Below are 57,671 nucleotides of genomic sequence, written 5' to 3' on the forward strand. Positions count from 1 at the left end.
CGGATCGAGAATATTGCCGATCACGAAGTGAACCGCGGTCAGCGACACCAGCACGACCAGGATCGAATTCAGGTCGCCGAACTGCAGCACCGACATCAGCACCGGGAACACGATCGCGAGCACCGAGCCGATATATGGCACGTAGTTCAGCAGCGCGGTCAGTATCGCCCACAGCCCGGCGAACTCGAGGCCGACGCTGCGCATCGCGAGCCAGCAGATCCCGCCTAGCAGCACGCCGAGAAACGTCTTCAGCGCGAGATAGGCGCCAATGCGCCGGTTGATGTCGGTGACCACGCCCCGGATGCGCGCCGCGTTGGTCGAATTGGCGGTCATGTTCGTCAGCTTGTCGCCGAACGTCCGGCGCTCGACCAGCAGAAAACTCGCATACAGCACGATCACGAACAGGTCGATGATCACCGACGACAGCGACGCCAGCATGCCGGTCACCATCGCCTGAATATTCAACTGTGTGAGCATGTTCCGCCGCAGCGATTCCCACGTCGGCTCGCTTTCGAGGTGCAGCAGCGTCGAAATCTTGTGGATCATCAGCAGGACCGAGTCCTGATAGCGCGGCGCGAGCGCCACGAGCGCGTCGTAGTTCTCGACGAGCATGTCGACCGCGAAGAAGATCGCGGCGCCGATCAGGAACATCGAGAGTCCGTAGCGCAACTGGACCGGCAGCCGCGGGCCGATGACCGGGATGCGTTGCAGCAACCGCGTGAAGTCGACCACCACGTATACCGCGATCGCGCCGAACACGATCGGCACGAAAACCGCGCGCCCGATATACAGCACCCAGCCCACAATCAGCAGCAGCACCACTACATATACGGATGCTTGCAATCTGTCGGTCATTGGTCAGTGCTCCATGAATCCGCAAACAGGTGCGCCAGAGAGTCACCCCAGGGTCACCCGAGGACAAAGGCGATGGCCGGGCACGCGCCCGCCGTGCGATCCCCTTACCCGCCGGTCGCGCGATGGACAGCACTGATCTTCGCACAGAACGATGACAGCTCACATAAAAAGCGCGCCAGATCGCTCCGCCGGCAAGCTCCGGGCCGACACCTCGAAATGCGCCAGCAGAATGTCGCGAAACGTTGTGATGCGCCGGATTCGCTCGTGAAACCCATCTGCTACGCTGCCCTAATCGGTTTCAATCACCTCACGTGATCCGAAGCGCGCGCCTGCGTCACGCGGTGGTAGCGCACGGCCGAATCCATGCAGTGAAGCCGCGCCGCGCGTGCCGTGCGATGTCCGCGCTGTATCTGTGCGTGATGTCCGACTGCACGCATCCTCTCACCTCACGACATGGGAGTACGAGATGCTGCAACGGCTGGGGTCGCGATTCGTCGCAGCGGGTCTGATGTGGACATTGTCCGCTTGTGGCGGTGGTGGGGGCGGCAGCGGCGCCGCCCCGGGCAGCACCGGCTCGAACGGCGCGGCTGGCGCGACCACGCCAGCATCGAGTCCCGCGCCCGCGTCGAGTCCGACACCGGCATCGAGTCCGACCCCCGCGTCGAGCCCGTCGAGCGCATCCGACGCGAGCGCCACGACACCGAAGCTCGCCGCCGCGACGCCGATCATCGACGGCACGACACTCGGCGCCGCGATCTGGCCCGCGGGCGCCACGTCATCGGGAGGAGCCGGTCAGCCCGTCAGTGGACTGAACTGCGGGTTGCGTAGCACCGCTTACACGTACGCGCACGTCTCGATCTACCAGAACGGGCAGCTACTGACGCTGCCACCCAACATCGGCATGGTCGAGCCGACCATGACCACGCCGACTGGCTGCGCATATCCGGTGCACACGGTCGATTCGAGCGGCAAGATCCATATGGACGCGACGACCGGCGCGACCTATACGCTCGGCCAGTTCTTCTCGATCTGGGGCGAGACGCTGAGTGCGTCGAACGTGGCGGGTTTGACCGCCTCGCCAGTCGCGATCTACGTGAACGACGGCGGCACGCTCACGCAATATACGGGCGACCCCGCGAGCCTCGTGCTGAAGCCGCACACCGAAATCACGGTCATGGTCGGCACGCCTGTCACCCAAGTGCCCACCTACACCTGGACCGATCCGCCGCCGTTCGACCCGAACCCGATCACGCTCGTCTTCGGAGGCGTGGTCGGCTCGTCGTTCTGGCCGAACGGCACGACCTCGACGGGCGGCACCGGCACGCCGGTCGACGGCCTGACCTGCGCGCCGGACATGAGCGTGCTGTACCACGTGCACGCGCACCTCGCGATCATCAAGGACGGGCAGTGGCTCGCGTTGCCGATGAACGTCGGCATCCTGTCGCAATGCACGTATGAGATGCATACGCACGACAACACCGGCATCATCCATATCGAAGCGCCGAACGTCAAGACCTATACGCTCGGCGACTTCTTCGATATCTGGGGCGAGCCGCTGACGAACACGAACGTCGCGGGCATCATGGGCAACGTGGTTGCGTATATCAACGACAACGGCGATTCCCGCCGCTATATGGGCGATTTGGCGCAGTATCGAGCTGACGTCGTTGCGCGACATCACGCTGCAAATCGGTACGCCGCCGGTAAGCACGTTGGCGACGTATTCGTGGTACGAACCGCAGTGACGTCGGCCGGAGGCCGCGTCACTTCGCCATGGCGCGGCTTCAACGCGACGTACCCGAATGTCCGATACCGCCCGGCCGGCGCGGCACGATGCCCGCGACGGAGCGCGGCGCCGCGTTCGCGACCAGAATCATCGCCGCGCCGGCGAGACCGCTCGACACGTGCTTCAACGCATGGCCGGCGATCATGTGATGCGTCAGCTCCCATATCTGCCAATCGAGGCTTTCGAAAATCTTCGCGACGCCGTAGAAGACGATCACTAGCGTCCATGCGATCACGCCGTCCACCTTGCGCGTGAACGTCAGGCCGACGATCAGCATGAGCCCGCCGAACTGAAGAATCGCGTAAGGCCACAAGCTGTTGAACACGAGCCAGTAGCCGACGGTGGCGGGCGACACGACCACCATGATCAGCATCTGCGCCCAGCCGACCCGCTGTCCGCTCCACGACGTCCATAGCATGGCGAGGATGCCGGCGAACACGATGGTCATCGGCAGGCGGTCCCAGACGAGCGTCGCATCGTTCGGCGCCATGTGGTAGTAAGCCGAGCCGAACGCGGTGAAGAGCAGCCCGAGCGCGGCGACGACCATGCCGGGAAATTGCGCCGGCTGGTCGGACGCATGGCGCCGGACCCAACGCAGACAGAACACACCGGCGATCAGAATGACGACGTTCGACAGCACGTCCGCCGCATGGTGCAGCGGCCCCAGCGAGCGTTGATCGGCGAAGTGGTGATACGAGGCCGGCTGCGCGAGCGGCCATATCATCTGCAGCGCGGTGCCCACCACGAAAAGCAGCACGCTAGCAAGCAGCAAACGGGAGATCTTCACGTTGCTCGACTCCACAGTGGACGAAACGCTCGAAGGCGCCGTGGACCGGACCCTTTACGCTGACACGGAGCGGATCGCGCTCGATTGCATGGAAACCATGCGGTCGATGCGCGGCCGGGTTGGCCCCCGTTCGAATTCGCGCAGCCTGCTCGTATCATCGGACAAAGCGCTTTGCGCAACAAGAGCGTCGGGCGGCGCACCGATGGGCATGCGCTCATAGTATTCTTCTCCACCAATGCAAGTTGCGTGCAAGCATGCGCGCGACACCGTCAGTACAGGCGGTCGAGCGAAGCTTTGTCGAGCAAGCCACGCGATGTTCCGATTCTGGAACCGGCCGGGTCGCGCGACCCAAAGGAAGACCTGGACTCCATGCAAGCGCAGATGCACCACCCGTCGTTCCCGCATCGCCGATGGAGAAGCGCGCTGTGCGCGCTGCTGTGCGCAAGCCTGCTGGCCGGCTGCGCGCCGTTACCGTCGCTCGAGGATCGCAAGGAGTCGCATGCGTTGTCGCCCGCGGTGGCCGCCACCACGGATCTCGGTCGCGCGGTCGCGCCGGAGCTGGCCGCGCATGCGGGGCTGGCGGGCATTTATCCGCTGGCGGATGCGCATGTCGCGTTTGCCGCGCGCATGGACCTGATCCGTTCCGCGCAACGCACGCTCGACATCCAGTACTACATCTGGCGCGACGATCTGACCGGCACGCTGCTGCTCGAACAGATCCACGAAGCGGCGGACCGGGGTGTCCGGGTGCGCCTGCTGCTCGACGATCTCGGCATCGCCTCCGCGCTCGACCCGACACTGGCGGCGCTCGACGCGCATCCGAACATCGAGGTGCGCCTGTTCAACCCGTTCGTCGTGCGCAGCCCGAAAATCCTCGGCTTCGTGACCGACTTTTCGCGCGCCAATCGGCGCATGCACAACAAGTCCCTGACCGCCGACGCCACCGCGACGATCCTCGGCGGCCGCAACATCGGCGACGAGTACTTCGATGCCACCGACGGCGTCGTCTTCGCCGACCTCGACGTACTCGCGGTCGGACCGGCCGCGACCGACGTCTCGCGCGATTTCGACCGCTACTGGGCAAGCGCGTCGGCGTATCCGGTCGGGAAGATTCTGCCGCACGAGAGCGTCGATGAGCTGGTCACGCTGGAGCGTAATGCGCAGGCGATCGAGCAGGATCCTGCCGCCGCTGAGTATAAGGAAGCGCTGCGCGGCCCGCGCGTCGTGCAGAACCTGCTCGACGACAAGCTGCCGCTCGACTGGGCCAAAACGAAGATGATCAGCGACGACCCAGCGAAAGGCCTGAACGACGCGCCGCCGGAAGCGCTGATTTCCCACCAGCTCCGCGAAGTGATGGGCCAGCCGACGAAGTCGCTCGACCTCGTCTCCCCGTACTTCGTGCCAGCAAACACGGGCACGCGGTATCTGAGCGGGCTCGCCGCCCAGGGCGTCGACGTGCGTGTGTTGACGAACGCGCTCGAAGCGACCGATGTCGTCGCCGTGCACTCGGGCTATATGAGGCGGCGCGTCGAGTTGCTGCAAAACGGCGTGCACCTGTATGAATTGCGGCGCGTGGCGGGCGCCACCTACAAGAAAGAACAGTCGCCGGGGCCGTTCGGCAGCTCCGGGTCGAGCTTGCATGCGAAGACATTCATCGTGGACTCCCAGCGGGTCTTCGTCGGTTCGTTCAACTTCGATCCGCGCTCCGCGCATCTGAATACCGAGCTTGGACTCGTCATCGACAGCCCCGATCTCGCGACGCGGGTCGATCGCAAGTTTCTCGCGCTGCTGCCGACCGTCGCGTACGCGGTGCATCTCGACAAAAACGGCAAGCTGTACTGGATCGAAACCAACGGCGACGTCGAAACCCGCCACGACACCGAACCGAATACGACGTGGTACGCACGGCTCGGTGTATGGATGCTGTCGCTTATGCCAATTGAGTCGCTGCTATAGCTCGCAGTTCAGAATCGTCGCAAATCGCGATCTCGCAGTGGATCGGGCGTGCGCTGCGTCTCGCGCAACACGCCGTTGGTGTCGAACGCGAAATTGAACAGCATGTGGTGGATGTTGCTTTCGATATAACGGTATGACCAGACTTCGCGTTGCGAGAGCCGGAAGAACTGCGTTTGCACGGGGCGGCCGAAATTGATCAGCACATCGTCGCGCGTCCATTTGCCGATTTCCGCGCGATTGAATTCGCTCAACTGCAAGACCTGACGCACGTTCACGATCTTGCCTGAAGCGTCGATATCGGCGGCGACGGTGGTCGAGCCCATCGGCTGGGTCGGCCACATCAGTCGGCGGCCGCCCCCCGGCAGGTCATAGACTTCGCGCGGCGGACCCATGCGGGCGACGATCGCCGCTTGATCCTGACCCGCCTGGAATTGCTGCCACGGTTGCGCGCAAGCCGCGAGCATCAACGCCGTCGCGCACGTGAGCGCGGCGCGGCGCAATGCCAGCGGGGCGCGCGCGGTTCGCGCGGCAGCGTTCCGAACGTGGGCGAGGCGGGTAAACAAGGGTTCCTCCCGTTACGTTCGATCGCGCGGTCCCTCACCGCGCAAAAGCGGAGGCGACACGGGCTGCGCGCCCGCTCGCCCATGGCTGCAGTCAGGTAACCGACGCTTACTGCACGAGCTTCGCGCGCAGACGCGAGTGCTCTTCCCCGGAAATCGAACCGGACGCTTTCAGCTTGTCGAGCTTCTCGATTTCGTCGGCGACACTGAAGCCCACCACATTGCGCAGATCTTCCCGCACCTGCTTGGCCCGCGCCTGATCGCGTTCCGCCATGCCGCGATGCTGCGTGAGCAGATACGCGAAAATGCCGATATACGGCAGGATGATGAGAAAAATCACCCACAGAACCTTGCCCCATCCGGACACGTCATGGCGGCGGAACAGGTCGCTCGACACCGTGATCAACAGCCAGAACCACAGGATAAAGATGAAGATGGAGAAAACGTCGGCCAGAAAATTCGGGAATGTGAAACCATCATTGAAGAAAAGCATTGTTGTTCTCCAGTCATTCCGGTTGCAATTGAAAGGCTTAACGGATTTCGACCTATGGTTGCCCCGCTATGGATGACGCATACGATCAGCACGGCAGCGCCGAAAACCTACCATGACCGCATGTCGATTGCGCACGCGCATTCATACTGTATGAAAGACATGCATGAGTTTCAATGGCTCATTTAAAGCTGCAAACCCGCTGTTCGTCACGTCTTTCATTTGTGCTCCTCACTTCGGGCGCCGCAAATGCATGATGCGGATCTTTTTTGTCTTTATAGCTTATCCCGATCGTGTAACGCGAGCAATTTTTAAGGATTCCGTTCGATTGACGATTTCTGGTGGTGTGGCGATCATGCCGCGTGGCATTGAACATGCATAAGTGAAAATGATGTCAAAAACCAGCGCTTTTGCCCGGCAAAAAAAATGCCAAAAGAGACGTTTGCGAAGCATCCATGCAGCCCCTGACCGGCCGGCTATGCGCCTCGTCACGCCGCTGCACGATCAACGCGACTCGTCATTCGCGATGCAGGTCACCGAGTGCGAAGCCGACTACACATGGCGGGACGACCGAACCACGAGCGCTTCAACAGGTGCCGCGGCCGGATCGCTCACCTCGATCGTCATATGCGTGAGCGCGCTTTTCGCTGCAAACGCATCGAGCCACTGCCGGGCGAGGCGCGGCAGCACGTGCTGTTCGATGAAGCCGATCAAAAGACGCGCACCGGTCTCCTGCACGAGGCAGCGCCCGACGATGTAGTCGACCACCTCCGCCGCATAACTCAGCGCGATGCGGTTGTTGTCCGCCATCCGCCGAACGACTCGATCGAGATGCAAACGCACGATCCGCGCGAGCGAATCCGAGCCCAGCGGACGATACGGCACCAGCGTCACGCGTCCGAGGAAGGCGGCCGGAAACGCCTTCAGCAATTCCGTCGAAAGCGCGGAACGCAGACCGTCAAAGTCCGGCGCGAGCATTTCGTCCGCGCATAGGCTCGCGGTCAGATCGGAGCCGACATTGCTGGTCATCAGGATGGTCGTATTGCGGAAATCGATATAGCGACCATCGCCGTCTTCCATGTAGCCTTTGTCCAGCACCTGGTAGAACATTTCGTGCACGTCGCCGTGCGCCTTTTCAATCTCGTCGAGCAACACGACCGAGTACGGACGTCGGCGCACCGCTTCGGTCAGCACGCCGCCATCGCCATACCCGACGTAGCCAGGCGGCGCGCCCTTGAGTCCCGAGACCGTATGCGCCTCCTGGTACTCGCTCATGTTGATCGTGATGAGGTTCTGCTCGCCGCCATAGAGCGCCTCCGCCAATGCGAGCGCGGTTTCCGTCTTGCCGACGCCGGACGGCCCCGCGAGCAGGAAGACGCCGAGTGGCTTGCGCGGGTCCGCGAGCCCGGCGCGCGCCGTCTGCACGCGCTCGCCGATCTGCTGCAACGCGTCGTGCTGGCCGATCACGCGTGCCGCGAGCGTGGCGGGCAGCACCTGAACGGCGCTGACCTCATCGGTGATCATGCGTCCGACTGGAATACCGGTCCAGTCAGAGACGATGTCGGCGACGATCGCTTCGCCGACTTCCGGGAACACGAATGGCGTATCCGCCTGCAGGTTCGATAACGTCCGCTCCAGCTCGCGCAACGTCTCCAGCGCGGTCGCCGCGCGATCGCGCGCGTCGGCCTCAGGTCCGGCTGCGGCGGCGCGCTCGCTTTCGACCTCGCGCGCGTGCGCCAGCGCCTTCGCCACATCGGACTGGGCCTGCCAGGCGGCTTCGACAACACTTTCCTCGAGCTCGAGCGTCGCGATGGTCGCCTTGACGTCGGCCAGCGCGGCCTCGCTGCCGAGCCCGATGCGCACCTCGTTACCGAGCAGCTCGGCTTCGACGCGCGCGGCTTGCAAGCGCTCGCGTATCCGCTGCAATTCGCGCGGCGGCGCATGCTGCGATAGCGCGACGCGCGCGCAGGCGGTGTCGAGCAGGCTGATCGCCTTGTCCGGCAACTGACGCGACGGGATGTAGCGATGCGACAGTGACACGGCTGCGCGAATCGCTTCGTCGAGAACCACGACGCCATGATGGCTCGCGAGCGTGCGCGCGAGTCCGCGGACCATATCGATCGCGGACGGCTCCTCGGGCTCGGCGATCTGCAGCACCTGAAAGCGCCGCGTGAGCGCCGGGTCCTTCTCGATGTGCCGCTTGTACTCGGCCCACGTCGTCGCGCCGATCGTGCGCAACGCGCCGCGGGCGAGCGCCGGTTTCAGCAGGTTCGCCGCGTCGCCGGTGCCGGCCTGGCCGCCGGCGCCGACCAGCGTGTGAATCTCATCGACGAACAGCACGACCGGCGCCGACGACTTCGCCGCCTCCTCGAGTACCGACTTCAGCCTGGCCTCGAACTCGCCCTTCATGCTCGCGCCGGCAAGCAGCGCACCGACGTCGAGGCTCAACAGCCGCACGTCGGCAAGTTTCGGCGGGACTTCGCCGGCCGCGATCGCGCGCGCGAGGCCTTCGACTACCGCCGTCTTGCCAACCCCGGCGTCGCCGGTCAGCAACGGATTGTTCTGACGCCGGCGCAACAGCACGTCGATCATCGTGCGAATCTCGACTTCGCGCCCAACCACCGGATCGATTTCACCGGCGCGCGCGCGTGCGGTCAGATCCGCGCAAAACTGCGCGAGTGCCGCGCCCTTCACCGATGCAGCGAGCGCACCGGACGCCTCGCCCGGCACCGCCGGCGAAAAGTCACTCTGGTCGTACGGGGCGTCCTCCGCTTCGGGGGAGCCGGCAATCCACGCCGGCAACGCATCGTGAAGGCCGTCGACGGCAATCTTGCCGAACTCCGGCGAAATGGCCAGCAGCAAGCGACGCAACTCAGGCGTCTCGACAAGCGCCGCCATCAGCCATGCGCCGCGGATCCGACCGTCGCCGAATGCCAGCGTCGCGACCACCCACGCGCGCTCGATTGCCGTCTCGACGTGATGCGAAAAATCCGTGAGCGCGCTCGCGCCTGACGGCAGCGCGGCAAGCGCGGTCTGCAGGTCCCGCTCGAGCAGTTCGCGGCTGATGCCGCAGTGTCTGACGATGCGGTGCAGGTCGCTATCGGACTGCGCGAGCAACTGGTGCAGCCAGTGCGCGAGCTCGATATACGGGTTGCCGCGCAGCTTGGAAAACGCCGTTGCGGATTCGATGCTCCTGAAGAGCGTTGCGCCGAGCTTGCCGAACAACGCGTGGCGTGAAATGGACATGATGACGTTGCAGGTAAAGATGTTTGTAGCGGAAAGGCGTGGCCTCGCGTTGGCATCCCGCGCTCCGCGGGCAGGTATCCAAAAAAGCGCGCCGGCCAGACTGATCGAGCGACAAAGGATAGCCGGTCGATCGCTGCGTGTATTTGGGCCGTCGCCCATATTCCGCTCAAGGAGCGCGAAGTAGCATTCATATCTTCCACGCGCCAACCCACATTTTCAGTTGGTGATTTTTTTATTTCTGCGGCGAGAGAGTTTTTACAAATGCGCGCTTTCCAGGCAAATCTCATTCGCCGTTGCATACCGGTCAGGCCATGACTGGATATCACGCTCGCTGGGACCATTCGCCCTTCGAAGCAAGCGCGCTCAGGACCTTCGCACGAACGATCCAGTCTTTCCGGCTCGCTCCAACCGTTTCGCGAATCGATCTGTCGGAAATGAGTGAGGCAAGCCAGCGGGCCTTCGCACGCGAGAACAGTCACGCCGGCGTGGAGGGTTCGCCTCGCGCTGGGCCGAGCCCGCATACCGACCTTCAGCCTATGCCCGATTTATTACGGAACCCGCCTCTCGAAATAGCGAATGCGTCTGGAGACTTTGTCCAGGCACCACCGTCGAGCGTGAATTCTCCGGCGGACCGGATCGAGCCCGTGCTCACGCATCCGGACGACTTCAGCGACCTGATCGCACTAGCCGACGAGGACGAAAACGATCCGCTGCAGTTGCGGCGCGAACCGAATCCAGCGGAACCCGGCGCACACGACGGCATGGCAAAGCTTCTGGCAGCCGACATCGACGAAGCGGACCCGCTCGCCGCGCTCACGCTGGAATATCGTCACGCGCTGTCGAGCCAGAAGAGCGGCAACGCGCACGAGCCCAAGGCGTCGGCCGAAGATCACGGCGAGTCGATCATCGGCTCACCTCACGATCCGTTCGCCGAGCTTGTCGATCCGTCGCGTGCTGAAGCCTCGGTGTTCGACCTGCTGACGAAGGGGAAGAACATCGACACCCTGCTCGATAGCCTTGACTCGTTCAGTGCCGAGCAGATTTTCGAGGCGAACGAAACCCACGAGATCCTCGCGCTGCTCGCGCCGCGCGGAATTCCCGCGCACCGTGCGAGCAGAACCGCGCAGCTTGCGCGCGAAGAACATCACATGATCAGTATGGACAGCCACATCGCCATGCCTGAATCGATTGAATACGAAGAGCCTGAATTTTCAGATGAAAATAACCGCTGAGCTTCCCAAGTCGGACACGCCAACACTTCGCAGTCTGCTCGACGCGCAGACTTACTGCGAACTCAAGGAGCAAACCATCGACAACGTGCGCAAGCATCCGTCGAACGTGCGCGAACGCTGGCTGTTGTTCGAGCTGTTGTGCCTCGACGGTGAATGGAAACGCGCGTTACAACAGCTGCAAACCTGGGCCACGCTAGAGCCAGAAGGCACATCGCGCGCCCAGATGTATCGCGGGCTGATTCGCAGCGAGATGTTTCGCGCCGAGGTGTTCGCGGGTCAGCGCGCGCCGGGCGAGATCAATCCGCTGCCGGAGTGGGTGAAATCGCTGCTGCAAGCCAACGTCAAGCTGGGCGAGGGCAACCTCGCCGCCGCCGACGAACTGCGCGGCGCCGCGTTGAACGCCGCGCCGGCCACGCGCGGCGACAGCACGCAGATCGGCGCATTCGAGTGGCTGACCGATAGCGATAGCCGGCTGGGCCCCGTGTGTGAGCTGACCGTAGCGGGCGGGTATCGCTGGGTGCCGTTCGACTCGATGAAATCGCTGACACTCGGTCCGGTCACCGCGCTGACCGACCTCGTCTGGCGCTCGGCCGTCGTGAGCCTACGCGACGCGACTATCCTGCGCGGCTACCTGCCGGTGCGCTATCCCGGCTCGGAAAGTGGTCCCGCCGCCACCCGGCTCTCGCGCGAAACTACCTGGAAAGACATAGGGGAAACCGGCGTGATCGCGCTCGGCCAGAAAACCTGGAGCACCGACAAGGGCGACGTCGGCCTGCTCGACATCGGCGAATGCCGGTTCAATCACGACGAGCACGTATGACCACGTCCGACGCGCGACACCGGCAAGCCTACATGCCGTCGCTGATCGACCGCCTGCTCGACGATGCGCCCGCGCGGCGCAGCGAGCGGCCGGAGGCCTATGCGCCCAACAGCGAAGGCATGCGCCGCATCATCCAGCGTGATCTCGGCCTGCTGCTCAACACGACGAACCTGGACGACGAAATGGACATCGCGCGCTACCCCATGCTAGCCGCGTCGGTCGTCAACTACGGCATTCCCGCGTTGTCCGGCAGCTACCTCACCAGTCGCAACTGGGAAACCGTCGAGAAAATGGTCCGCAACGCGATCGTTCGCTTCGAGCCGCGGCTGATTCCCGAGTCGCTGCGCATCCGGCCGCTCAATAGCAAGAACCCGGTACGCTACAACCAGCTCGAGTTCGAGATTCATGGCCTCATGCGCTGGTCGCCCTATCCACTGGAATTTCGCATCCAGAGTGCATTCGACATCGAAATGAATCACGTCACGTTCGAGCTGGGCTCCGGCAAGGGAAGTTGACATGGACCCACGATTTCTCGACTACTACAGCCGCGAACTGACCTACATGCGGGAAATGGCCGGCGAGTTCGCCGCCCAGCACCCGAAAATCGCGCGCCGCCTTGGCATGGAGGGCATCGACGTTGCCGACCCCTACGTGGAGCGGCTCATCGAGGCGTTTTGCTTCATGTCGGCGCGCACGCAGATCAAACTCGACGCCGAATTTCCGCGCTTTACGCAGCGCCTGCTCGAAGTGGTCTATCCGAACTATGTCGCGCCGACGCCGTCGATCGCCGTCGCGCAGTTGCGTCCGAGCCTGCGCGAAGGCGATTTCACGAGAGGGCTGAAGGTGCCCCGGCAAAGCATGCTGCGCTCGGCGATCCCGCCCGGCGAGCAAACCGCATGCGAATTCCGCAGCAGCCAGGACGTCACGCTATGGCCTATCGAGATCGCTGAAGCCCGGCTCAGCGCCGTGCCGCCGGATATCCCCGACACCGATCGCCATCTGTTGCCGCACATGCAATTGCGCGGCGCGTTACGGCTGCGCCTGCGCACAACAGGCGAAGTGAAGTTCAACCAGATGACAGACTTCGACCGGCTACCCATTTACATCGGTGGCGACGAACGTATCGCTTCGCATCTGTTCGAGCTGATCCACGCCGGTAGCGTCGCCTCCGTCGTGCGCGCGTACGGCGCGTCGAGAGACGAAGGGCAGGTGGTCGCGAAAACACCGGTCGAATTTGAAGGTCTGCAAGCGGAACAGGGTCTGCTGCCGCTCACGTGGAATACGTTTCACGGCCACAACCTGCTGCAGGAATACTTCGCATGCCGTCAGCGCTTCTATTTCTTTGCGCTGACGCAGCTTGCGGCGGGTCTCGCGCGCGTGGACAGCAAGGAGGCCGAGGTCGTACTGCTGCTCGACCGCCTGCCGGAAGAGCTGGCCGCGCACGTCGACGCAGCGCGTTTCCTGCTGTTCTGTACGCCGGTCATCAACCTGTTTCGCAAGCGCACCGACCGTGTCGAAATCAATCGCGCGCAAACCGATTTTCATCTGCTCGCCGACCGCACCCGGCCGCTCGACTACGAGATTTTTTCGGTGTCGCGCTTATTCGGTCAGCGAGCGCAAACATCGCTCGAAGTCGAGTTCAATCCGCTTTATCAGACGCTGCATAGCGACGTGGGCAACCACGGCCGCTATTTTTCGGTGCGCCGTGAGCAGCGCGCGCTGTCGGCCAATGCACGCAAGTACGGCACCCGTACGCCGTATATCGGGACCGAGGTCTACGTGTCGCTCGTCGATCAGGCGGAGGCGCCGTACGCTGACGACATCCGCTACCTGTCGGTCGAAGCGTGGGTCACGAACCGTGACCTGCCGCGCCTGATCCCGCGTAACGGCAAAACCGACCTCACGATGTCGGACTCCGTGCCGATCGAGGGCGTGCGCCTCGTGCATGCACCGAGCGCGCCGCGCGCGCCGTACGCGAGCGGTGAAACGGCGTGGCGTCTGATCAGGCAGCTGAGCTTCAACTACATGCCGCTCGCCGAACTCGACCACGGCGACGGCGGCCAGGCGCTGCGCAACATGCTCGGCCTCTTCATCGCCCCAGGCGAGCGCGAACAGGCACGGCAGATCGAGGCACTCGTCGGCGCACGCACTGAACCGGTGGTCCGGCGTCTGCCGGGCGACGGACTACTCGTGTATGGGCGTGGCGTGCGCTGCGAACTGACGGTCGACGAAACCGGCTTCTCAGGCATCAGCCCGTATCTGCTCGGCCTCGTGCTCGAGCATTACCTCGCGCGCCACGTCTCGATCAACGTGTTCACCGAAACCGAACTTCGTTCGATGCAACGTGGCCTGATCACCCAATGGCGGCCACGCATGGGCGGACGCGGAGCGGTATGAGCATGGATGGGGCAATTGCGAGCGCCGTCGCGCCAACGCGATCATCGCTCGATCCGCAATCGCTCGACGCGTGGTTCGATCCGGACACGCCGTGGCAGTCCGGCTTCCTGAGCCTGCTGCGGGCTATCGCCGCGCGCGATCCGCTGATGCCGTTGCCGGGCACCGCGAGTCTGCCGCGAGAAGAGCCGTTCCGGATCGGTCAGCAACCCACTCTGGCGTTTGCGCCACGCGAAATCGCGTCTCTTGGCATGCGAGACGGTCGCCTCGACGTGCGGCTGTTCGGGCTCGGCCTTTGGGGGCCGCAGGGGCCGCTGCCGCTGCATATGACGGAGCTGGCTCACAGTCGTGTGGAAAGCCACCAGGATCATGCGCTCGTCGGGCTGGTCGATCTGTTCCATCACCGCGCGCTGTCGCAGTTTTATCGCGCGTGGGCATCGGGGCAAGCCACCGCGTCGCTCGACCGTGCCGGCGACGAAACGTTTTCGTTCTACGTCGCCAGTCTGATCGGCGTCGATCCGGCCGAGGCGGAGCAGTCCTGTCTGCCCACGCACTCGCGCTACAGCGCGGCGGCGCACCTCGTGCGCGAGGCGCGGACTCCGCACGGCATCGCGGCGACGCTCTCGCATTACTTCGGTGTTCCGATGACGATCGAAGAATTCGTGCCGCACTGGATCCATCTGTCCGCATCGGAACATACGAGGCTCGGGGTGCCGGGGCCCGCGGCGATCATCGGTGAATGCGCCCAACTCGGCGAGGCAATTCCCGACCGGCAACACAAGTTCCGGCTCGTCGTGGGTCCGCTCGACCTCGATCAGTATTTGCGCCTCACGCCGCACGGCGAGGACTTGCCGACGTTCGTCGAATGGGTGCGAGCCTTCGTCGGCCACGAATACGCGTGGGAGGTCAAGCTGCTCGTCAACCCCCGCGCGGCGCCGCCCGCCTGCATCGGCACGTCGCAGAGACTCGGCTACTCGACGTGGCTCGGTGATTCCCTCGACGACCTGCCGGTCGTCGGCATGGTTTTCGAACCTGAACAGTACAACGACCGACCCCGGAGTTCCCTCGCATGAACGCCAACACTCCCGCCGTCGTGCTGCGCTACGCCGATCTGCTCGAACCGGTCTCCGCACACGCGCCTTGCGGTCCCGATCTCGAATACGATCCGGCCTTCGTGATGCTGCAGGCGGCCGCGGCCCCACGCGCCGAAGCGCAGTACGGCGACTTCGTCGACGTGCCGCCAACGGCCAATTGGACCGACATTGAACGCGACTGCCGCGCGCTGCTGCTGCGGACAAAAGACATCCGCCTCGCGGTGATCCTGCTGCGTTGCCGAACCCGGCTCGACGGCGCGGCTGGCCTGCGCGACGGACTGGCATTGCTGATGGCGATGCTCGAATGCTATGGCGAAGCGCTCCACCCGCTGCCCGTGTTCGAAGGCGGGCGAGACCCGGCGATGTTCGCCAACGCGATCGGTGGACTCGTCGAACCGGATGGCACGCTGGCCGATGCGCGCGACATCCCGATGCCGAGGGCCGCGGGGCTTCAACTGCATTTGCGCGATATCGAAAAATCATTCGCGACGCCGCGCCAGAAGGACGCGCTCGCCCCTGAATCCGTCGCCCGGTTGCTCAAGGAATTGTGGGGCCGACGCGACGCGGCAATGGCCGCACTGGTCGAAGCGCAGTGTCTGACGCAGCGCATTGCCGCATGGTGCGATGAGATGCTCGACACCGACGCGCCCGATCTCGGCGCGTTGTCCCGAGCGCTGGAGCCATTCGCGCAGCATCGGGTGGGCGGCGGCGGGTCCGCGCCAGCGCCCGCCCGAGCCGTCAACGAGCAGGACAACAAGCAGGACAACTACAGCGTGCGTGGATCGGCGTCGGCTATCGTGGCTACGGCGACGCTACCGCAGTCCGACGCGCCGGCCGATCTGCCAATCACTGCGCCTTCTCCAATGGATCGCTGGAGCGCGCTCGCAGCCATTCAGGAAACACGCATGTGGTTCGAGCAAAACGAACCGAGCAGTCCTGTCATTGTTTTGCTGCGCCAATCGGAACGAATGGTGGGCAAACGGTTTTCAGAACTCGCCCATATCATTCCCGCCGATTTACTCGCTAAATGGGACGTAGCCGACAGTTGAGGCGACGTGCGCGCATGTGCGACTTTCCCCGCTGTCAGCCCATTCAGTCCGCCGGTCAACCAACAACTTCCAATGAAAAGACTCATTCATTTCCTTATCCTGGTTTGCTTCGCGATACCCCATTTCGCGTTCGCCGCCTGCACCCAGTTGAAGCCTTCGCAAATTTCCGAACTGCTGTCTCAAGGCTACATCGCGGGACAACCATTAACGGTCAACATACCGTTCCGGGAAAGCTCGGTATCGATCGATCCGGCGTTACCGGTCGGCTCGGTGATCGCCACGGGCTTGTCGCCGGCGTACGCGACCTATGCGAACTTCGCGGACTGCACCAACGGGGGCACGGTATCAATACAGTATTCCAACGCAACGCCGTCCGTTGTATTGGGGGCTACCGTCTATAACACGAACGTCCCAGGCATCGGCTTTCGTTTGACCTATCTTCGTGCAACCGGCGTGAACTCGCCACTTCCGTTTACGCCTTCCTTTCCCGCGGGCGAACCCAATCAGGTTATGTATGGGCGCTTCGGCATTGGCTCGCAATTCGAGATCGAACTGGTCAAAACGGGCGACATCGCAAGCAACGTCAACGTGATACTCAACACCGTGGGAGCCGGCGTCGCCGAGGGTGACGGCAATCGGGTCGTGACCATCACAGGCGGCAGCATCAACGTCAAGGTTCTTCCAAGTTGCTCGGTCAATACCAGCACACTGAACATCGATTTCGGCACGTTCGGCCCAAGCGATGTGTCGACCACAAGCGGGCCAACCCAGCCAGTCGACTTTACGGTGCTCTGCACCGGGCCCACGCCACCGGCTTCGATTACAGCCGTACTGTCCGGAACCCCCGATACAGAAGATAGCAGCATGTTGAAGAACATCGGCGCGACGCATCTCGCGATTCGTTTGCGGGATGTTTCAACCAACACAATCTTCAGGCCCAACGATCCGACGAGCACCCTCGTCCGCACACCGCAGGGCGCGATGCAATCGCCGTTTGCACTCGAGGCGACGGTGCTGCGCGTCGGAACAGCAACGCCGAGCGCAGGCAGGATCCAGGCAACCGCAACAGTCACGATGACCATTCTTTGAATCGACTATTCAACGACGAAGGTCCACCAGAATCAACGCGCATGACCCAGTTATCCGTCACACCGCCGCACTCGATCTTCGTGCAAATCGCGAGTTATCGCGACCCGCAGTTGATCCCCACCCTGCTGGATTTGATCCAGAAAGCTAGAAAACCTGATCTACTACGGATCATCGTCTGCTGGCAGCATGCGCACGACGAGACGATGATCCAATTCTGGCAGCAAGGCTTTGGCAATTGGCGAACCGAGCAGACCGACGACTGGACTATCCAACATCTCAGTCATCGTGAAGCGAAAATCGAATTGATCGACGTGCCCCACATGATGACGCAGGGCGCATGCTGGGCTCGCAATCTGGTCCAACAGCGATACGGCGGCGAGCGCTACACGCTGCAACTCGATTCGCACCACCGCTTCGTCGACGCGTGGGACACGCTCGCAATCGAGATGCTGGAGTCTTTACGCGATGCAAGTCCGAAACCCGTGCTGACCGCCTACCTTCCGATGTACGACCCCGAGAACGACGACGCTCGATCCAGCGACGAGCCGGGGATATTGACCTATGCAAGGTTTTCCAGGGAAGGGGTGGTCCTGTTTCGCTCGAAGACTCTCTCCGACTGGAGAACGCGCATTCGCCCGGTCCGTTCGCGCTTCTTCAGCGCGCACTTCGCATTTGCCGACGGTCACTTTGCCCAGGCGGTCCAGCACGATCCTGACTATTTCTTTCACGGCGAGGAGATTTCGCTTGCTGTCCGTGCGTTCACCCACGGCTATGACCTGTACAGTCCGCACAGGCTGATCGGTTGGCACGAATATCTGCGCTCATACCGCGTCAAGATGTGGAACGACCACAATCACGAGGCCAAGGAACGGGGTGAAATCGACGAGCCCTGGCACGCGCGCAACGAGCGCTCGTTGCAGCGCAATCGTGCTCTGCTCGGTATCGACGGAGAAACGTTGGCTGACGTTGAGTTCGGCAAGTATGGACTCGGAGGGGAACGCACGCTCGCCGATTACGAGGCCTACGCGGGCATCGGCTTCAAGTGGCGCGGTGTCCAACAGTCGGTATTGAATGATTTTCCACCAGTCGCGGGCACGCAACGTCCCGACGAAGCGACATGGAAAGCTTCTCTGCTACGCGCAAACGACGTCCGTGTGTGCGTGCATCAGAATGGATTCGACAGGCATCTGGTCACGCCCGGCGTCGAGCACGCGCTGCGGGCCGCGACGTCAGTCACCGTCGTGATTTACGGCAACGACGAGACGGTACTGCGCCGCGAGACCGTCGACGGCAGCGGTCTTTCCCGATACCGGAAAAACGGCTGGCTCGACTTCCATGTGATTTTCGAATCAGAACTTGGCCAGCTCCCAGCCTGCTACGTCGTGGAGTTGTTCGACGACGCCGGCAAGGTATTGAGCCGGGTCCGGTGCGCCATCGATGCATGACGCATCCGCGACCACGACGCACGGAAACGCCTCCGGCGTCGCGCGGCCGACAGGATTGCACCACGTCAGCGGATTCGGCGCGTAGCGATACGGACTGGCTCCGCCTTCGCCGCTGCGATCGGGGCTGATGTAGCGGCCCGCGTGAGGATCAAAAAAACGCGCACCGTTGTAGTACAGCGTGGTTTCATCGTCCGCGTATTGGCCGGCATAACGAAGCGGCTGCGCAAACGCGTCGCTGCTTGGCCACTCCGGCGTCACGAGACTGCCCCACGCCCGGTAACGCCCGCGCCATGCAACCTGGCCGGTCTCATCCGTGAGCGCGACGGCCGTACCGGCGACGTCAGTGTGATAGTGATAGACCTGCGTGTTCTTGATCGCGCCATCATCGGTGAGCGTCTGGTCCACGCAAGCGAGCGGCGCGAAGCCCGTTGAACGGTCGGGCTCGGGTTGATACAGGTACGTGCGCAGTTCCATCGCGCGCTGCTGCTGGATCAGTCTGTGTCCTTGCCACAAATAGCGCGTGACCTCGTCCTGTTCCGGCGTCGATGACTGCTGCGCGCGCCGTGACGAAGCGGGTTCGACACGCCTGCCGATACGCCGACCGATTGCGTCATACTGATAGCGCACGGTATAGCCCTTGCGATGCGCGGCGATGACGTGCCCCTCCGCATCCCAATCGAGCGATAGCGTATGGTTGCGGCCACGCCTACGCACCAATTGCCCCCACACATCATAGTCATAACGATGTCCGCGGCACTCCCGTAACCGGTGGTCGGGATACACGGCCGGGAACCAGCTGCCGCCAGGCGTATCGAGCAGATTGCCAGCGGCGTCCCACGTGAAATACTCGATGTCCCCCTTCTCCGACACCGAGCGCAACAGACAGCCACGCCGGTCGTAGTCGTACCATGTCTGACCGTCGGCCTCGGCGCCCGTCCTGACGATCACGTCAGCGAGACTGTAATCGGCTTCGCGCCACAATCCGGCGACAGGTTCTGTCACGCAGCCCGGCGTATCCACGTCGCGCCCCGTCACCGAACGCCACCACACCGGCAAGCCGAGCGGCGAATAGCCCGTATGCGTGCGCAAACGGCCTTGCGTGCGCGCAACCGGACGCCTCATCGCGTCATACCAGAAGCGCGCAATCTGTCGATCGTCCAGTTCGACGAACGCGACAGCGCCAGTTTCGAAGCGACGCATACGCAACTCCTGCCCCTGTGGCAGCCGAATCGCGACAAGGCGGCCAACGACGTCGTACTTGTAGCGCAGTGTGCCGTTTGCGCCGTGCTCGGCGATCAGACGGTCACCGGCGTCGTGTTCGAAGCGGATCTCATCCGCTCCGATTCCGAGTAGCTCGCCTTCTCGTGTTGGCTCGCGGATCACGCAGTCGAGCAATCCGCGCGGCCCGTAGCGATACAAATAGCGGTTGTGCGCGGTCTCACGCCGGATCAGACGGCCCGCGCGGTCGTAGTCGAACGTTTCGCGACGCTGTTGCGCGCCCGCCTTCCACGTGAGACAACGGACCTGCCCGGTATCCGCATAGTCGAAGTTGCGTTCCACGCCATCGGCATCCGTGATCGACAGGCAACTGCTCGCATTCCACCGAAGCAACTGCACCGCGCCGTTCGCGCTTTCGATTCGAACCGGACGCCCATGCGCATCGTGTCGACGCACGATCACGTGCCCCTCTTCGTCGACCGCGCGTACGACATTGCCTTGCCGGTCTCGATACCAGTGCCGGCTTCGGCCACTCGGGCCGACGAACGACGTTCGCTGGCCAGCCGCATTCCACACATGACGCTCGGCCTGTCCGTCCGGACGCGTGATGGTCAACGGTCGGCCGAGGCCATCGCGCTCGATTCGCGTGACCGCGCCGAGCGCGTCGGTCACACTGACTACGTAGCCATTGACGTCATACTCGTAGTCCGTCGTGCTTCCGCCGACTCCAGTGCGACGTGTCACCTGCCCCCACGCGTTATGCGCGAAGGTCGTGGCGACCCCCTGCGCATCCGTCGAGCACACGACATCGCCATCGTCACCATATTCGAAACGCGTGAATTCTCCAGACGGGGTTTGATAGTGCAACGGCTGCAAGCGATCGTTGCGTGCCCAGATCCACACACGGCCATCGCTTAACGCAACTGACACGGGCTCGCGTGACGCAAACGCATACTGCGTCGAGCGGGTTGCGCCCTGGAGATCCGTCTCACACGCGACGCGTCCGAGCCCGTCGTATTCGACGTGAACCACCCGCTCGCCGGGCAGTTGCATGGTGAGCGGCGCGACGGCGTCGCCGTAGTCGAACCGGTAGCGCCGGTCGTCGAAGTCTGTGTGCGACAGCACGCGGCCCTGCTCGTCGTATTGCCAATGCGCCCTGTTGCCGAAGACGTCGCTGACCTCACTGGTCCGGCTATCGAAGTCGTAGGCGAAGCGCTCACGCGCGCCTTCTGACGTGACTCGTCGAATCACGCGCGCGGCGCCGCCGATCGTCTGCCACACATAGCGTGTCGCCATTCCGAGCGCGTCTGCTTCTTCGACGATCCGCCCATCGCGGTATGCAAAGCGACGCACGATTTCGCCGACCCGGTTGCGTACCTCGGTGAGTTCGCCGCGCTGGCTGTAGCCGTACTGGACCAGCGCGCCGGTGGGACCGCCGTCGACACACTCGACAGCGCTCAGACGCGCGCCCATCCGCGCTTCGTAGTGCATGCGCAGTTCGTGGCCGCAGGTCCCACGCATGCGCAGCAAGCGCCCGCCGGGGTCCCAGATCAGGCCGATCCGCTGCTGACGAAGATCCTCGACGTATTTGAGCCGTGCGATTCCGTTCGCGTCGAAGTCGCCGAACACGCGGTAATGCGGCGTCAGATCCGCGACGATGAGGCGTCCGTCGCTCAGATGCGCGATGTGCAACTGCGCAGCCGACGCAATCACCTGCGACCCGCGCTCGGGAAACGGCACGCTGAGCGTGCTGCCGTGTTCGTCGGTGTAGAGCAGTTGATCGTCCCGCTTGTGCAGCGTGACTTCCCAACTCGTGCGCCAACCGACGCCGAGCAGCCCGAGCGCGTGCTGCTCGCTCGAATAAGAACGCGACCATGCGAGCGGAAGACGGCCTCGCAGCCTGAAGTCGGTTTCGTCGGTAGGCAGGCAGATTTTGCTGCCGCTGATTACCTCGACCGAGCCGCACAGAATGCCCGACAGCGCACGACGCATCCGAAAGCGGTCGACGACGTCGCCGAGCCGCTCACAGCGATCGAGCAACGGTCCGGCACTGGCGAGGGGCAATACGACGCCGGGCAAGCCGACCAGCTCGCCGCCGATTCCCGCGACTCCCGTCGTCACATGGCCCCCATTGTCATCATGAGCCGATGCGCACGTCTGGCGAGCCAGCGGAACACGGCGCGCCACACGAAACCTTGCCGCCAACCAATGCCGCCGGCACGTTGTTGATCAACACCGTACCCGAACCCGCGACCACAGCTTGCGAGCACGGGTGCAGCGCGCAAACGGCAGAGCTCATACCGACGAGCGCCGCAGGCAATCGATTGATGAAGACCGTCGGGGAACCCGAGACGATCGAACCGCCATGTCCGATCGCATCGCCTTTGCGAGCCGCTGGAAACATGATCGATTTTCTCCTCGTGGAAACTGAACGTCCGTGCAGGGCGATGCGCGAAGGCATTCGCCGGCTGCACGGTATTGCGAAATACGCTGTTACGCGTCTGAGCCGGTTGCGGGCGGTGTTTCGATCGGCGGCGGCAGTTCCTCCGATGGTGGCGGCTCTTCCGACGGTGCCGGCTCTTCCGACGGTGCCGGCTCTTCCGACGGTGCCGGTTCTTCCGATGGCGGCGGTTCTTCCGATGGCGGCGGTTCTTCCGACGGCGGCGGCTCTTCCGACGGCAGTGGTTCTTCCGTCGGCAGCGGATCTATCGTCGGAAGCGGCTCGTCCGATGGAGGTGGCGGAATAACTGGAACGTCCAGCGCATCGAGCACCACTACAGGAACTGGCACCGTCATTGCGCTGCCGCATTCCTTGTCACCGGGGTTAAGGTCCAGCGGCGTGCCTTGCACCACGACACGGGTGTCACCCTGGATGCGGATCGATTTACCAATGAGCTTGATCTCGCCATCCTTGTTCATGGTCAGCGACGACTTGCCGCACACGATAGACAGCGCCCCCCCGGCCGACAGCGAATAGGCACCGCCTACCGCGTGCGTCGACGCGCCACCAACCGTGACCGTACATGCACCGCCCACCGTCAGAAGGGAGGCACCCCCAACCGCGGTCTCCTCCGCCCCGCCAATCGAGACAAACTGTGCAAGACCCACGGAATAGAAGGCGACACCCTTCACCCTTACCGAGTACTTGCCGCCGACGATCGTGCTGGACGTCGCCCCGACGGTCATGCTGTGCGCCGCGGCCACGCCGATCGTGTAGTCGGCACCGACGACGTGTGACTCATTCAGCTTCGTCAGGCGGTTCATGTCCCGTTCCGCCTGCAAAGTGAATTCCTCGGCACCCGCCTTGTCCTCGAAGCGGATGCTGTTGTAGTTCTGCAGGCCTCCTTCCATCGACCGGCTCATGAAACCGCTCTGCGTCGCGTTGCCTGGCAAGTCATAAGGCGGACGCGTCGCCGCGTTGTACAGGCTCCCGGTGATCAGCGGACGATCCGGGTCGCCGTTCCAGAAGTCGACGATGACTTCCTGGCCGATGCGCGGAATGTAGATGCCACCGAAACCCTGACCGGCCCACGCCTGGCTCACACGGACCCAGCAGGAGTCGGTTTCGACGTTTTGGCCGTAACGGTCCCAGACGAAGCGGACCTTCACGCGGCCGAATTCGTCAGTCCACAGTTCCTTGCCCTCGGGACCCACGACGACAGCCGACTGCGGCCCGTTGACGATCGGCTTCGAGGTCTCCCGCGGCAGTCTGAACACTTCGCTTGTCGGTTGCACGTCGAACTTGTTGCTGCAGGTGTATTCGTAGCCGCTACCCGATTCGTCCGGCGTACCGGTCAGTTCGAGCTTCGTGCCGATGACGAGGTATTCGCGGTTCGCGGCCGTATAGTCGTAGTTGGTCAACACGAACGTCTGCCCGCACGCGAGTCCCCGTACGTTACCTTCGCCTTTCGCTCGCGTACCCGGCGCGCGCAGAGCTTCCATGCGCGTACGCGCCAGCAGTTCACCGTGGCCGCTGTCGGTGTAGTCGCCCGGCCAGTCGTAGCACTCGAGCAGGTTCCAACTGGTGTCGCGCGGTTGCTGATTGATCGCCCGCATGTCGGCGCGCGAACGCGTGAAGTCGAAGTCGCTCGTCACGTAGTGACCGGTGCACAAGACTTCGGCCGTCGAAAACGCGCTGATATATTCGGTGTCGGTCTTGCCGCCCTGCGGTTGGAACGCCAACGTCCGGTATGAGGGGTTCGGCGAGTGGCGGTGCGCGCCAATGTGATCGCACAGCACGAGCCGGTGCTTGCCATCGGCATGCTCGAAAAACCAGTAGATGCCCCACTCTTCCATCAGGCGATGAATGAAGTCGTAATCGGTCTCACCGTACTGGACCTGGAACGCGCGCGGTTCGTTGGTCGGACTCTCACCCTCGAGCGCATAGCGGCTCACGTCGAGGCGCTTTTCGACCGGGTACGGATAGTCCTTCAGAACCTCGTCGATGATCTCGATGACCGTCCTGTTCTGGAAAATCTTGTAGTCGGTCGTCAGGGTCGCCAGCCACAGCCACGGCTTCAGCACGACACGATAGACGTTGTAGCGGCCTTCCCGACGCAGGTATTGCGCGGCGACGACGAGTCCGGTGATTTCGCGCTGACATGCTTCGGTGTCGGCGCTCGGCTCGAGGTCGATCGCGACGGTCATTTCCTTGCCTAGCAGCGCCTTCAGGTCGAGGTTGGCACTGACGGCAAACGGAACCGTGTAATCGTCAGGCGTGCGCAATAGCAGTTCGTACTCAAACAGCTTGCCGAGATGCTCGTCGCCGTTCAGTGACATGAACTCCAGCGCCGGCTGCGTCTGTCCGTCCGCGGTCTGCCCCGGCCACCGCGGTATCGCCGCGCTGGATACGGTCACTGCGCGGCTTTGCACACTTATCGCGTTCAAGGGATTACTTGACATGCACTCCTCTAAATTCTCTATATCGAAAAGACGCTACAGCTCGTCGGCGGATGCGGAGCCTGACGACGCGTCCGCTCGCCTTCCCATCGCGTTTCCGCTACCGGGACAACGAAAATCGCGCAGCAACGCCGTGAGTTGCGGTCCTGACTGTCCGCCCGAAGTCAGTTCGATGACCGCATGCCGGTCGTCGAAATTGAAGTCCACCGCCGAGCGGCTCGACGACAACGTCGACGTCACGCGGCCCCGGTCGATCAGACGGAACAGCGCCCACGGACCTTCGGTCATGACGGTCGACGTGTCCGGACGCACGCGCGGATTCGCGGTGAGGCCGGCCATCGAACCGCCGCGCGGCCCTGGCCAGGTGATCGGGGACGTCGTGACCGGACCATGCGCATAGCGCAGGTTTTGCCCGTCGACGTCGATGAGCAGATCGGTAATCTCGGGGTCCAGCGACACGACCTTGAGGCCCGCGTTCCACGACATCCGGGTCGCGCCGGGATCGCGGAAAAATGTCTGACGGATCGCCGCGGCGCGCTCGAACGGTTCGAGGCCCGGTCCCTGCATGGGCGGCATGCCGGGGCTGACCGGCTTATAGCGCCATGGCCGCATGCTCGTATCGACGCGGCTGGCGAGCGTCTTGTGGAAGAAGTCGTCGAGCAGGCCGCCGGCCGCGAACACGCGATTGAAATCGTCGATGTCGACTTCCTGGGCGCTCGCGGCAAACGGATATTTGCCTTCGACAGCACGGCGGCATTGCGCGCCAACGCTCGATTCGACCTGCATCGTGAGCAGCGAACCGACATTGCGGTCCACCTTGCGCATCGACTGCGACGCGAGGCCCACGAGCACGGCCCGAAACGGCGGCGGAAGCTTCTGCGCCTCGAGATGCATCGTGGAACCGAGGTCGTCCGTGGGCGGCATGCTGTTGGTGGCGAGCACGTCGCCGGCCGTCATCAATCGCGTGTACTGCTCGTTGATCAGCCCGATGACGCCGCCCAACTGCAGCACGCCGCTGCCGCCAGGCAGCGCGCTCCCGCTATCGGCCTGGCCGGTCACGACTTCGCGCAGCGCGGCAAAGCGTCTGTCGACCAGTTCACGTTCCATCTTCTGTTGCGCGAGCTGACCGATCGTGGCGGTTGCGGCCACGGCGCTCGCTGCGCGCGCCGCCTGCGAGCGACGCATGATCACGTTGATGGCACTACCGGCGGCCGACGGCTCGTCCGCGCCATCAACGATCGACAGCGACGTCTCGCGCGCGGCCGTTCGCGCGAGTCTCGCCAGCGGCGAATCCGGCGCAGCCAGCGTACGCAGCGTCTGCAGATCGGGCGCCAGTGTGGCTTCGCTGCCGGACACCGGTCTCACGTCGTCGAGAAACTGGCTCCAGTAATTGCCATAGTCGGTCAGGTATTGGCGACGGATATCGTCGGCGAGCCTGTCCTTGCGCGGTGCGTTGCCGTTTGCCATCCGCCGCCACCGCGCCGATGCATCGGCCTCGCCCATCACCCAAGCGTCCTGTTTTCGCGCCTGCTCGAGAAAATCAGGGAGGCGCTTGTTAAAAACGGCGTGATAGCCGTCGTAGGTATAGAGACCGGGGATACCTCGCGCGAGCGTCGAACCGTCGGCCAGCATGAACACGGTAGTGGCCTGCGGACCCGCGGCGCTCAGCAGGGTGACGTTCTCGGGCGCCTCGGGAGCCATGGCGTTCATCGCACGTTCGTAGAGCCGTCCGGACGCCGGATTGCGGCCAAGGAACTCGCGCGCGCGGCGCACGAGCTGCGCATTCACCGGTCTTGCCGGCACCGCGGACACCCCTTCCACGATCAGCGCATCGAGGTGACGCGCCATCACGTTGCGCTCGCCGAGCGATGCGACGCTGTTGGCGTGTTCCCAGTCGCCGAGCACCCATGCCTTGATCGCTTTCGCGTCGTAGTGCGAGCCATCGAACAGCATCAGGTAGACCATCAGCGTGCGATAAACGCCGTCCGCGTCCTGTACGCCGATTTGCGTATCGAGCACCGTTTCGAGCCGGCCGACGACTTGCGGCAGCAGCATCTGTTTCAGCAGATTGTTGTAAGTCTCGCCGGCGGCGGCGCGGATGGCGGGCGCCGTGTAGAGCCCGTAGTGCCATGCGACACCGGGACTGTCGAGGTCCATGCCGTCGAACTGAGGCAGGTCACGCGACGCTGACAGAAGCATCCCCATCGTCCCGGGCTGCGGCGCCTTTCGTTGCGACAGGATCCGCGCGGCGAGCGCATTGGCCTTGCCATCGATCGTGGCGAGATACTCGCGGTTGTTGCCGAAGCTCACGACGAGCGCACCAATCAGCCACACCGCCACGACGATCGCGAGCAGATGTCCGATAAGACGCAACGCGCGGAAGCGGACTTCCCAGTACAGGTTCGGCCGCACCAGATGCGCTTCGGCCAGGATCACGCGCTGAAACAGATTGCGCAAGAAATAGCCGCGATAGCCGGTAGGCGTCGCGTCGCCGGACGACGGCGAGACCGTTTTCGGCGCGGCACCAAATAAACCCGCGAGCCCGCGACGCAGCCGCTGCAAGAGCGTGGAGCTGTCGGCGGACACGGCCTCGTGAGTTTGCGCCGCGCTCGTGAAATAGACGCCGCGCAGCGTGCTGTTCAACTGCGTGTCGTCGTATTTCGAATCGAGAAACACCAGCGCGAGCAATTCATTGAGTTCCGCGCACAGGCTACGAAATTCTGACGGCAGCGCATAAAGTTTCTTGCGCAGATCGACCTCATACACCTCTTGCAGCCTCGTGTTGACGCCGTCTTCGAGTCCCTGCTCCAGCTCACGCATTTCGGCCGCGCAGTTCAGGCGCAGTGTGTCGCGGCCGTGTTCTTCCGCCGCTTCCTGATAAGGCAGTGTGAAGCCGAAAATCTGCGCGCGGCTTTCCGCCGTCAACGACTGGAAATACTCCCCGAAGCCGGGCAGCAGATCGAGCTTCGTGACGAGCACGTAGACGGGGAATCGAATCCCCAACTGCTGGCGCGACTCGCCGAGCCGAGCGCGCATGGACGCGGCGAGCGCCTTTCGTTCGGACGCTGGGCGCGTCAACAACTCTTCGACCGAAACGACTAGCAACGCACCGTTGATCGGCGCGCGCGGGCGCCGCTTGCGAAGCAGCCCCAGAAGGCCGCACCACTCGGCCTCGTTCACGCTCTTCAGGTCTTCCGGATTGACGTCAACCTTCGCGGCGTCTTGCGACGCTGCGTCCTGAACCGTATAGCGGCCAGCGGTGTCGATCAGCACCGCTTCGTTCGCGAACCACCAGTCGCAGTTCGCCGTTTCGACGCGGCTTCTCAGTGACGCCGCGACCATCTGATCCGCCTCCGGAAAATCCAGACCCGAGTTCAGGACCAACGTCGTCTTGCCGGCACCTGGCGAGCCCACCACCATGTACCACGGAAGTTCGTACAGGTAGCGTTGGCTTTCGAGCAGACGACGCAGCCCTGCCGGTCCGCCGTGCATGCGTTTGAGCTTGTCGATGGCCTTCGCGACGACCGCGTGAAGCGCGCGGATTTCGTCTCGTGCCAGAGGGGTCGCGGCCGACTTCTTCGTGAACGGGTTCAGAACGCGCTGCAGCAGCACGTCATCGCTGCGCACTGCCCGCCACAGACGATACAGCCCATAGATCGCGTAGCAGGCAAGCAGCACCGAGATCAGCAGCACGCGGGACCATGTGGTGCCGAGTGGATGCGTTTCGCCGAACGCGAGTATCGGTCCGAAATACCAAAGCGCGAGACACAGCAACGCGACGCCGATGACGCCAGGCGACCAGCCGAGCAGCCAGAACAGCAGCACCAATAACAGCACGACGATCGACAGCGTGCGCGAGAGCACGCTCTCGAGTGGGCGGTAGTCGCCAAATGCAATCAGAGGTCCCACGAACCAGACGGCCACAGCCGTCACGAGGATCGCGGCGAGCACCAGCGTCTGGCGCGTGAGCACAAGTTTCGATAAGCGGTTCAAATAAGACATCAAGGCTTTCCCGTTAATGCGTGACGAAGACTTCCACGCGTCGATTGCGGGAACGACCTTCCGCTGTACTGTTGTCCGCGACAGGTTGTGTATCGCCCTTGCCGACAGCCTCGATGCGATTGCCGTGCATGCCGTGCGCCTTCAATACGTCGGCGACGAACGCGGCGCGCTTTTCCGATAGCACCAGGTTGTCAGGAAACTCCGCCGTATGAATCGGTTGATTGTCGGTGTGCCCGGTCACCGTGACATTGCCGCCGACCCGAACGACCTCCTGCGCGACCTTGGTCAACACCGGATCCAGTTCCGGTCGAATGCGGCTTTGCCCCGGCAGGAACACGTAGTCGCCACGGAACACGACCCGGCTGCTGCTCTCGTTCTCTTCGACGGAGACCTGGCCGCGAGCGATCTCGTCTTTCAGCAAAATCGACAGGCGCAAGCGCTCGTGAACGATCGGAGCCGCGACCTTGCTCGGCTCTCCGATCACGAGAATCTTCGCTTCCAGCACATTGCTTTGCGCCAGAAGCCGATACTTGTACCAGGCGAACAGCGAGAACACACATAGCGCAGCGACGCCCGCCGTCACCCAGACCGGCACGCTTTTCAGCAGCCGCATCCTGCCCGGCTCCTCGCCGCACCAGTGCGGCGACAGTTCGAGCCGCATCGTGTTCCGCGTGCCGCTGATAAGCGTCAGCATCCGCTGCCGGATCTGCTCCAGATGACGTGGACCGTCCGCGGCAACGCTGTAGCGTCCTTCGAATCCAAGGCTGAGAATGCGATACAACACCTCGAGGACGTCGATGTACTCCTGGGGATCCGTTGCCATGCGGCCGATCAGCAGGAAGAACTTCTCGCCGCCGTCCACTTCTCCTTCGAACTTGAGCAGCAGCCCCCCCGCGGCCCAAATTCCACCGCTCCCCCAACGCGTGCGGTTGGCGGCTTCGTCGAGCGCGGTGCACAGCGCGTAGCGGACAGCCGCCACGTGCTTCCACGGCAAACTCGCTTTGTCGCAGACCTTCTGGAATGCGGCGACCTCACGCACCAGCAGCGAGCGCAAGCTCGCGACCACAGCCAACGAATCGAGCGAAGCCGGCATGTCCGCCAGCATGCGCAACAAAGGCTGCGCGGCTTCACACAACGGATTGCGCGCAGCCTTCATGCGCTCCAGACGCGTCTGCGCTTGTTCCGGCGGATCGAACGCGGCCGCATCGACCACCGGTTCCTGATTGGCGACACCCGCGGTTGTGGGACGCCCAGCGGGAATGGCAGACGGCTGGCTCTTGCCAGAAGGAGAGTTGTCGGGGTTCAACAGAAACTCGAACGCGTCGTCCCCGTATGCACCGGTACTCATTTTTGACGCACGCCCCACAGCTCAAGCTTGAGTTCCGGGAAGTGCCCGGCGACATGCATGGCAAGCCCGCCGTGCCGCGCGATCTGTTCCCAGAACGGTCCGGTACGCGACAGTTCGAAATAGATAAAGCCCGAGTTGAACGGAATCTGGCGCGGAGGAACCGGCAGCGCCGCTACTGTCAGACCCGGCAGGTGCGAACGGATCAATTCCGGCAAGCGCTGCGGATGACTGATCTTCGTTTGGGCAAGAAACTGCTGCTGCAGCAATTCGGAAGGCATCTGCGCGCCCACGGCGAGCACGAGGCTCGAATAGCCGGCCAATTCGTTCGGCAGCATGGCGGCCGTACGGATGCCATGCGCCTGCTCCGTAAGCGGAATGGGCTGCGCACCACGAATCAACACCTGGTTCAACAGATAGTGAACCTCCTCGACGAGGGGCCTGATACTGCGGTAGAGCTGCGCATGGTCATAGCCCGGAGCCGCCCGCGGACGCCGCGTTTGCGGACGCACGAAGGTCGAAAGCTCGCCCGCGAAAAGCGCGAGCTCGCGATACAGGGTCACCGGCGCGGTCTCCTCGAGTTGGCAAACATGCTCGAGCAGCGGCTCATAGCGATTGAGCACCTGGAGCAGCAGATAGTCGGCCACTTCGGCCGCCGCGCCCGTACGGCCATCAGCACCTGACAGACGGGCGGCGAGCGCGTCGGCGCGTAGTCGCGCGAGGCCGTGCAGCTGCATCGCCCATTCCCGCAGCAGTGGATTCGCGCCGTAACCGGTCACGGGCGGAATGTGGTCGGCGCTGTGCAGCGACACGGCGCCGTCGGCGTGCAGCGCCTTCACGCGCGTCAGCGCAAGCCCGATCCACGACTGCGTCAGCTCTTTCTCGGGCACCAGCCGCAAGCGCAGATTCGAGAGTTGGACGGGCTTCGGACCTTGGCCGATCGCGTTGCTGTCGCGCAGTTCCGCGTCGTACGCATGGTAACGGGCCAGCGATCCGCTCTGCTCGGTGAAGGCGGTTTCCTCGGTGTTAGGCAAGCGAAGCGGGACCGCCAGGAAGATCACCTGCTCCTGATGTTCCGGTCCGATCGTCAGTGGGGGCGGGGGCAGCGTCAGGCCAGGCACCTCGAACGGTGTGCCGTCTGGAAATACGCCGAGCCCGCTCTTGAACACCAGCTTGCCGAACGCGAGCGATTCCTGATCGATTTCATAACGGCTGAAGCCCCAGAAAAACGGGCTCAGCGGCGCGCTCCGGCGATGCGCGAACGACTCGAAATACCGCTCCTGCTGCTGAAACAATTGCGGGCGCAGGAAGAGTCCTTCGCTCCAAACAACTTTGCTATACCAACTCATCGAAATTAGTCTGACTTTGAAATCGAAACAGTGCGCTGATCGAGCTGGATCGTTAGCTTCTGTTCCTTGTCTGGAAGAGCCACCCTGTACCATGCGGCGTCGGGCGCGACTGGCAACCGGTAAACCGCGCGCCAGACCGATTTCCCGAGATCCCGGTAGCCGGCCAGCGCGCCAATTGCGGTAGTGGCGGGGTTCGACTTCCGGACGATCTCGCGTGTATCGCCGGGACGCAGAATAAATTCGTCAACGACCAGCACGTCGTCGCCAAGGATTTTTTTGTCGTCGCTTTGCAGCGTGAAAAAGTCGCCGGTTTGAAACGCCGTCGGCGACTTCAGTTCGTAGACCCGCACGAGGATCGGCGCCGCCGTTCCCCACTCGTTCGGATTGACGTTCTCGTTTGCCGCGATCTGAAGCCGGAGGGTCGTTCGCTCCTTGACAACGGGAGCCGACGCGGTAGCGCACCCCGACAGCCATGCGCTCGCCCCGCTTAGGGCTAGCCAGCCCCCGATACGCAGCCATATCGCGAGGCGGGAAAAAAAGATCGAAACCATCTGAAGGTATCAAGGTGATCTCGCACGTCGCCCTGAATGAACCAGGATGCCTGCATCCAGCCGGGCATCCCGGTTAACAACCTTGACACGGCTTCCCGGACAAAAGGGTCGTCGTGCCAAGATTCAGGAAAATGTGCGATTTAGGCTGTGTTCTTCTTGATATCGAAGGTCGCCGTGATCGCACCACCGCTACCGCCTTGCGCGTTCTGCACCACATATTCCTGCTTCAGGCGAGCAAAGGACAGACGCACCGTTTCGCACGGACGCGATTCACTGTCGCTGACGCCGGACGGATGCACCGAGGTAACCAGCACGTCGTTCATCGTGAATTTGATGTATTCGAGCGGATTACCGCCAGCCTTGCGCACGACGAGTTTGGCTTCGTCGATGTGCTTACCGGTCAGGCAGTATTGCGTCAGGTTGGGCGTTGCACGATCGATGAAATGCTCAAACGTAAAGTCGTCGACCGTGGCTCGGCCAGCGCCACCACCGGAACCAACGTGCATATTCGATTGCTGCGTAACGCCCCACGCCCAGCTCAGAACATCGATTTCGTCCTTGTGGTTAGCGTCTGCCGACTCACCATCAATCCCGTTAATCTTGAGAAAGATGTCTTGCGCCATAAAAATACTCCTTGATACAGATTAGTTTTAAAGATGCTCAATGAAAGTCAGGCATATTTAGTGAGCGCCTGTCCGTCGCTCAATCACCGAATGAACGGTAGACGTCAGATCAGGCTGCATCCTTCACGAGCGGCAGCTTCGCGACGAGACGCAAAGAAACCGTCAGACCTTCAAGTTGGAAATGCGGACGCAGGAAGAACTTCGCCTGGTAATATCCCGGATTTCCCTCGACGTCCTCGACGACCACTTCGGCCGCGGCCAGCGGCCGACGTGCCTTGGTTTCCTGCGACGAATTCGCGGGATCGGCGTCAACGTAGTTCATGACCCATTCGTTGAGCCACTGCTGCATTTCGTCCCGCTCCTTGAATGCGCCGATCTTGTCGCGCACGATGCACTTCAGGTAATGCGCAAAGCGCGAGCACGCGAACAGATACGGAAGACGTGCCGATAGATTCGCGTTCGCAGTTGCGTCTGGATCGTGGTACTCGACCGGCTTCTGCAACGATTGCGCGCCGATGAACGCCGCGTAGTCGGTGTTCTTGCGGTGAATGAGCGGTATGAAACCACTCTTCGACAATTCCGCTTCGCGACGGTCGGAGATCGCAATTTCCGTCGGGCACTTCATGTCGATGCCACCGTCATCCGTCGGGAACGTGTGACACGGCAGGTTTTCAACTACCCCACCGCTTTCCACACCGCGAATCAGCGTGCACCAACCGTAGTTCTTGAACGAACGGTTGATGTTCACCGCCATTGCGTAGGCCGCGTTCGACCATACATAGCGTTGATGATCCGCGCCGGCGGTCGCCTCTTCGAAATTGAATTCGTCGACCGGATTCGTCTTGACGCCATACGGCAGGCGTGCAAGGAAACGCGGCATTGCAAGGCCGATGTAGCGCGCGTCTTCCGAACTACGCAGCGAGTTCCAAGGTGCGTACTCGAGGTTTTGCGTAAAAATCTTCGTCAGGTCGCGCGGGTTGGCGAGTTCCTGCCACGAGTCCATCTGCAGCACGGACGGTGCCGCGCCCGTAATGAACGGCGCATGCGACGCTGCCGCCACCTTTGCAATCGAGCCCAGTAGGTCGACATCGGCGGGCGTGTGATCGAAGTAGTAGTCAGCGACGAGACAGCCGTACGGCTCGCCACCCAACTGCCCGTATTCTTCCTCGTAAATTTGCTTGAAGAACGGACTCTGGTCCCACGCAATCCCTTTATAGCGCTTCATCGTGCGACGCAGGTCGTCCTTCGACACATCCATAAAGCGGATCTTCAGCTTCTCATCCGTTTCCGTGTTCGCGACGAGGTGATGAAGCCCACGCCATGCGCTTTCAAGACTCTGAAAATCTTCATGGTGGAGAATCAGGTTGATCTGTTCGGATAATTTACGATCGATCTCCCCAATAATTGACTCTATGTTTTTGTACGCGTCGTCGGACACCGTTGCCGATGTAAGCAGTGCTTGTTGAGCGAGCGTCCGGACAGCCCCCTCGACAGCCTCGCGCGCGCGCTCCGTTTTGGGCTTGAATTCGCGCGATAGGAGTGCGTTGAAATCGGACTGATTGGTCACGCTCGCCGTTGCCTTGGCGCGCGTGTTCGCTTGAAGTTCGGCCATCATTTCCCCATTGTTTCAGGCTGTGCTTTCGTGCGGAAAGCAAAAATCATTCGTTGGTCACCGGTTCGCCGGTGGATGCCGCTTCCGGCTTTGGCGCCTTTGCGAGCGCTTCGAGCAACGCTGGGTCTCTCAACACCTTGCTGACCAGGTTTTCCGCGCCACTTTTGCCATCCATATACGTTTGCAGATTGGCGAGTTGCGTACGCGCCTCGAGTAGCTGCGCAAGCGCGTCAACCTTCTTCGCGACGGCTGCGGGCGAGAAGTCGTCCATGCTTTCGAACGTGATATCGACCATCAGATGACCTTCGTTCGTCAGCGTGTTGGGCACCGCGAACGCGACACGCGGTTTCATGGCCTTCATTCGCTCATCGAAGTTCTCGATGTCGATATCGAAGAACTTACGATCGCCGACGGCGGGCAACGGATCAAGCGGCTTGCCCGACAAGTCGGCGAGGACGCCCATCACGAACGGGAGTTCGACTCTCTTTTCCGAACCGTAAATTTCGACGTCGTATTCAATCTGGACGCGGGGGGCACGATTACGTGCGATGAATTTTTGAGAACTGGTGGAAGCCGACATAGTGCTCTGAGGTTGTTCGCTCAAGTAAAAAAGAAGCGGCGACACCGCTCGCTTTCGTATGAAATCCGCAAGCTGATGATGTTATGTCTCGGAGCAGCGCGGCGATATGGGCGGTTGCCCAAAAGTCTGTCCCGTTCCCAAAAGCGAGGCCGGGTTGGCGTACGCGAACGCAGGCTCCCGGAGGGCTACCCGAGACGAGTACTTTCAGTGCGTGCCTGAATCGGGAACCACGGTGATTTCGACGCGACGATTTATCTCGCGCCCCTGACTAGTTTCGTTGCCGGCGATCGGCCGGGTATCGCCATACCCCTGAATTGCGAAACGCGTGACGGGCAATGTAGCCGTGTTGACGAACCAATCGCGGATGGCCCGCGCGCGTGCCTCGGAGAGCTTTTGATTCGCGACGCTGGCACCCACGTTGTCAGTATGACCCGCGATGAGAATTCGCTTGTCGGGATTCGCGCGAATCAGATCGAGAACCGCGTGGAGCCTTGGCTCTGCACCTGACTTGAGCGTCGTCTTGCCGCTGTCGAATAACAAGAGGCTGTCGATCGTCACAGCAAGGGGCGGGGAATGCGCGGCGATCGTCGGGGAACGCGATGTCGCGGTCACGCGTTCAAGCGCGACTTGCAACTGCTTGCCCCGATACAGTCCCCAGCCGAGCCCGGTCGGCACACCGTTGCTCGCATAGCGAGCCAACTCGGCGGATTGTCTGCGCAACGATTCGAATCGCTCACGCTTCGCATCCGCGCGGGCTGTGGGTATATGCGTGTAAACCTCGAGATCGTCGGCGACTCGCGTGACCAACCTGCTGTTCGACCATGCGGAGACACCAATCGACACCATCAGGACGACCGCCGACGCAGCCAACGCGTGAAAGCTTCCGGAATACGACCGGGCCCACTCGCTCTTCGAAACCCGGAATCTGTCGTTCCGCGCGATGGTCATAAGTAAAGGCAGAGACAGCGGCTTCGGTTGAGCCTTCGGCCTCATCAGCAGCGGCCGCAGCGCGGTCTTGCCGGTGAGCCATCGCGTCCATGCGCCTGGACGCATCGGTGGGTGTCCTATGTCGGCCAACAGCAAACCGCGCAGCGAGAACGGCGCGGTGTTCGCGAGCGATGAAAGTATCGATAGCAGCGCCTCATCTTCTAGCCAGTCGAACACTGCATGTCCCAGACCGGCACGCGACGCACGTTCCGGGTGGGCGACAGCGAGCCAAGCCTGATCCAGCTGTTGCCTGAGCGCTTGCACGTGTTGCCGCGCGGTTGCGGTCGCCGGTTGCATCGTCGAGATATTCATGGCATCGCCGAACCAGACCGGTTCCACTGCGTGGTCGCTATTCGAACCGAGGTACGCGTAGATCGCGATATAGCAGGGTAATACGAACGCCCGGGAACCGATGCAAGCGTCGATTTGATGCTTCCAGCGGGAAAATTCGCGGCGAATTACAGCATCGTCGCACTCACCGTCGGGAACAACGGGTATCAACACGGCATCCGGCGGACGTTGATGCGACTCCATCACCGTGGCCAACACGCTGGACAACTGCTGCGGGGACCGGACACGGAACCACAGCGCATCACCGTTACGTCGCAGTGTGGATGTCTGGCCATCGCGTGCAAACAACGCGCCGGCATGTGGCCCGACGACGAGAACGATCGATAACTGACGCACGTTCCCGAGCTGAAAATCCTGATCCTCGTGGGTCGGATGCGATCGCCCGTAAGCTGGCAAAACGGCGGCGCCCACCCCCGTCAACAGAACAAGACTGAGCACAACGGGCCACGATGGTTGGAGAGCAAGCGGCAAACATAACCATATCAGTCCAACTACGGAGACAGCGATCCAGATCAGCGCCGCCCGGTAGCTGTTTCCGGAAATCATTGCGAACGCTCCGTCTGCATAGGACTACTCTGCGGCGACGACATTTGAGGTAGACCGCGTGTCGCAACGGTCCAGACTAAGGTCCATCGCCGTCCATAGTGACGCGATGGCAACCGCACCAGCAATCACCCCGCCGGCGGTTCTGCGTGAATGTGAGATGCGTGACACGTCCGACGGCCGAGGCGAATTGGTCGGTGGCATGGCGTTATCCGGTGCGTCGGGTATGGAGAACGCCGCCTTATTACGCAGATGCCCGTTCAACGCCGATTTCGCACGCTCCAGGTATGCGTTGGCGTTTTCTCGTCCGCCGTCGAAGCCCAGCCCCAGCAACATGATGTAGAACTCAAGTCCGGCGGGGTCCGGATCGCCGCCGTCCACCACCGCCTCGATCCGGTGCCACACCCATGCGGCGCCATCGCGCACGCCATGAAAACGCATCTGCAGCGGGTCACGCAACCATTCCTCGCGCTGCCTGGACGGCAATGCATGCAACGTCAGTTCATCTAGCAGAACGCATTGTGCGAGGCTGGCTTCCCGGATGTCCGTTGCCGGAAAAGTTCGATCCAGCATTTGCTGCTGTAGCGTCTCGACCAACGTACTGCAACGCGCGCGCCAAAAAGGAATAGCCGGCAGCTCCGCGCCGTCGGACAGCAGTGCTGCATGCAACGCAGTCGCTCGCATGAGCGCGATTGTTGAGTCAAACATAATAAGAAACGTATTCGCGCCGGCACCCTCAGGGCATTTCGACGACATAGGTGACGAATGTATTGACAGTGCCAGCCGTGGCCCGACCGGTTGCGTAGTAGCTGGCAATGAACTTCACCGGCGTTGGATCCGTGGACGTGATCGGAACGACTCTCATCGTAGACCGGTCGCCGACCTTGATCCGCGATCCGTCCTCATTGGCCAGCATGACCTGTACATTCGTTGCCGACGCCGCCCCGCTCGCATTCTGCAGGTCCAGATTCCCGGTGTTGGGATCGGTCGACGAACCGCTCTCGAAATACACGCGCGCCCCCGTTACACCGCTTGGACATTGGATCGTGATGGTAAAGAACTTTGAGCCGCGATCTATAACTCCGGCCGTCGGCAGCGATTGCGTCGAAAGCGTCGGCAACGTGACCGTCATGTCGGGCGAACTCACCAGCGCACACGTCGTCGCGTTATAGGTGCCACTAAAATTGAGCGTGACCGAAGGCGAGCCTTGCGCATGTACGCAAACCGATCCCAACAGTGCACCTGCGATCAATCCGGAAATTAGTCCGGCAATCCGAAAGTATCTACAAATATTTTTCATTTTCTGACCTCTACTGTCGGCGGAATCATCTAAGCCGCAGCGCTGGAGCTGACCGAATATCGACCTTCACACTTCAGCGAAGCGAACTGACAAGCGCCGCGCCCGCTGAACGTCGCGCTACGGACTTTGCCGGCGGAGACCAGACTAGCGCTGGATCACAGCTCAGCTTGATGCGCGCAACGATGCCCGCGCGCTGACCGCTGTCCGCCTTGTCGTCGTCCGGCACCGTGTAGGGCATCACGCACTGCTCCGCTGCGCGATTGCCCCAGCGCACCAGCAGCTTGCCTTCGTGCTCGAGGCCGCGCAGGTACGAGAGGCCACCCTGACCGACGATGCCCACCGATTTCTCGGACTCGTCGAATAACTCGGTGCCCATCGGCATGGCTTTGCCTTCCCGATCCAAAACCTCGGCGAAAATCGGCGTGCCCTGCGTGGTCGCAATCTTCACCTTGACGAGCGAACTCGCGCGCGGCACGACTTCCTCACTCGTGTTGCCCAGTTCAACGTCGAGCGACACGTCGCTCGGATCCAGCGCGACCGTGTTGACCCGGTATGGCATCAGCGAAGACACCACCGCATAGCCGTTAGCGTCAATCCTTGCACCCTGGCCATTGATGATCCGACCACCTTCCGCGCCTTTCGCTTCGACGAGCGCGAACGCCTGCCCAAGCGGCGGGCTCAGCGTCATGCCGCCACTGTGAACGACGACCGCGCCGTCGGCGTTGAACGCGGCTTGACGGGTCTGATTGCTGATCGATGCATTGACGTTGTAAGTACCGAACGGCGCGCGATACATCGCGTAACCACCCGCGGAAACGGTCCGATTGTCGCCGGCGACGATCCGTGACGCGTTGACACCGTAGGTGATCGGCGTGGCTCCGCTCGTGTTGCCCGACGCAGTGGCCTGAATTGTGCTATCCCCGTTCGAGCCGCGCGAAATGTTGGTGGTCAGATAGTCGAACATATGATGCTCGTTCGAGTCGACCTTGCCGAGCGGAATCGTCAGGTTCAAACCTACCTGCGTGCTGATCTTCGAGTTTTGCAGGCGCGTGCGTTGCGCATATAGCGAGTAGGACACCCGCTTGTACGCGCTGTTGAAGCCAACCTGATATTGCAGGTCGTAGCCCTTCGACGCGCCCCAGTAGTTCTGCGAACTGCCGGCGATATAAAAAGAACTCGACTCGCCGATTGGCTGGTTGATATTCAGCTGCAGACGGCTGCGCGTGCGGTAGTCATACTGTCCCGTGGTGTCTCGTGAGCCATATCGCGCGTACATCGCGTCATGCAGGCTATAGAAGCGTGAGGTCGAGTATCGGTAAGCCGCAACCGAAATATTCGTGTTGGGCCCTGGAAGGAGCTTGCTGTAGCTGATCCGCGTACTGTAGCCGGGACGACCACCAGACACCCCGGGAATATTCGTTCCCGCCGCCGTTACGTCAAACGCGAATGCGCCGAGCGGCGTATTGAGCGCGACACCCACCAGGCCAGCCCAGTAACCTTCCGCAAACTGTGCACCGGTGTAGCCGGTCAACAGGTTTGTCAGGCCGCGCTGATAAACCGCCTGCGCCACCCACGGATGGTTATTCAGCACGGTATCGCGATAGACACCGGTCGTCAGATTGAAACGTGCAACGCCAGGCCGCAGCAACTGCGGGACGGACGCAAACGGCACCAGAAAAGTCCGCTGACGGCCGTCGGATTCTGTAATAGTGACCTGAAGGTCGCCGCCATAACCCGTAGCCGGCAGGTCGTTCAGTTCAAACGGCCCCGGCGGCACGCTGGTCTCGGCCACGATGATGTTGTTCTGACGCACGATGATGCGTGCATTGGTATCAGCCACGCCACGCACAACCGGCGCGTAGGAGCGCATGGAATCCGGCAACATGCGGTCGTCGCTCGAAAGCTGGACGCCACGCACGTTGAATGAGTCGAAGACGTCACCGCTCGTCGAGCTGTCGCCGATCGTCAGTTGGCTCTTAAGCGCCGTGACATCGTGTTGCGCAAACAGCGCGACACTTTGCCAATGCGTGCCGGAACCCCGGTTCTGCGAGCTTACCGTGGACCACTGGCGGAAACGCCAGCCGTTCACGTTGAATCCGCTTTGCAGACCGAGGTAGACACTGCTGAAGTCTCCGCTACCATGGTTCTGGTGAGTCGTATAGCCGGCGAGACTGTATTGCACGAAGCCTGCGTTGATCCCGTTGTCCCAACGGGACGGATCAACGTAACCGGCAGCCTCCTTGCGCAATTCGATCTGTGGAATCGACAGATCGAGTTGCAGATCGGCGGTGTTGAACGATGCAACCGATCCCGGTACGGCTTCAACCAGCGGGACGCATTGCACTGACGCGTCCGTATCGTCGAAGTCGCCCTTTCCTGCTTCCTTCAACCGCTGGGCCACGCGCTCGGTATCTACGCCAGCGCGGTCGAGGCCAGGCATCGTGAAACAGGGCGTTGCGATATCCGAGCCCGGCACTGCCTGAAACAGGACATCGAAGCGTCCACGCTTCTTACCATTGACGAGCAGTTCGAGCGGATAAACACCGGGAGCAACAGGATTGCCTCGCGTATAGCGTGACAAATCGGCGACGTTGCCCGTAAAGAATGCTGGATTGAACTCGACTTCTTGCGGAACTTCCGCAGCGGGCGCATTTGATGTCGCCGTGGTAGATGACGCATCCGTACGCGCAGCCTCTCCGTCGACACCGGCTGCCTGTTGCGGCAACTCGGACGCCGAGCAGTCGCTGGATGGCGTCGCCGCTGAGTCCGGCGCGCACGCGGCGACTGCGGAATTTGAGCAAAAGACCCAGCCCGACGCTATGATTGCCGCCCAAGCCAGTGGATGAAACCGGAAAGGGACATTACTGAATACTCTTTCAACCGCCGTCTTACTATTCCGCACGCCCGACATCCCGTATTTCAATTATTGATTCTTTTGCGCTTCCGCGCTTTGAGCACCTGTCACTTCCGCCGAGTCCTTGATCGCTGTACCGAAGTCGTTCAGAACCGTATAGGAAACGGTGGCAGGAGCTTTGATATCCAGCTTTCCATCTTGTGGACGGAGATCGACGTGCCCGAACGGCGGTGCCATATCGGGCAAAAGAGCGACTTTCCTGCCTGCCGTTTCTACCTCTGCCGTGCCGACGGAAATGTAGTAGGGCGAAGGGTTGTCCAGACGAACGATGCTCTGACCTTTGTCATTTGCCTCGACATGCCACTTCAGCTGGGCCCGCCCCGCCGTTGGGTCATCGAGCAACGATACCGGCCGGTAGAACATCTTGATACGCGTTCGGAACGCGAGCTGAATCATGTTCCGGTCATCAGCGTCCTTAGGCTTCGGCGGAATTTCGAGAACGTTCAGCCAATAGACAGCCTCACGGTCCTTCGGCATGTCGCCGCCTGTGAACATGATGCGCAAAGCCTGCCCTCTGTGAGGCTCGACCCGAAATACCGCCGGCAGTAACGTGAACGGCACCTTGATTTCATTCGGGGCAGCTGCCGCATCGCCGTCGTCCAGCCACGCCTGGACCAGGACCGGACGGCTGTCAACATTGTTCAAACGAACATTGACTTCACGGTTTTGCGCCGGATAAATAACTCGGGTACCGGTAATGGTGATAGCAGCTTGTGCAGCAAACGAGGTCACACTTAAGGCGACAACTGCGGCGAACAACATTGGAAACTTCATTGAAGTCACTCGCTCCTCCACGCGACAGATAAGCGGAATGCCACTTCGGGTTGCCTTCGAACTAGAAGAGCAACCCGATGCCATTCGGCTTAGATTCGCTTACTGGTATGCCAACGTGTAGCGAACAACAGCCGTCACGTTACCGGCCGTGGCTCTGTCTGTTGCGTAGTACTGGCCGGCGTAGTACATCGTTGCCGTACCGTCGCTCCCAACATCAACGAACTCGCCCGTGCTGCCCAGCGGAAGCACCGACATCGTGCCATTCGCGCCATTGTGGTCAAGCAATTGCACTTCGACGTGCTGGGCCGGCGAGGTAGTTGCCTGGTTAATGGCATTACGCGTAACCGGGTCCATGTTCGTGGTCTCGAAATGCGCCGCGACCTGTTTCAGCGTTGCCGGGCACTGCGACACCGAAATGTTGAAAGGCGTGGACCCGCCGACTACGCCAGCCGCAGGCAGCGTCTGCGAAGACACCCGAGGCAGCGTGACCGTTTGGTCCTCGTCACCCGAGTTGATCACACAGGTGTCGTCATACAGTTCTCCATTGAACGTTACCTGACCTGTGCCCGGTGTAGCTTGGGCGAAAACCATCGGCGCGACGGACAGGCCCATCAGCGCGATCATGAGTTGCGTTACTTGTTTTTTCATGAGATTCCTCTTTGTTGCCATTTCAGAACTACAAACCCTTGTGAAGCCGGGACGTCCAGCGATCGTCAAGGCAGAGGAATGATCTCATTGAAGAAGATCGGTGTTAATGGGCCGATACCCAAAATGAAAGACCAAATAGGTCAGTCGAGAAACGGCGTGTCGATTCCTCGAACTGAACAGGTCACAGGACCACCATACGATAGAGAGAAGGCGCCGCGAGAACTACGGAATCCGCCTGAGAATCGAGGCAATTGCTACGAGCAGGAGCACTCGCGCACGATCGTGACGAGTTCTACGTCGTTTCTGGCACCGAGCTTCTTCATGCCAGCGTTCTTCTGATTGCTCACGGTCTTGGGGCTGCGATTGAGCCGCTCGGCAATTGTTGCGATCGACATCCCGTCGCAGATCATTCGCACGACCGTCGATTCTTTTTCAGATAGCAAATTGAGAGAAGATCCGCCTTGCGCTGCGCGCCCCGTTGCGCGCAACATCTTGTCCGCAATGGAATCAGGCAGAAACACGCTTTTATTTTTTGCAACGCGAACGGCAGCGGTAAGGCTGACAAAGCCCTCGGGACCCTTACCGACGAAGCCGGCCGCCCCCGCGTTGAGCGCAGCTGAAATGATGTGCGTGGAAGAATGCGTGCTCAGAAAAACTACTCGTATGGATGGGGCGACACGCCGGATCCGGTCAAGAAGATTGAGACCGTCGGCATACGGATCGCCTTCGAATTCGTAGTCGCACACAAGAACATCGACTGGCACTTCAACCAGCCGCTGGAGAAGCAGGCCGATACTTTCGCTTTTGAAGCAGACCTGGATGTCAGGACAACGCTGAAGAAGATGCTCGACGCCGAGGAGAATAAATGGATGATCGTCGGCGATACCCACTCTTATTTTGTTCACTCACACTCCATACCACGCAGGTGAATACCTTTTTCTTGCCGAAACACCCTGCATGATTTGTCACCAAAGTACCATGTCATTTCACGCCGTTACATGATGAGAAAGGCGCAGGGCATCTCGTCCCATGCCACTCGTCGACTTCCCTGATCCTGTGTGTCGCCACGGGACGCTGCGTTTGCGTGGGCCTAGCCGCACACCTCAGCAGCAAGATCGAGAGCCGCAACCTTCCTGCTTCTAATGAAGCGAACGGCGTCGGGAACGCCTATCATCTAAGCGCACCAGTCGGTGCAGTCCAAATAGCGCATATCAAATTGGCTTGATCAATCCACAAAAGCATTTTGCACCACGCAAATAGAAGTTTTCGAACCACTATTAGTTAAAACGATGCAAAATCGGTGAGAAAGCCGGTGTGCTTTGGGAAAGACAAAGCAATTTTTCGGCATACAACCTGGCATGGATCAATCATGAAGATGGGATAGCGCAACGCACCCCAACTCGTCGGCGAGGAATTAAAACATCCCCGCCTTGCACAGAGGCGGATTGTACGATGCGCTAACAAGAAAAAAGTCAGCAGAGTCCTATATGCGTCATAGGTGCAAGAAGTGCTTTCAACATCCAGCCCAGTCGGCCCGTCGCAATGCCCCATCGCCGCCGGCGTCGCCGCCGTGTTTCTTCTAGCGGACCCCGCGCGACAGCAGGTCCGCCCTCGCGGGCCCATTTGAACCGAAACCGCTAGTTGCTGCCCCGCGTGCTGGCGAGACTGCATCTAATGCAGCGCGAAGGCGCGATTCACACGCGCCCGGCCGACTATTTCATCCGCTGCATTCGCCAGGCCGCGATCATGTGAGCCGCGCGGCGCGCGAGCGCGAGCCTTAAGGCAAAGCTGAACAAGCGGGTAAATCGGCGACGTGTCAGCGATTTGAACTTCGCCAAGTGATGAGGCCGAGCTTAAGCCCTTGCTTTTCGGCCCTCGCAGGCCTGTTGGGCGGGCACTTTGCCCGCCTTTCGCCCACTATGGGCGTACCGGTGCCATCAGTTTCTTGCGCGACAGGTAGACGTTCGCCAGTGCGAGCGCGACGAACGCCCGGTTGGCGTTCTTTGCCAGCCCTCGATAGCGCACCTTGGTAAATCCCCACAGGCGCTTCACAACCGCGAAGACGTGTTCGACTCGCGCCCGGATCTTCGACTTGTTGCGGTTCTTGCCGCGCTGCACCTCGTCGACTTCGCCGCCCGCACGGCGCGTGCGCTGATTGGTATAGTCGCGCGCCCTGGGCGCCTTGCTGTGGATCAGTGCCTTCTGGCTCGCATAGGCGCTGTCGCCGTAGACGCGCCGCTCCTGCCCGTGCAGCAATTGCGGCAGTGGATGCTTGTCATGCACATTGGCGGGCGTGAGCACCGCGCTGTGCGCCAGGCCGCTCTGGCTGTCCACACCGATGTGCAGCTTGGCGCCGAAATACCATTGGCGACCCTTGCGGGTCTGATGCATCTCGGGGTCGCGCGCCTTCTGCTCATTCTTCGTCGAGCTCGGCGCGCCGATGATCGTCGCGTCCACGATGGTGCCGCTTTTGAGCTTCATGCCGCTGGCCTGAAGGACCCGGCCGACTTCGGCAAACAATTGCTCGCCCAGTTTGTGCGTCTCCAGCAGGCGCCGGAATTTGAGCAGCGTCGTCGCATCGGGCACACCTTCGCAACCCAGGTCAATTCCGGCAAAGCGACGCAGGCTGGCGCTGTCGTAGAGGGCCTCTTCGCAAGCGAAGTCGGCCAGATTGAACCAGTGCTGCACGAAGTGGATCCACAGCATGCGCTCCAGACCAATTGGCGGGCGGCCATTGCCGCGCTTCGGATAATGCGGCTCGATCACCGCGCACAACTGCGACCATGGCACGATCGCATTCATCGTGTCGAGAAACTCGTCGCGCCGCGTGCGTTTGCGGTGGGTCTCGAAACCCGCACCTTGATCGGCTGCCATCGCCAGCGTCTGCTGTTTCATCCTGTTCTGCCTTCCTCGTTTAATCCGATCTCTATAACGCTTGACGTGCCAGATTGGTGGACTTAATCAGTGTTGCCTTAAGCCGCAAAATGATTGCGCACAAGATCGACGAACGCGACCAGCCCGGTAAGCAGAACCACAATGAACAGCCAGCGTTCGAGCAGCGTAAACACAGGCCGTTTCCCCTTGCGACGCTCGGCGATGTAAAACCACACGGTCGCCGCCGTATAAAGCACGGTCGACATCAACAGATAATGCAGGCCGCCCGCGTACACGAGAAAGAGCGCGTAGCCGCAGCCCAGCAGCGCGAGCATGAAATCGATGCGCCGTGACCACGGCTGCCCCGCATACGATTCGCCGCTCGCTGCGAGCTTCAACCCATAGCCGGCGACGAGCAGATACGGGATCAGGTTCATCGACGTCGTGAACTCCTTGGCCAGCGTGAACGCTTCTTTCGAAAACAGCGTCACGATCAGAAAAGCCTGAATCACGAGGCTCGTCATCCACAGTGCGGCGACCGGTACGTGGTTGCGGTTTTCTCGCCCGAGAAACGCGGGCATCGTTCGGCTCTTGCCCGCCGCGTGCAGAATTTCGGCGGCGAGCAACGTCCATGCAAGATAAGAACCGAGTACCGATATCAACAGGCCAAGCTTGACCACGACCGCGCCCCAGGCGCCGACCGCGGCGCTCAGCACGCCAGCCATCGACGGATTTTTCAGCGTGCCCAACTGCTCGAGCGGCAACACGCCATACGACAACAACGTGACCATGACCATCAACGCAAGCACGCAGAGAAAGCCGAGTACGGTCGCGACCCCGACGTCGCGCCGTTCGCGTGCATGCCGTGAATAGACACTCGCACCTTCGACGCCGAGAAACACGAATACCGTGCCCAACATCGTCTTGCGCACCTCGCCGAACAGACCGGTCGCCGACGGCTCGGGAATGGTCCACAGATTCGCGACGAACAACTGCCACTTGACACTCGATAGCACGAGCACCGCGAACAGTCCAAGCGCGAACAACTTGGCGGCCGTCACCGACGCATTCACTACCGACGAGCCCTTCACGCCGCGCAGTATCAGAAAGTGAAACACCCAGATCATCAGCGAGGAACTGACGATCGCGCTAAACGTATTGCCAGCGCCGAATGAAGGCGCGACGATCGCGAGCGCGGACTTGATCAGCACGAGATACGCCACGTTGCCGAGACAGCTGGCGCACCAGTAGCCGAACGCCGACAGAAATCCCGTGTAGCGTCCAAACCCGACGCGCGCATACGTGTAGACGCCAGCGTCGAGTTCCGGCTTGCGCCATGCGAGCCGTTGAAAGATCAGCGCGAGTATCAGCATGCCGGAGCCGGTGATGGTCCAGCTGATCAACGAACCGACTACGCCGGTATATTTGCCGAGCGCCTGCGGCAACGAAAAGACGCCCACCCCGACCATCGAGCCGATCACCATCGCCATCAGGCCCGGCGCTGAAAGTCTGACGCGCTTGTCCATGGCTGCGATCGCTCTCCCGCGAACACGTTCCGATCGAGCCGCGCTCGTGCGACTACGATGATCGACCGCTCAGATGACGATCGTGCCGATCGCGAGGCCGATCAGCGCGCCAATCGCGCCGCAGGCCGCGACGGCAAAGATGACCCACTCGACTTTCGAAAACACCCGCTGGCCGCGCTCGCGTTTGGCCACCACATACAGCACCGTACCGGGCGCATAAAGCAGCGCCGATAGCATCAGGAACTTCACGCCGCCCGCGAACAGCAGAAAGGCCGTATACAACGTCGCGAACATCGCGACGAAATACTCGGTGCGCAACGCGCCGCTCAAGGTGCCGCCATTCTGTCCACTATCGTAACGCGCGGCCTTGATGCCGTATGCGGCCACGAGAAAATAGGGAATCAGCGCCATCGAGCTCGTGAGATTGAGCATCAGCGCAAACGCATCGGTCGACCAGTACGTGCTGATTACGAAACACTGCACCACGGTACTCGTGAGCCAGATCGCGGCGACCGGCAGCCTGCGCTCGTTTTGTCGCGCGAAGATACGCGGCATCGTCTCGAGACGCGCGGCGGCGAACAGCACCTCGGCACAGATCAGCGACCATGCGAGGTACGCGCCGAGGATCGAAATGATCAGACCGGCGCTGACGAACACGACACCGAATGGGCCGAGCAGCGCGCCGAGTACCGCGGCCATCGACGGCTGGCGCATCACCGCGATATCCGCGCGCGGCAAGGTCGCGTAAGGCAGCAGCGTCACCAGCACCAGCAGACACAGCACGGCGACGAAGCCGGTGATCGTCGCGGCGCCGACGTCCGAGCGCTTTTTCGCATAGCGCGAGTACACGCTCGCACCTTCGATACCGACGAACACGAAGACGGTGACGAGCATCGTCGCGCGAACCTGCGAGAACAAGCCCTTGCCGATCTGATCGCTGCGTTCCCACAGATTCGCGCGAAACATGTCGGCGCGAAACAACGCGATCAGCATCACGATGAACAGCACGATTGGAATCAACTTCGCGACCGTGACGATCGTGTTGATCATCGTGGCCTGCTGGACGCCGCGCAGCATCACCAGATGAAACAGCCAGATGCCCACCGACGACACGATGATCGCGGTCGCCGTATTGCCGTTGCCGAAGGCGGGCACGAAAGCGCCAAGCGTCGATTTGATCAGCACCCAGTACGACACGTTGCCGAAGCAGCCGGCCATCCAGTAGCCGAAGGCGGATAGAAAGCCCGCATAATCGCCGTAGCCCGCTCGCGCGTATGCGAACACGCCCGCATCGAGCTCGGGCCGTCGCTGCGCGAGCGCCTGAAAGACGCGCGCCAGCGCATACATGCCGATGCCCGCCACGCACCATGCAATGACCGCGCCGAACGGTCCGGTCGCGCGCGCGAAATTGCGCGGCAGCGAGAAAATCCCTGCGCCCACCATTGAGCCGACGACCATCGCGGTCAATGCGGGCAACGACAGTTTCGTCTCGACCTGGGTTGCCATCGTCCACCCTTCAGAGAAGCTGATTTCCTCCAGAAAGGGACTTACGCGGAGCAGGTACGCGTGCATTGCGCATCTCCTGTTAGTCCTCCCCGACTGAAGCCAACGGCCTTGCGAGTACCGGACCGCACTCCTCCTGGTCGTTCACTGTGCGGCCGGTGCCGGTGCGGTGGCGGGCGCGGGTTCCGTCGGCGCTCGTGTATTCGAGGCCACTGGCGGATTGGCCAACCAGCCGCCCCCCAACGCCCTGAACAGCGCGAACTGTGCCTGCAGTTCGCCGACCTCTTCCCTCGCCTGCGACGACTGGCTTTCGAGCAGCGCAACTCGCACCTGATCGATATCGACGCGGCCGGTATCGCCGAGTTCGTAGCGACGTCGCACCTGGCTCAACTGCGTGGTGCGACGCGTGACTTCTTCATTGCGTGCCTTGAACAACTCGTCCTGCCGGTTCAAACGCGCCAGCGCACGGTCGACGTCATAGAACGCGCCGAGCGCGGTCTTTTCGTAGTTCAACATGGCCTGCTGCGCCTGCGCATCCGACGACTCCACCTGCGAGCGACGCGCGCCAAAGTCGATCAGCGGCATCGCCATCGCCGCGCCGAATAGCCAGAACGTGCTGGCCCCGAGGCTTTGACCCGCGATCTCCCAACCATTGCGTGCAAGCAAACCGCTCAACGACATGGTCGGCCAGTAGTTGAGCCGCGCGACATCCGACTGCCTGAGCGCCGCATTCACGCGTGCCTGCGCCGCGATCAGATCCGGGCGCCGCATCAGCAGGTCGACCGGCTGGCCGGGCTCGATATGCGGCAGCGCGGTCATCAGCGTGTCGCTTTCATCGAGAATCCCCGCGAATTCCGCGGGCTGCACGCCGCATAGATTCTGCAAATTGAGTCGTGCCTGCGCGATGCCGTTCTCCACGTCCTGCAAACGCGCATCGACCTGCGCGCGGCCGGCGCGCGCTGCTTCGATGTCCGTACTCAGCACGAGACCCGCGTTAAAGCTCTTCCCGGCGATGTCGACGAAGTCGTCCGCGATCGCGCGGCTCTGCAACAAAATCGTGCGCTGACGCAGCAGCCCGCGATAGGTGACGTACAGATCCGCGACACCCGACACCACGCTCAGGCGTACCGCCTCCGCGTCGCCCGCGGCCGCGCGTGCCTGTTCGCGTGCCGCCGAGAGCCTTGCGCGTCCCTGACCAAACAGGTCGATCTCCCATCGCGCCTGCAAGCCGACACGCCAGAACTGCGCATCGGTATTGTTGATGCCGAGGAATTCCGCGAATTCGAGCTGCGTCTCGGCGCCGTGGTACTTCGCAGCGCTCACGCCAGCACCGACCGACGGCAGCAGTTGCGAGCGAGCCAGCCGGATACCGGCCTGCACCTGATCGACGCGTGCGTAAGCGGTCGCGATGTCGAAGTTGTGCGCGAGCGCGAGATCGATCAGTTTGTTCAGCGTCGGGTCGTTGTACTGGGTCCACCATGCCGCGAGCTGCTGCTCGGACATCGGTGTCGCCACGCCCGGTTGCGCCTCCGAATACTGCGGCGGAAATGCGGCGGGCTTTTGCAGCTGCAATGAACCCGTACAGCCGGCTTCGAGCAGCAGGGCCGCGATGGCGAGCAGATAAGGGCGCGCGCGGATCATTTTGCTTCCGGGTGTCGACCCGGCTCCCATTCCGCCTGCCTGATCGAGAACAGCATCGCATACAGCGCCGGCACGGCGACCAACGTCAGCACGGTGGCAAAAACAAGGCCCGCCATAATCGTGATCGCCATGTCCTTGAAGAAAGGATCCCACAACAACGGCGCCATGCCGAGCGCCGTCGTACCGCCCCCCAGTATCACCGGCCGCAGACGGTTCATCGCGCCGTGGGTCACCGCCTGCATGCGCGGCACGCCCGCGGCGATCTGCGAATCCATCTCTTCGACGAGCACCACGCCGTTCTTGATCAGCATGCCGATCAGACTCAATAGACCGAGCAACGCCATGAAGCCGAACGCGCCGCGAAACAGCAGCAGACCGAGCGTGACGCCGACGATCGACATCGGCACGACGAGCAGCACGACGAGCGCCGGCTTCAGGCGTCCGAACATCATCAGCACGAGCAGCGCCATGCCGATGAAGCCGAGCGGCAGTTGACGGAACAGGCTCTGCTGCGCGCGCGTCGACGATTCGTGCTCGCCGCCCCATTCGAAGCTATAGCCCGATGGCAGCTTGATGTTCTCGATGCTGGAGCGTATGCGGTTGAACGCGTCGACACTGTTCTGCCCATAGATCGGGTTGGCCGAAACCGTCAGCGTGCGAATCCGGTTTTCGCGCGCGATCTGGCCTTCCTCCGTACCGACCGTGAAGCCGTTGACCACGTCGCCGAGCGGCACGTAACGGCGCAGCCCCGCGCTGAACACCTGCAGGTCCTGCAGACCCGCGACGCCACGCGTGTAGTCGGGCGAACGCAGCACGATCGGCAGTAGCTGATCGCCTTCGCGATAGATGCCCGCCCGCAGGCCTTCGGTTGCATAAGCCATCGTGTCGCTGACCTGACGGCGCGTCACACCGAGCGAGCGCGCCCGCGATTCGTCGAATTCCGGCCGCACGATGCTGATCGGGTTCTCCCAGTCGTCGCGAATCGCGATGATGCGGCCGTCCGCCTTCAGCACATTCTGTGCTTCTTGAGACAAGCGGCGCAGCACGGCCGGATCGGGTCCGGAGAAGCGTGCCTGAATGGCCGCGCCACCGCCGGGACCGAAGTTCGGCCGCGTGACCGTCCAATGCTGTTCGGGGAAGCGCTTCTTCAGATCCGCTTCGATCTCCGGAATCATGTCGTCGATCAGGCCCTGGTCCTTCACGCCGACGATGAACTGCGCGTACGACGGATCACGCCCCTCCGGATCGTAGACGAGGAAGAAACGCGTCGCGCCCGAGCCGATATAGGTCTGCACGTTGGTGACGTCCGCATGCTTGAGCAGCACTTTCTCCACCTCGCGGCTCTTTTCGACGACCGCGCGGATATCGGCGCCGCGCTGCAAGCGCATGTCGACATAGAAGATCGGCGTGGTCGACGCGGGGAAGAAGCTCTGCTCGACGAAACGGAACGCCCACCACGGCCAGCACGGTCAGCGCGACGAGGCCGATGACCACGAGCACACGCTGTCTCGTGACCCATGACAACAGCTCGCCGTAGCGCTGGTACAGCTTCGACTTGAACGGGTCTTCATCGATGATGTCCGCGGGCTTGAAAAGATACGTGCCGAACAGCGGTGTCAGGGCGATGGCGATCACCCAGCTGAATAGCAGCGAAATCGCAGCGACGGCGAACAACGACGCACAGAATTCGCCGACCGCATCCGGCGACAGGCCGATGCCCGAGAAAGCCAGAATCCCCACAATGGTCGACGCGAGCAGAAGCCATTGGCTTTGTTTGAGAATCTCCGTCGCCGCCTGGAGATGCGACGTGCCTCGTTGAACCTTCACGAGCATCCCCTCGACCACCACGATGCTGTTGTCGGTCAGCATGCCCATCACGATGATCAGCGCGCCGAGTGAGATACGCTGCAGCTCGATGCCTGCCGCGTACATGACCAGCAGCGTGCCGAGGATCGACAGGAACAGCTCGACGCCCAGCACGACGCCCGCGCGCCAGCCGAGCGCAATGCCCAGCGCGACACCGACGATCGCCACGGACAGGAACACGTCGAAGATAAAGCCGCGCACGCTCTCGTCGACGACCTGCGGCTGATCGTAAAGCGAGTGCAGCTTGATGCCGATCGGGCGGTCACGCTCGAGTTCGGCGAGCTTCGCCTTGATCTCCTCGCCGACCCTCACCACATTGACGCGCGGCCGCGCGCTGATACCGATCGTAACCGCGGGCTGGCCGTTATAGTGAATGACGTGGTTCGGAATCGTCGCGTAGCCGTGGCTTACGCGCGCGATGTCGCCGAGCAGCAGCGGGCCGGGCGTATTGTTGACAGGCAGCGAACGAATGGCCTGCAGCGAATCGAGCGAGCCGGACGGCGCAATCCGCAACGACAGGTCGCCGACACGTTCGCGGCCCGCGGGCCGAACCTCGTTCTGCAGGAACAGCGTCTGCGCAAGATCGTCGGTGGACAGATTGTTGGCGATCAGTTGCGCCTGGTCGACGTCGACCGAGACCTGCTCCTGCTGCTCACCGGCGATCACGATGTCGGACACGTCGCCGAGTGTCAGCAGTTGGCGGCGCAGTTCGCGCGCGTACTCATACAGTTGCGCCTGCGTGTAGCCCTCCCCGGTCAGCGCGTAGAACATCCCGTAGACGTCGCCGAAACGGTCGACCACGAGTGACGGTCCCGCGCCCGGCGGAAGCCGGGGCTGTGCATCCGATACCGACTTGCGCACCTCGTCCCACACCTGCGGCAGTTGCGCCGACGTGTACTGGTCGCGAATCTCGACGCGGACTTCAGAGTAGCCCGGTGTCGAACGCGAGGTCAGCTTGTCGACCTGCGGCATCTGCTGGATCGCGCTTTCGAGCCGGTCCGTCACTTCCTGCTCGACTTCGTGCGCACTCGCGCCCGGATACAGCGTCACGACGACCGCAGTCTTGATCGTGAACTTCGGGTCTTCGAGCCGCCCGATGTTGTAGTACGCGAAGATGCCGCCCAACAGCGAGATGAGCGTCAGAACCCACGCGATCAGCGGCTTTTCGATAAGGGGGCGCGCGAGATTCATTGAGGCGCATCCATTGGACGGACCGCCATTCCCTCTTTCATGAACTGTGAGCCGCCGGCCACCACGCGCTCGCCCGCCGCAACCGCCCCCGCGACGACCACATCGTCATTGCGAATTTCGCGCACGCTGACCGGCACCGCATGCACACGGCCGGACGCGGCGTCGTAGCGCCACAGACTGCGCTGACCGTCCGCGCCGATCGACACCGCGGCGATCGGAATCGCGAAGTACCCTTTGTTGTCGTTTTGCGCGACCTGACGCGCCGTGTCGGAAATCTGTACGCGCAGCGCCATGCCGGGGAACAGCATCGCGCTTTGCGGTCCTTCGATCGAGAACACGAGCCGGTAGGCCGCCGAAGTCGGCGAGGTCTGCGTGGTCCGTTCGCGGAACACGAGCGGGAAGCGGTTCTGCGGCCGCTCGGGCAGCCACGCCTCGGCTCTCAGCGTCTTGTCGACGAATAGCCGTTCGGCAATGCTCTGAGGCAAATCGACGCCGACATCGACACGGCCGATGTTTTCCAGATTGAACGCGGGCGCCCCAGCCTGCACGACCTGCTGGATCTCGATGTTGCGGCGAGCGATCCGGCCGTCGAATGGCGCGACGAGCTGGGTATTGCGCAGGTCGCGGCTCGCCAGGTCGCGTGCCGCGCGTGCGGCATCGGTGGAAGCCGACAACTGCTCATAGGCAGCCTGAGACAGAATCCCGTCCTGGCGCAATACCGCCTGGCGCTTCAGGTTGTCGCTCAGCTGCTGATACTGCGCGTTCGCGCGTTGCAGTTGCAGCTTGTAGGGTTCCTCGTCGATCCGCGCGATCAGTTGCCCGCGTTTCACCGACGCGCCTTCGAGCACCGCGATCTGCACGACGCGGCCCGATACTTCGAAGGCGAGCGGCGAGATGCTGGTCTGCTCGACCCGCCCGGTAAAAATGCGAATGGCGGAAGCATCGGCCGGTTCGACCCTGGTGAGTTGCACGGCTGGCCTCGTATCGCCATTCTGTGTTTCGGTCTGCCGTTGGCAACCCGACAGTGAAACGACAAGCGCGCAAGTCAGCGCGCACGACACTGCGCCGGTCAGTGCGATTCCGGCTGATCGGCGAGGCCGCGGTGCATCGGAGCGGTTTGCATTCATGACGTTCTCGGCTGACTGCTGGCGCAACCCATGTCGTAAGCCCGGCGGCAACGTAGCTCACGGCCCGGCGAATACGAGACCCTACAGGTTGCTCAGCAATTCATAGGGGCCCATAACAGTGGACCGACGGGTGCATCCGATGCGACTTCCACGGCCAGCTCAGACTCGAGGAACAGCGGCATCCCTTCTGTCGGACCGGCAACGTCGTTCAAACCAGTCTATCGGCGACAATGGTGTTGTGGCCGTCGGGACTACAGCCGCGACCCATGTGTCGTCATTCCGGCTCCGTTCATCAGGCATCCTGTCTAAGTGCCAAACTGCTTCGCCATGTCGAAGCAAGACTGAGGAAATTGACGAATCCGCCCTGTACGGAATGCACGACGATTCCGCAAAACCTGAAGACGAATTGCGGGCGGATTGCAGCGTTGAATCAGATCCCTTCGATTGAACCTTGCTGCAAAATTATTAAAGTTCCCAAACAATTCGTTGTCAAGAGCCTCACAGGCGCAGCACGATCGTATCGATCGCTTACCTTAAGCGGTATATCAAAGCCATCATAGGCGTTCATGACTTCGCGCAGTTCACTGGTGGTTTGCCCGGATCATGCGTGCGTCATTGCCCCTTTCAGTTCGTCACAGGCATCATGGCCGAACAATGCGCAAGCCGTCAATCGATTCGCGACTTACTACGGCCATACAGACTTGTTCTATGGTTGCTTCGGCTTCTGTTGACGAAAAATAAGCATGGCTATTCTGCTGTACTAGTGACGAAATGCCATGGGGAAAAAATGCTATAGGTTTCATGGAATTTTTGTTTCGCCGATGGAGCAGCCGTGATCGTTAGATCGGAATACTCTCTCATTGAAGCCAAGGCGCGCTGTGGGGGACGGCGTTGGTTGCATCAGCAATTCGCCGGGCGTAGAGTACTCAGCGGACAGGTAATTCGTTCTCAGCGATATCGATTCGATGCGCGAGGCAACCGCCTTGTGACCCAACTCTGCATGAAAGAAAGTTGGCAATTGCAACGTCGCGGGCCGCCGCCAGCATTCATCGCTTGCATCGGCGTAGCGCGGCTGCCGTCTCGGACGAACCGGTTCGACGCATCATGACGCGCTCGCTCGCATCGTGGACATCGCGGTGCGCGGCACTCGCGCTGCTCACCAGCAGTCTTCTGTGCGGTTGCGCGATGGTGACCGTCAGCTCGCAAGGTGCGGAGCAGTACATCGCGATGCGTCGCGGCGACATTCTGTCGACCGGCCGTCTGAGCGCCGCGACGCGAGACACACTGCACATTGCGGCACTCGACGGGAACACCTGCCAACGTGAGCCGCTCGATTGCATCAATACGATCTCGACCGTCGGCGGAATCAATACCGACCGGCGATTGTCGAGCCTCGCCGAACTGTCGTTGCAGATGGCCATCACCAACACGCCGGCCAGCGCCAGCGATTGGAGCGACGCGCAATTCGATCTGTGGCTCAGGGCCGCGCGATTCGCGTATGCGTTTCTGTTCCTCGGTGAACGCACTGCTGGCGAACGTGCATTCGAAGATCGTCAGACCCAGGTCCGTGACTACTACAACTACGCGGTGCAGGAGCTCGCCCACGCGCTGTTTCTGCGTGGCGCGCTCGCTACCGATGCCGGCAACGGCGTGCCGGGCACGCAGTACATCGCAGGCTGGTCCATTCATCTCGACCTGAGCCGAACCCGGCTACCCGAAGGCGTGCGCGAACCGCGCGAAGTCATCCCGGCGTCGCGGCTGTCGTTCGCGGGGATACGTAGCATTTATCGACGCGATGGTTTGGGGGCGGAACTCGTTGCTGTGATGAACGTGCCGCCGCCTGAAGATGACGTCGATGCGGGTGGCAATGCCAGCGCCGACACGCGTGTGTCCGCCCGCGTCGATGGTCCCGCGAGCGCACCGTTCAAACCCGGCGTGTCGTCAGCAGCCGCGGATCGGCCAAGGCCGGCGTCGCGCTTTTTCCGCGAGATGCCGTCGCCGAACGTCACCGCGTTGATCTGGTTCAGCCAGGGCACGCTCGAACAGGTGCTTGCCTCGCACGAGGTCGTGCTGTCCGTCTATGATCCGTATCGCGAAGACAGTGTGGAGCGACACGGCCAGACTGTGCCACTTTCGGCCAACTTCAGCGCGGGCTACGGCATCTGGCTCGCGCGCTCGGGCTTCGCCGGGCAATCATTGCGCACGCTGTTTGGACGCGCACACGGTATCGATACGCCCCGCATCTACATGATGCAACCGTTCGATCCCAATCGACGGATCATTCTGATGCTGCACGGCCTCGCGAGCAGCCCCGAGGCATGGGTCAACGTCGCCAACGATATTCAGGGCGATGAAGTGCTTCGCCAGCATTTCCAGGTGTGGCAGGTCTACTACCCGACCAACGTGCCGATTCTGGTCAACCTCGCGCGTATCCGCCGCGCCACGCAACAGACGCTCGCGCACTTCGATCCAGACGGTACGGCGCCGGCGTCGCATGGCATGGTGTTGATTGGTCATAGCATGGGCGGCGTTCTGGCGCGGCTGCTCGTGTCGACTTCCGGCGACGCACTTTGGGCGACGTTCGAGGACAAGTACGTGCCCGAGGGCACCGATATCGATCGCGAGGACGAGCGGCTCGATCGGCTACTGAACTTCACGCCGATGCCGCAAATCGAGCGCGCCATATTTATCGCGGCCCCCCATCGAGGCACGCCGTTCGCGAGCAACCGGCTGTCGCGCTGGGCGGCCAACCTCGTGCGTCTGCCGCTTGCCCTGCTGAACGAGATCGAGGAAGTGATGCAGACGGCGACGAACATCGAGCCGCAGGGACGGACCTTCCATGTGCCTAACAGCATCGAACAGCTGCGCGAAACCGATCCGTTGATTCGCGCGACGTCGCAGTTGCCGATCAGCCCCCAGGTTTGCTTCCATTCGATCATCGCACGGCGCCGCGAAAACGGGCCGCTCGAAGATTCCGATGATGGCGTGGTCCCTTATCGCAGCGCGCATCTCGTGGGCGCGCTGTCCGAGAAGGTGATTGTTGCTGGACACAGTGTGCAGGAGACGCCGCGGGCGATCCTCGAGATTCGGCGGATCTTGCATGAGGATATTGCGCAGATCGATCAGCGCGGGGAGGTTTGCGGGGAGGCTGGGATAGCGAAGTGATGGCGGAGGGGCCAGCTGTCTTTTGCGGCGGCTCGGACTTGGGCTTGGACTTGACGTGCTTGCTGTTGCTGGGCTCTGTTCGAATCACTGGTACAGCGTTCCGAATCAAGCCAGCGTGATCGAGGCAGGCGCGGAAGATTGGTTCGGATGAGCGGTCAGGTCAGCGGAACGCTCGAAAGATCGCGATAGCCACTCGAGATTTTTTCGCTACAAATTACGTATTGAATGTTACGGATCGGCGGGGCACGTGTGTTCATTCTGGCGTGTTGTCGCCGTTTG

Annotated in this window: 40 protein-coding genes and 1 pseudogene; 12 read left to right on the plus strand and 29 right to left on the minus strand. The window is 61.9% G+C overall.

Annotation, left to right across the window (positions count from 1 at the left end):
- Positions 1 to 855, minus strand: an 855-nt coding sequence (locus OKW28_RS15470; protein ID WP_429447030.1) for an AI-2E family transporter, incomplete at its 3' end; no start/stop codon positions are given.
- Positions 856 to 1,321: 466 nt separating this feature from the next.
- Between OKW28_RS15470 and OKW28_RS15475 the strand changes: the two are divergent.
- Positions 1,322 to 2,600 (plus strand): annotated as a pseudogene (locus OKW28_RS15475) (hypothetical protein).
- Positions 2,601 to 2,639: 39 nt separating this feature from the next.
- Here the strand turns inward: OKW28_RS15475 and OKW28_RS15480 are convergent.
- Positions 2,640 to 3,428, minus strand: coding sequence for a hypothetical protein (locus OKW28_RS15480; protein WP_429447032.1), 789 nt, complete (start codon positions 3,426 to 3,428; stop codon positions 2,640 to 2,642).
- Positions 3,429 to 3,797: 369 nt separating this feature from the next.
- On the opposite strand from OKW28_RS15480, the gene OKW28_RS15485 reads away from it, so the two are divergent.
- On the plus strand, positions 3,798 to 5,384 hold the full coding sequence (locus OKW28_RS15485) for a phospholipase D family protein (protein ID WP_429447034.1): 1,587 nt from the start codon (positions 3,798 to 3,800) through the stop codon (positions 5,382 to 5,384).
- Positions 5,385 to 5,392: 8 nt separating this feature from the next.
- On the opposite strand, the gene OKW28_RS15490 is transcribed toward OKW28_RS15485, so the two are convergent.
- Together OKW28_RS15490 and OKW28_RS15495 are read right to left on the minus strand one after the other, a co-directional pair.
- Positions 5,393 to 5,947, minus strand: coding sequence for a hypothetical protein (locus tag OKW28_RS15490; RefSeq protein WP_429447036.1), 555 nt, complete (start codon positions 5,945 to 5,947; stop codon positions 5,393 to 5,395).
- A 106-nt stretch (positions 5,948 to 6,053) separates the two neighbouring features.
- Positions 6,054 to 6,437 (minus strand): SHOCT domain-containing protein, encoded by a 384-nt coding sequence (locus OKW28_RS15495; protein WP_184045085.1) that lies wholly within the window; start codon positions 6,435 to 6,437, stop codon positions 6,054 to 6,056.
- A gap of 163 nt (positions 6,438 to 6,600) precedes the next feature.
- On the opposite strand from OKW28_RS15495, the gene OKW28_RS15500 reads away from it, so the two are divergent.
- Positions 6,601 to 6,816 carry a hypothetical protein gene (locus OKW28_RS15500; protein WP_429447038.1) on the plus strand — a complete coding sequence of 72 codons (216 nt, stop codon included), beginning with the start codon at positions 6,601 to 6,603 and terminating at the stop codon, positions 6,814 to 6,816.
- Between the two features lie 170 nt (positions 6,817 to 6,986).
- Here OKW28_RS15500 and tssH read toward each other — a convergent pair whose 3' ends face one another.
- On the minus strand, positions 6,987 to 9,680 hold the full coding sequence (tssH, locus tag OKW28_RS15505; RefSeq protein WP_429447040.1) for a type VI secretion system ATPase TssH: 2,694 nt from the start codon (positions 9,678 to 9,680) through the stop codon (positions 6,987 to 6,989).
- Between the two features lie 614 nt (positions 9,681 to 10,294).
- On the opposite strand from tssH, the gene OKW28_RS15510 reads away from it, so the two are divergent.
- From OKW28_RS15510 to OKW28_RS15545, 8 genes are all read left to right on the plus strand, one after another.
- Positions 10,295 to 10,912, plus strand: coding sequence for a TagK domain-containing protein (locus tag OKW28_RS15510; RefSeq protein ID WP_429447042.1), 618 nt, complete (start codon positions 10,295 to 10,297; stop codon positions 10,910 to 10,912).
- On the plus strand, positions 10,896 to 11,732 hold the full coding sequence (locus tag OKW28_RS15515) for a type VI secretion system accessory protein TagJ (protein ID WP_429447044.1): 837 nt from the start codon (positions 10,896 to 10,898) through the stop codon (positions 11,730 to 11,732). Before OKW28_RS15510 ends, OKW28_RS15515 begins: the two co-directional genes overlap by 17 nt.
- On the plus strand, positions 11,729 to 12,247 hold the full coding sequence (gene tssE / locus OKW28_RS15520) for a type VI secretion system baseplate subunit TssE (protein WP_090810720.1): 519 nt from the start codon (positions 11,729 to 11,731) through the stop codon (positions 12,245 to 12,247). The genes OKW28_RS15515 and tssE overlap by 4 nt, the downstream gene beginning before the upstream one ends.
- Position 12,248: 1 nt before the next feature.
- A complete protein-coding gene (gene tssF / locus OKW28_RS15525) occupies positions 12,249 to 14,129 on the plus strand; it encodes a type VI secretion system baseplate subunit TssF (protein WP_429447046.1) in 1,881 nt (626 codons plus the stop codon).
- Positions 14,130 to 14,131: 2 nt separating this feature from the next.
- On the plus strand, positions 14,132 to 15,199 hold the full coding sequence (tssG, locus tag OKW28_RS15530) for a type VI secretion system baseplate subunit TssG (protein WP_429447048.1): 1,068 nt from the start codon (positions 14,132 to 14,134) through the stop codon (positions 15,197 to 15,199).
- Positions 15,196 to 16,269, plus strand: coding sequence for an ImpA family type VI secretion system protein (locus OKW28_RS15535; protein WP_429447050.1), 1,074 nt, complete (start codon positions 15,196 to 15,198; stop codon positions 16,267 to 16,269). Before tssG ends, OKW28_RS15535 begins: the two co-directional genes overlap by 4 nt.
- A 72-nt stretch (positions 16,270 to 16,341) precedes the next feature.
- Positions 16,342 to 17,358, plus strand: a complete 1,017-nt coding sequence (locus OKW28_RS15540) for a fimbrial protein (RefSeq protein WP_429447052.1) — start codon at positions 16,342 to 16,344, stop codon at positions 17,356 to 17,358.
- A 41-nt stretch (positions 17,359 to 17,399) separates the two neighbouring features.
- A complete protein-coding gene (locus OKW28_RS15545; protein WP_429447054.1) occupies positions 17,400 to 18,803 on the plus strand; it encodes a GlcNAc-transferase family protein in 1,404 nt (467 codons plus the stop codon).
- Here OKW28_RS15545 and OKW28_RS15550 read toward each other — a convergent pair.
- The 24 genes from OKW28_RS15550 to OKW28_RS15665 all read right to left on the minus strand — a co-directional run bounded on the left by OKW28_RS15550 (position 18,708) and on the right by OKW28_RS15665 (position 54,071).
- Positions 18,708 to 22,142 (minus strand): RHS repeat-associated core domain-containing protein, encoded by a 3,435-nt coding sequence (locus tag OKW28_RS15550; protein WP_429447056.1) that lies wholly within the window; start codon positions 22,140 to 22,142, stop codon positions 18,708 to 18,710. The two genes, OKW28_RS15545 and OKW28_RS15550, sit on opposite strands and share 96 nt — an antisense overlap.
- Before the next feature lie 16 nt (positions 22,143 to 22,158).
- Positions 22,159 to 22,425 carry a PAAR domain-containing protein gene (locus tag OKW28_RS15555; RefSeq protein ID WP_090810707.1) on the minus strand — a complete coding sequence of 89 codons (267 nt, stop codon included), beginning with the start codon at positions 22,423 to 22,425 and terminating at the stop codon, positions 22,159 to 22,161.
- 89 nt (positions 22,426 to 22,514) lie between these two features.
- Entirely contained in the window at positions 22,515 to 24,923 is a 2,409-nt protein-coding gene (locus OKW28_RS15560; RefSeq protein ID WP_429447058.1) for a type VI secretion system Vgr family protein, read from the minus strand.
- Between the two features lie 33 nt (positions 24,924 to 24,956).
- Positions 24,957 to 28,922, minus strand: a complete 3,966-nt coding sequence (tssM, locus tag OKW28_RS15565) for a type VI secretion system membrane subunit TssM (RefSeq protein ID WP_429447060.1) — start codon at positions 28,920 to 28,922, stop codon at positions 24,957 to 24,959.
- 13 nt (positions 28,923 to 28,935) lie between these two features.
- Positions 28,936 to 30,270, minus strand: a complete 1,335-nt coding sequence (gene tssL, locus OKW28_RS15570; protein WP_429447062.1) for a type VI secretion system protein TssL, long form — start codon at positions 30,268 to 30,270, stop codon at positions 28,936 to 28,938.
- On the minus strand, positions 30,267 to 31,616 hold the full coding sequence (gene tssK, locus OKW28_RS15575) for a type VI secretion system baseplate subunit TssK (RefSeq protein ID WP_429447064.1): 1,350 nt from the start codon (positions 31,614 to 31,616) through the stop codon (positions 30,267 to 30,269). Before tssK ends, tssL begins: the two co-directional genes overlap by 4 nt.
- Before the next feature lie 5 nt (positions 31,617 to 31,621).
- Positions 31,622 to 32,167, minus strand: a complete 546-nt coding sequence (gene tssJ, locus OKW28_RS15580) for a type VI secretion system lipoprotein TssJ (protein WP_429447066.1) — start codon at positions 32,165 to 32,167, stop codon at positions 31,622 to 31,624.
- Between the two features lie 140 nt (positions 32,168 to 32,307).
- Entirely contained in the window at positions 32,308 to 32,790 is a 483-nt protein-coding gene (locus tag OKW28_RS15585) for an Hcp family type VI secretion system effector (protein ID WP_184023663.1), read from the minus strand.
- Between the two features lie 109 nt (positions 32,791 to 32,899).
- Positions 32,900 to 34,402: a type VI secretion system contractile sheath large subunit gene (tssC, locus tag OKW28_RS15590; protein WP_184068177.1), complete on the minus strand. Its 1,503-nt coding sequence runs from the start codon at positions 34,400 to 34,402 to the stop codon at positions 32,900 to 32,902.
- 46 nt (positions 34,403 to 34,448) lie between these two features.
- On the minus strand, positions 34,449 to 34,982 hold the full coding sequence (gene tssB / locus OKW28_RS15595) for a type VI secretion system contractile sheath small subunit (protein ID WP_429447068.1): 534 nt from the start codon (positions 34,980 to 34,982) through the stop codon (positions 34,449 to 34,451).
- 204 nt (positions 34,983 to 35,186) lie between these two features.
- Positions 35,187 to 36,866, minus strand: a complete 1,680-nt coding sequence (locus OKW28_RS15600) for an OmpA family protein (protein WP_429447070.1) — start codon at positions 36,864 to 36,866, stop codon at positions 35,187 to 35,189.
- A 24-nt stretch (positions 36,867 to 36,890) separates the two neighbouring features.
- Positions 36,891 to 37,532, minus strand: a complete 642-nt coding sequence (locus OKW28_RS15605) for a DotU family type IV/VI secretion system protein (RefSeq protein ID WP_429447072.1) — start codon at positions 37,530 to 37,532, stop codon at positions 36,891 to 36,893.
- A gap of 67 nt (positions 37,533 to 37,599) precedes the next feature.
- Entirely contained in the window at positions 37,600 to 38,163 is a 564-nt protein-coding gene (locus tag OKW28_RS15610) for a fimbrial protein (RefSeq protein ID WP_184061770.1), read from the minus strand.
- Positions 38,164 to 38,236: 73 nt separating this feature from the next.
- Positions 38,237 to 40,888 (minus strand): fimbria/pilus outer membrane usher protein, encoded by a 2,652-nt coding sequence (locus tag OKW28_RS15615; RefSeq protein WP_429447074.1) that lies wholly within the window; start codon positions 40,886 to 40,888, stop codon positions 38,237 to 38,239.
- 198 nt (positions 40,889 to 41,086) lie between these two features.
- Complete coding sequence (locus OKW28_RS15620; RefSeq protein ID WP_429448717.1) at positions 41,087 to 41,851, minus strand: fimbria/pilus periplasmic chaperone; 765 nt, start codon at positions 41,849 to 41,851, stop codon at positions 41,087 to 41,089.
- A 99-nt stretch (positions 41,852 to 41,950) separates the two neighbouring features.
- A complete protein-coding gene (locus tag OKW28_RS15625; RefSeq protein WP_429447076.1) occupies positions 41,951 to 42,499 on the minus strand; it encodes a fimbrial protein in 549 nt (182 codons plus the stop codon).
- A 254-nt stretch (positions 42,500 to 42,753) separates the two neighbouring features.
- Positions 42,754 to 43,404, minus strand: coding sequence for a response regulator (locus OKW28_RS15630; RefSeq protein ID WP_429447078.1), 651 nt, complete (start codon positions 43,402 to 43,404; stop codon positions 42,754 to 42,756).
- A gap of 1,012 nt (positions 43,405 to 44,416) precedes the next feature.
- Positions 44,417 to 45,394, minus strand: coding sequence for an IS5 family transposase (locus tag OKW28_RS15635; RefSeq protein WP_429445188.1), 978 nt, complete (start codon positions 45,392 to 45,394; stop codon positions 44,417 to 44,419).
- A gap of 77 nt (positions 45,395 to 45,471) precedes the next feature.
- On the minus strand, positions 45,472 to 46,899 hold the full coding sequence (locus OKW28_RS15640) for a basic amino acid/polyamine antiporter (RefSeq protein ID WP_429447080.1): 1,428 nt from the start codon (positions 46,897 to 46,899) through the stop codon (positions 45,472 to 45,474).
- A 69-nt stretch (positions 46,900 to 46,968) separates the two neighbouring features.
- Positions 46,969 to 48,405, minus strand: a complete 1,437-nt coding sequence (locus tag OKW28_RS15645; protein ID WP_429448718.1) for a basic amino acid/polyamine antiporter — start codon at positions 48,403 to 48,405, stop codon at positions 46,969 to 46,971.
- Positions 48,406 to 48,546: 141 nt separating this feature from the next.
- Positions 48,547 to 50,043, minus strand: coding sequence for an efflux transporter outer membrane subunit (locus OKW28_RS15650; RefSeq protein WP_429447081.1), 1,497 nt, complete (start codon positions 50,041 to 50,043; stop codon positions 48,547 to 48,549).
- Positions 50,040 to 51,377 carry an efflux RND transporter permease subunit gene (locus tag OKW28_RS15655; RefSeq protein ID WP_429447083.1) on the minus strand — a complete coding sequence of 446 codons (1,338 nt, stop codon included), beginning with the start codon at positions 51,375 to 51,377 and terminating at the stop codon, positions 50,040 to 50,042. Before OKW28_RS15655 ends, OKW28_RS15650 begins: the two co-directional genes overlap by 4 nt.
- On the minus strand, positions 51,274 to 53,100 hold the full coding sequence (locus tag OKW28_RS15660; RefSeq protein ID WP_429447084.1) for an efflux RND transporter permease subunit: 1,827 nt from the start codon (positions 53,098 to 53,100) through the stop codon (positions 51,274 to 51,276). The genes OKW28_RS15655 and OKW28_RS15660 overlap by 104 nt, the downstream gene beginning before the upstream one ends.
- On the minus strand, positions 53,097 to 54,071 hold the full coding sequence (locus OKW28_RS15665) for an efflux RND transporter periplasmic adaptor subunit (RefSeq protein ID WP_429447086.1): 975 nt from the start codon (positions 54,069 to 54,071) through the stop codon (positions 53,097 to 53,099). Before OKW28_RS15665 ends, OKW28_RS15660 begins: the two co-directional genes overlap by 4 nt.
- Before the next feature lie 1,260 nt (positions 54,072 to 55,331).
- Here OKW28_RS15665 and OKW28_RS15670 point away from each other — a divergent pair.
- On the plus strand, positions 55,332 to 57,392 hold the full coding sequence (locus OKW28_RS15670; protein ID WP_429447088.1) for an esterase/lipase family protein: 2,061 nt from the start codon (positions 55,332 to 55,334) through the stop codon (positions 57,390 to 57,392).
- The last annotated feature ends 279 nt before the right edge of the window (positions 57,393 to 57,671 follow it).

Source organism: Paraburkholderia sp. 40, assembly GCF_050434105.1.
In the GTDB taxonomy this organism is placed as follows: Bacteria; Pseudomonadota; Gammaproteobacteria; order Burkholderiales; family Burkholderiaceae; genus Paraburkholderia; species Paraburkholderia tuberum.

Coding starts and splice junctions, on each gene's coding strand:
- OKW28_RS15610 (WP_184061770.1), bottom strand. CDS start 38,163: ATGAAAAATATTTGTAGATACTTTCGGATTGCCGGACTAATTTCCGGA.
- tssB (WP_429447068.1), bottom strand. CDS start 34,982: ATGTCGGCTTCCACCAGTTCTCAAAAATTCATCGCACGTAATCGTGCC.
- OKW28_RS15670 (WP_429447088.1), top strand. CDS start 55,332: ATGACGCGCTCGCTCGCATCGTGGACATCGCGGTGCGCGGCACTCGCG.
- OKW28_RS15555 (WP_090810707.1), bottom strand. CDS start 22,425: ATGTTTCCAGCGGCTCGCAAAGGCGATGCGATCGGACATGGCGGTTCG.
- OKW28_RS15485 (WP_429447034.1), top strand. CDS start 3,798: ATGCAAGCGCAGATGCACCACCCGTCGTTCCCGCATCGCCGATGGAGA.
- tssL (WP_429447062.1), bottom strand. CDS start 30,270: ATGAGTACCGGTGCATACGGGGACGACGCGTTCGAGTTTCTGTTGAAC.
- OKW28_RS15635 (WP_429445188.1), bottom strand. CDS start 45,394: ATGAAACAGCAGACGCTGGCGATGGCAGCCGATCAAGGTGCGGGTTTC.
- OKW28_RS15620 (WP_429448717.1), bottom strand. CDS start 41,851: ATGAAGTTTCCAATGTTGTTCGCCGCAGTTGTCGCCTTAAGTGTGACC.
- tssC (WP_184068177.1), bottom strand. CDS start 34,402: ATGGCCGAACTTCAAGCGAACACGCGCGCCAAGGCAACGGCGAGCGTG.
- OKW28_RS15660 (WP_429447084.1), bottom strand. CDS start 53,100: ATGAATCTCGCGCGCCCCCTTATCGAAAAGCCGCTGATCGCGTGGGTT.
- tssG (WP_429447048.1), top strand. CDS start 14,132: ATGGATGGGGCAATTGCGAGCGCCGTCGCGCCAACGCGATCATCGCTC.
- OKW28_RS15515 (WP_429447044.1), top strand. CDS start 10,896: ATGAAAATAACCGCTGAGCTTCCCAAGTCGGACACGCCAACACTTCGC.
- OKW28_RS15625 (WP_429447076.1), bottom strand. CDS start 42,499: ATGAAAAAACAAGTAACGCAACTCATGATCGCGCTGATGGGCCTGTCC.
- OKW28_RS15500 (WP_429447038.1), top strand. CDS start 6,601: ATGAGTTTCAATGGCTCATTTAAAGCTGCAAACCCGCTGTTCGTCACG.
- tssF (WP_429447046.1), top strand. CDS start 12,249: ATGGACCCACGATTTCTCGACTACTACAGCCGCGAACTGACCTACATG.
- tssM (WP_429447060.1), bottom strand. CDS start 28,922: ATGTCTTATTTGAACCGCTTATCGAAACTTGTGCTCACGCGCCAGACG.
- OKW28_RS15585 (WP_184023663.1), bottom strand. CDS start 32,790: ATGGCGCAAGACATCTTTCTCAAGATTAACGGGATTGATGGTGAGTCG.
- OKW28_RS15600 (WP_429447070.1), bottom strand. CDS start 36,866: ATGATTTCCGGAAACAGCTACCGGGCGGCGCTGATCTGGATCGCTGTC.
- OKW28_RS15495 (WP_184045085.1), bottom strand. CDS start 6,437: ATGCTTTTCTTCAATGATGGTTTCACATTCCCGAATTTTCTGGCCGAC.
- OKW28_RS15645 (WP_429448718.1), bottom strand. CDS start 48,405: ATGGCAACCCAGGTCGAGACGAAACTGTCGTTGCCCGCATTGACCGCG.
- tssH (WP_429447040.1), bottom strand. CDS start 9,680: ATGTCCATTTCACGCCACGCGTTGTTCGGCAAGCTCGGCGCAACGCTC.
- OKW28_RS15540 (WP_429447052.1), top strand. CDS start 16,342: ATGAAAAGACTCATTCATTTCCTTATCCTGGTTTGCTTCGCGATACCC.
- OKW28_RS15560 (WP_429447058.1), bottom strand. CDS start 24,923: ATGTCAAGTAATCCCTTGAACGCGATAAGTGTGCAAAGCCGCGCAGTG.
- OKW28_RS15640 (WP_429447080.1), bottom strand. CDS start 46,899: ATGGACAAGCGCGTCAGACTTTCAGCGCCGGGCCTGATGGCGATGGTG.
- tssE (WP_090810720.1), top strand. CDS start 11,729: ATGACCACGTCCGACGCGCGACACCGGCAAGCCTACATGCCGTCGCTG.
- tssK (WP_429447064.1), bottom strand. CDS start 31,616: ATGAGTTGGTATAGCAAAGTTGTTTGGAGCGAAGGACTCTTCCTGCGC.
- OKW28_RS15650 (WP_429447081.1), bottom strand. CDS start 50,043: ATGATCCGCGCGCGCCCTTATCTGCTCGCCATCGCGGCCCTGCTGCTC.
- tssJ (WP_429447066.1), bottom strand. CDS start 32,167: ATGGTTTCGATCTTTTTTTCCCGCCTCGCGATATGGCTGCGTATCGGG.
- OKW28_RS15535 (WP_429447050.1), top strand. CDS start 15,196: ATGAACGCCAACACTCCCGCCGTCGTGCTGCGCTACGCCGATCTGCTC.
- OKW28_RS15545 (WP_429447054.1), top strand. CDS start 17,400: ATGACCCAGTTATCCGTCACACCGCCGCACTCGATCTTCGTGCAAATC.